Raw genomic sequence first — 57,671 nt, 5'->3', positions numbered from 1 at the left:
GTTCTCGTTGCCGGAGGCGTGGGCCTGGGACAGCACGCGCTGCACCCCCTCCACCTGGGCGGTCATCACATCCTTGGCCCCGTAGGCCAACAGGGTGGGAATGGCATAGGTGTAGCGGTCGGTGGGATCGATGTCCAGATTGTTCAGACCCAAGAGGGAGGCATCGGTGCTGAAGAGCCGACGGACCACCGACTGGTAGCCCTGGTTGGCCCCGGCGATGGCGAAGTCCTGAGCCACGAAGAAGCCCATGGCGTGCCGCGGGGAATAGACCATGGGGCTCAGCAGGATCTGGAAGGCGATCCGGTGGTCCATGGTCAGCAGCATGGCGGCGATCCAGGTGCTCTCGCTGGTGGCATAGATGCCTACCTTGGATGCATCCACATCATCCCGGTCGCGCAGCAGGTTGGCAACCCGCTCGTAGGCCTTGGCCGAAGCAGGATAGTCCCGGTCGGCATCCGTGGTGGACCAGACCGGCTTGTCCAGCACGGCGGTGACGAAACCGGCAGAGGCCAGGGTCCGGGCCACGTCCCCGAAGGAGTTGTCGCAGGTGCCATATCCGGCGCCATGCATGAAGACCACTGCCGGCCGATTCCCTGAAGCCCCCTTGGGGGTGCGGATCAGAATCCGGATACGCTGGTGCTCCCCAGTGGCGGGCCTTTCCACGCTCAGTTCCTGGTGACGGGATTCGACCTGGTACTGCCCCACGGTATCCCTGTCAACCCCGGCAGGCCAGTCGAAGGTGACCGCGGTGTCCGGAGTCAGGGTGGGAAAATTCTGATCCACCGGTTCGTATTTCCAGGGAACGGCGGTCAAGTGGGAGACAGAGGCCAGCAGACCCATAAGGATGATGAAGACGGGCAGGCTGGTCATCAGCCGCCTGACCCTGCTCCACCCGCTTGCAGGGAGGGAACGCTCAACCTCTTGGGACACGTCGGTCATTGTAGCCGGTGGCGGGGATGGCGCTTACGCCCTCAGCTGGCACGGCCGGTGACCGGGACCACCATGGGTCCTGCCTCCGGTAGGGTTTCACCCTCGGCCGCAGCCTTGGCATCCATCTGGGCGGCGATTTCCTTGGCCCGTTCCAGCAGGGTGGGGACAATCTGGTCCTCAGGCACGGTCTGCACCACCTTGCCCTTGATGATGATCTGGCCCTTGCCGTTGCCCGAAGCCACCCCCAGGTCGGCCTCCCTGGCCTCGCCTGGTCCGTTGACGATGCAGCCCATGACAGCCACCCGGATGGGTGCGGTGATGTCCTTGAGCCCCTCGGTGACCTCCTTGGCCAGCTCGATCACGTCCACCTGGGCCCTGCCGCAGGAGGGGCAGGAGATGATGTCGAAGTGGCGCTGGCGCAACCCCAGATATTCCAGAATCTTGCAGCCCACCTTGACCTCTTCCACAGGCGGCGCGGACAGGGAGACCCTGATGGTGTCGCCGATGCCTTCGGCCAGGAGCGCGCCGAAGGCCAGGCAGGACTTGATGGTCCCCTGCCAGGAGGGCCCGGCCTCGGTCACGCCCAGGTGCAGGGGCCAGTCGCCCTTGGAGGCCAGGAGCCTATAGGTCTGGACCGTGGTGACGGGATCGTGGTGCTTGACGGAGATCTTGAAGTCGTGAAAGCCCACGTCCTCGAACATATGGGCCTCTTTCAGGGCCGAGGCGACCAGGGCCTCGGGGGTGGGGCCGCCGTAGCGGGCGTAGATGTCCTTGTCCAGGCTGCCGGCGTTGACGCCGATGCGCAGGGAGATGCCCGCGTCGGTGGCCGCCTTGCAGATCTCGGGGCCCACCTGGTCGAACTTGCGGATGTTGCCCGGGTTGACCCTGACGGCTGCACAGCCGGCATCGATGGCCTGGAAGACGTACTTGCTCTGGAAGTGGATGTCGGCGATGACCGGGATGGGCGACTTCTTCGCAATGATGGGAAGCGCGTCGGCATCGTCCTGGCTGGGTACAGCCACCCGCACGATATCGCAGCCGGCGGCGGCCAGCTCGGCGATCTGCTGCAGGGTGGCGTTGATGTCAGCGGTGACCGTATTGGTCATGGACTGCACCGAAATAGGGGCTCCCCCGCCGACCGGCACAGACCCCACCATGATCCGACGGGAGCGGCGACGAGGATGCAGCGGAGTCTGGCTGATGGCCTGCTCGCCTGTCTTGCGGAACCCCTGGGAGGATGTTGACTGTTCGGTCCTGGGAATGCTACTCACGCTGTCATGTCTATCAAAGCATCAGCCCTTTGGCGTGCCTCATGCTCGACTTGCTCCATTACCTCCACGGATGTGAATGTTCCCGGAAGATGCGTTTCCATGGCATCCATGACCGAACGGATGGTTTCGACGATGCTTAGGTAGGGCAGCCGGTGATCCAGGAAGGCCCTGACCGCCTGCTCGTTGGCGGCATTGAAGACCGCAGTCATGGGCTCGCAGCTGCCCAGAGCCCGCCTGGCCAGGTTGACCGCCGGGAAGGCCTCGTCGTCCAGGGGCTCGAAAGTCCAGGTGCTGGCCTTGGACCAGTCGCAGGCCACAGCCACATTGTCAAGACGGGCGGGTGCCGACAGGCCCAGGGCGATGGGCAGACGCATGTCAGGAGGCGAAGCCTGGCTTATGGTGGCCCCATCCTGGAACTGGACCATGGAGTGGACCACGGACTGGGGGTGGACCACCACGGTGATTCGTTCGGGCTCTATCCTGAAGAGCCTGCTGGCCTCGATGACCTCCAGACCCTTGTTGACCATGGTGGAGGAGTTGATGGTGACCACCGGACCCATGGACCAGGTGGGATGGTTCAGGGCCTGCTCAGGGGTGACCTCGCGCATGTCTTGGCGGCTCCAGCCCCGGAAGGGACCTCCCGAGGCGGTGACCACCAGACGGGCCACCTCCCCATGCTGCCCCGAACGCAGGGACTGCCAGATGGCCGAATGCTCGGAGTCGACCGGGTTGATCTGGCCCGGCCTTATCTCGGCGTCAAAGAGCAGATGGCCGCCGGCCACCACCGATTCCTTGTTGGCCAGAGCCAGCTGGGATCCGGCCTGCAGAGCCGCGATGGACGGACGCAGACCGACTGATCCGGTGATGCCGTTGAGGACCAGATCGCTGCCGGAACCGGCCAGAGCCTGGACCGCCTCCATGCCTGCCTCTACATGGATACCGGTCAATCCCAAGGCATTGAGAGCCTGCTGCAGGGCCGGAACCTGGGCCTTGTCGGCCAGAGCCAGACGGGTCACGCCAAAATCGCGGGCCTGGCGGGCCAGGAGCTCGACATGCGCGCCGCCTGCGGCCAACCCGGTCACCTGGAACCGATCCCTATGGCGACTGATCAGATCCAGGGCCTGAGTGCCGATGGACCCTGTGGATCCCAGGATGACCAGACTGCGAGACTGGTCGGCATCGACCCTGGGCGACCAATCCACCAAGGTACGTTCTCGTGCGACTGACAAACCGTCCTGCCTGCCTTCACTGCCTGTATTCACTGCTGTCAGATGACTCATCGACCGCCTTTATCCTGCTCCCCCTCGTCGCCGAAGGCCGGGAAAGAAATATCGGGGATGTCCAGATCCATCTTGGGCAGATCCTGGTTGAGCAGGGAGGCCAGATAGGAATCCGGGTCCTGGTCCTGCTTGTTCCCCTGTGTGTTTTGCGAATACCGGGGCTTGGCCCAGTCGGGCGTATCCGTGCTGCTTCCGGCTGTCTCAGCCCAGGGACGCTCCTGGGCCTCAGGCGCCGCTGGCGCTGGTTCCTCATAGCTGCCCAAGGGTCCGCCTGCGCCCAGAGGACCATCGACGAAAGGCGAGGAGATGATTGAGGTGGACCCGGGTGTAGACGAGCCGTCAGCATCAGCCCCTGTCGTCGAGGGAGGCACTGGCGATTCCGGCCCTGTTGTGGAGGTGAAGAAGGCATCCCCTGCCGAAGTAGGCGGGGTGGAGGCTACGGGTGCCGAAGGGGTCGGCTGGAATACAGCAGGCTCAGGAGTCTGTGGTGCGGGGGAGGGCGAAGAAGGCGCCACCGGGTTGAAAGGCACGGATTGAGCAGCCGACGCGGGTGCCGCGGACGCTGCAGTGGGAGCCACAGGATTGTGGCTGGTTGGCGCAGGGGCCGGCTGGGCGGTCGCAGGCGGCACGGAGGCGGGCATGACCGATTCCTGTTGACCGGAGACAAAGGGATTGGCAGGGGTGGGATTGGCTGAAGCAACGGGGGCTGGGGCTCCGCCGCTGACGCCTGCTGAGGAGGCAGGAGCAGCTGCCGCCGATGCTGCCGGGGCCGTACCAGCGGCTTCCTGGGCCAGCCGCTGGTTGACCGCCGAAGCCAGAGCACTCAGGGAACTGTTGGGTTGCGCCGTCGGCGCCGTAGATGCCGTCTGCGGGCTGGCTGTCGGAGCCTCGAAGATGGCCCGCTCTGCCTGGTGCAGTTGGGCGAAATCGTCCTGACTGCCCTGATCTCCTGCGGCAGCGGAAGCATTGGGGATGCTCCAGGCGGGTGCTTGGCTCTGTCCGATCAGTGGCTGAACGCCCGAAGCTGAAGGGTCCTGAACCGGCAGCTGCGACTGCACGGGAACAGCAGCGGGCGCCGTTGCATTGGCTCTGTCCCTCTTAGCCCTTTCGCTGACCCTGGCAAAGGACTCCAGCTGCTCCAGAAGCTCGACGGCCTTGGCCAGGAAGAAGTCCACCTGGCGCTCGTCATAACCCTTGGGCCCCCGACGCTGGGTGAAGATGACATTGGAGACGCGGTCAGCCGTGATGTCGGTGTTCCTCGACTTGCCCGAATCCGTCTTCCGCCCCTCCTGCAGGTTGAGCTGGTCAGAAGTCTTGTTGAGGACCTGCTCGATCAGCCGCTCCACCTGTTTGCAGTCGTATGAGGGCATGCCGGGATCCCCACGCTTGAAGACGCTGCCCGAGGGCCTGCCGGCATGGGTGGTCAGCTCCGATTGCAGACTGACCATTCTGGTCGTCCAACCATCCACGCCCACCCGGGCTATCTCCAGGCTGGTCTGTCTGTCGGAAATCACCCTCTCCAGCCGCGAGAGGGCGGCATCCACCTGAGTGATGATATAGCCGTTCTTGCACAGATCAAAGGAGGCGTTGGCTATCTCCTCCTGGGTCAGATCGGGGTCCTGGCTCTCATAGAGCGAGTGAGCCCGCTCCAGGAAGGCGTCCACCTGCTTGGTGTCATATCCCCACTTGCGCTTGCCCGAGCGCGCGATGGTCGCCTCGGTTCCACGGGCATCAGGCTTAGCTGACATCAGGCATCGACCTCCTGACCTTTCTTGCCAACGATCGTCGTGCATCGATTCTACGTGAGCGCTAAGACGCGATTCCGGGCATGCCCCCTGAAAACCCCTGTGGTCCCGCCCGGACTCGAACCGGGGACATCCACCGTGTAAAGGTGGCGCTCTAACCAACTGAGCCACGGGACCAGCACACTACCTTAGCAGAATACACGGTGACAAGGCCGCACGGTGCGGCTATAATCCACTAGGAATTCGCGGGCCTTGTCCGCAAAAGAAGAGAAACACACCATATTCACCATAGAAGAGGGGGTTCGGATTGTCACAGACAGTCGATACAGGCAGTGGCAGGAAGACCAACCGCACCCTGGTGACGGTGGCGGTCTTCATCGCCACCTTCATGACGGCCATCGAGGGGACCATCGTCTCCACCGCCATGCCCACCATCATCGGGGACCTGCATGGGCTGTCCATCATGAACTGGGTCTACTCCATCTATCTGCTCATGACGGCTGTCACCACGCCTATCTACGGCAAGCTTTCGGACCGCTTCGGCCGCAAGCCGCTGCTGACCATCGGTCTGCTGGTCTTCGTGATCGGGTCCACCCTGTGCGCCCTCTCCCAGTCCATGCCCCAACTGATCGGCGCCCGTTTTCTGCAGGGTCTGGGGGCCGGTGCCATCCAGCCGCTGACATACACGGTCCTGGCCGACATCTACCCCCTGGACAAGCGGGCTGGCATGATCGGCCTGAACGGCTCGGCCTGGGGCATCGCCTCCATCATCGCCCCCCTGCTGGGAGGCTTCATCGTCCAGCAGATAAGCTGGCACTGGGTCTTCGCCATCAACGTGCCCATCGGCCTGCTGGTCATCATCATGATCCAGATCTTCCTGAGCGAGCATATCAAGGCGCGTGAAACCCGCGTCGACTACATGGGCATCGGGCTGCTCAGCATCTGCCTGATCTGCCTGATGCTCTGCCTGCAGAGCCTGGGATCGGCAGGCGATGTGCGAATCACCCTGATCCTGGCTGCGGCCACCGTGGTCACCTTTGTCCTGCTTCTTCATGTGGAGGGCCGCCAGGAGGATCCCATCCTGCCCCTGCGGCTCTTCCGCATCAGGACCTTCGTCATCCAGAACATCTGCATGCTCCTGGTGGCCGGATTCCTCATGGGCTTCGACACCTACATGCCCATCTGGATGCAGTCTGTGCTGGGAATGAACCCCTCCCTGGGCGGCTTTGTGGTCACCCCCTCCTCCATTCTCTGGCTCCTGGGCGCCTACCTGGCCGGACCGCTGACCATGCACCACCCGCCGCACCGGGCCACCAACATCGGCCTGGCCTTCATCCTGACGGCCTGCATCTGCTACATAGCCGTCCCCCAGGCCACCGCCTACTGGGTCTTCCTGGTCATCTCGGCCGTGGTCGGCTTCGGATTCGGCCTGACCATCACCACCTCGACCATCACCGCCCAGAGCGTGGTGCCGGCAGGCGACGTGGGCGCCTCGACCAGCTTCAACACCCTGGCCCGTTCCCTGGGTCAGACCCTGATGGTCTCCATATTCGGCATCGTCATGAACACGGTCATCGCCCGCGAGGTGCCTCAGTATAAGGGACTGACCGAGGACATGATGAACAGCATGATCAACCCGGCCACGGCAGGGAGCATCCCCTCCCGACTGCTTGGCCCGGCACGCACCATCGTCTTCGACGGCTTGCATTGGATCTTCCTGGTGGGCCTGGTCATCCTGCTCATGGCCCTGGTGGCCAACCTCTGCGACATCCGCTCGCGCACCCTGCTTGCCGAATATCAGAACAAGGCCACGACGGTGGCTCCCGCCGCTGCTGACAAGGGCGGGCAGTAAAGGCCTCTGGCCAGACGGATTCCTTCGGGAATTCCCTTTGAATGACAAGAAGGTGGTGGGCATCAGTTGATTCCGATGCCCACCACCTCGTTCATCGGCGCTTATGGAATATCCCCGGCTACCGTAATCGCTGGCAGAGCCTAAGGTCCCTACTTGCCCTTGCCGAAAGCCCGCAGCTGGGTGGCGTTCCAATCCTTGCTGACGGTGGTGGGCATCAGGGCGTTCATGCCCGCGGTCTTGGCCGCATTGGAGACGACCCCTGGCGCCGAAGCCCCGGGCCTGCCTGGTTTGGGGGTCAGTACCCAGAAAGGCGCGCCCTTGTTGACCATGGCTGAGGCATCCATGATGGTGTCCGCTAGATCGTCCTCGGCATCGCCGTCCCGCCACCAGATGATGACCCCATCCACGGCTGCGTCATAGTCCTCGTCCACCAGCTCTTCGCCGGTCAGATCCTCAATCCTGGTCCGGATCCCGTCGTCGACATCGTCGTCCCACATCCATTCCTGGACGATATCGCCGGGATGAAAACCGAACTCTTCCGCTGTATAGGTTGTAGTCTCAGCCACGTTTTCAGCATAACAAGACTGCCGGAATTCACCAATTGGACCGGCATTGTCTTATTTGGCCTTGGCGGCCGTGCAGCGGGGCAGCCCCTCCCCCTGACCATGGCCGATGGCCACCAGGGCCTTATAGGCCTCGTCCAAGGTGGACACCCGTACGTCGCGCAGGCCCCGTGGAACATGGCCTGCCACCTGTGAACAGTTGGCCGCAGGCGCCAGGAACCAGGTGGCGCCGTCCCGCTTGGCCCCCAGCATCTTCAGCTGGATACCGCCAATGGCACCGACACGTCCCTTCTGGTCCATGGTGCCGGTGCCGGCGATGGTCAGACCGCCGGTCTCCTGCTCCGGGGTGATCTTGTCGATGGCCCCCAGCGTGTACATGAGCCCGGCCGAAGGACCGCCTATGTCGGCCACCCTCATGCTGAACCGCAGGCCTGATACGTCATATCCCCGAGCCTTGAGGAAGGCCAGGGCCTGGGCCGATGCGGCCTTCTGGGAGCCGTGCATATCGCCCTGCTCCTGGCGCTTGTATTCCTCGACGCTCTGTCCGGGAGGGACCACGGCCTCCTGGGGAAGCACCGTGGCGTGGGGGTCGGCCCAGCCCACCAGCGCATCCAGGTTGGATGCCGGGTAGCCGGGGATTCCACGGGCGTTGACCGTGGTCATCAGCAGGCGGCCCTTGTCATGGTGGACCTGACCGCCCCTGACCCTGATGACCGGTGAGCCTTTTGAACTTCCCAGCACGTCCTGGGTGGGTCCGGGCGTCTCGATGGTATAAGGCGAGGGGAGGAAAAGAACCAAGATGGCCAGAATGACCAGAAGACCGCCGACCAGCATTTTGCGGGTGGGTCCGCCAAGCTTCCCGATTTGCCTTTCGGGTGCGCCTGTGGCGCAGTGATCCGATTTCCCGTGCGGAAGTGTCATAGCTCCAATATTATGGTTGATGAAGACGATAATCCCGGCAGACGTCAACCTTGATGGCGGACGACCTGCCTTGGCGAGGACTGGAATCAAAGCAATGGACGAGAATGCAATCCACCAATGGCTCATCGAGTGCTTCGGCCCGGTGCAGGGCGAGCTGGCCTGGAGTCAGTTCTCACAGCTGCCTGAGTCCATCCGCTCCCAGATGGCGGCCCAGGGAGCCGATCAGCTGCCCAAACCCGCCGAGGTCCAGGCCCTGATCCAGGCCTTCACGGCCGGGGGGCTGAACACCCCTGCCGATATGCAGGCCCAGGCCGACCAGGGGCCCATCAACCTTGCACTGGCCAAGAACATCGCTCTGGGGCGCACCAGGGCCGACCAGTCCGATACCACGGTCACAGCCGAGGACAGCGACCGGGTGGCCCGGGTCATGAGCGAGGCCAACCTCTGGCTGGACACCGTCTGCGCCTTCGACCCCGCCCCGGGCCAAACCGAAGCCCTGACCCGTGCCGGATGGATCGAGGGCAGCATAGACGCCTGGGTCCAGTTCGCCTCGCCGGTGGCCCAAGCGGTCAGCGAGGCCCTGACCTCCGTCATAAGCCAGCGCTTCCAGGGCTTCGATCAGGGCGAGATTTCGGGAATGTTCGCCGGACCTGTGCCCATCCCCCTGCCCGACAACCTCAAGGATCCGACCACCCTGATGAGGCTGCTGGGGAACACCTCATTCGCCATGCAGCTTGGACAGGCCGCCGGGGAACTGGCCAAGGAGGTCCGCGGAGGATTCGACCAGGGCATACCACTGCTGAAGAACCCGGCCGGAGCCCTCATACCGCAGAACATCAAGGCCTACGCCAAATCCCTTGAGCTGGATCTGGACGAGGTCACCAGCTACATGGCCCTCAAGGAGGCCGCCCACGCCCGGCTCTACGCCGCCGTCCCCTGGCTGATGCCGCGCTTCGAGGCCCTGATCGGCAAGTACGCCCGGGGAGTCTCCATCGACCTGGACGCCGTAGAGGACCAGCTGCGCGACGCTGAGCAAATCAATCCTGAATCCATCGCCGGCGCCATCAACCTCAGCAACGTCGGCATCGAGGACACCCCTGAGCAGAAGGAGGCCCTGCGCAGCCTGGGCGACCTGCTGGCCCTGGTGGATGGCTGGGTGGATTGTGTGGTCTGGAACGCCGGAATGGCCCACCTACCCCACCTTGAGCAGCTGCGGGAGATGACCCGACGCGAGCGTGCCGTGGGCGGGCCGGCCGAGCAGACCTTCGAATCCCTGCTGGGCCTGCATCTCCATCCCAAGCGGTTGCGCGAGGCCGCCGACCTTTGGGGGCGCATCACCGCTGAAGAGGGCGTCCAAGGCCGTGACGACCACTGGTCCCATCCGGATCTGCTGCCCTCCCTGCCCGTCAAAGAGGAAGCCGACGAAGGTGGAACATCGACCTCTGCAGAGGGGCAATCCGAGCAGGAGGCCGACACTCCCGCCACCTCAGTGGACTGGGATGCCGAGCTGGACAAACTACTGAACGCCGAGGAGAAGGAGCCACCCGCCGAAACGACCACCCCTGCAGACTCCGACGCTTCAAATGAGCAGGAGCATCCAGACCAAGAACCTTCCGACAGCCAGAAGAGCGCCGACAAGGATTCCAAAGATCCCGATGACGGTCACCCGGATCGGAACGACTCGGACAAGGGTGGTTCGGACAGCCACCAAGCCTGAATCGCATCCACCCCCCCCCCCGTGTTCCAAAGGCCCAGACGTTAGCGCTCAGCGGTGAATGAACCGGCTGGGGGTGCGTCGGACGAAGGCGCTGCCATCCTTGTGCTCCGCGTAGGAAAGGTGGAGGGTGTCCTCGGCACGGGTCACCCCTACGTACATGAGGCGGCGCTCCTCCTCCAAGGCATCCCCTTCCGGCGGTGAGCCAAAGGGAATCAGCCCCTCGGCACAGCCCACGATGAAGACATGGGCGAACTCCAACCCCTTGGCGGCGTGAATGGTAGAGACCGTGACCCTCCCCTGGCCCGTGCCGCCCTCCAGCTGCTCCAGCACTTCCTGCTTGCTCAGATCGACCGACTGGTTCTGCCAGCCCGACTCGGTGCGGACCCGGTAGCCGATTCCGCGCTCGTGCAGGGCTCGGCAGATCAGGGTCTGCTGGGCGTTGATCCGCGTCAGGATTGCAAATTGACCGGGTCGTGCACCCTTCCGGATCATGGAGGATATACGGGAGGCCACGGCCCCAGCCTCATCAGCATCGTCCTCGTAACGTGTCATCGCGACCCTGCTGCCCTCCTGACGGGCCGAGGTCAGCTTCAGATAGTCATCCCGCACCGGCGAGCGCGCCAAAATGCCGTTGGCGTAGTGGACCACCCTTCCCGTGGACCGGTAATCCGTGGACAAATCCAGGTCGGCCTTGATGCCCGGGAATTCCTGGGGGAAATTCAGCAGGTAGTAGGAGGTGGCCCCGGCAAAGGAATAGATGGTCTGGGCCGGGTCCCCCACCACGCACAGGTTCTGCCTGCCGTTGAGCCAGAGCTTGAGCAACCGGTGCTGCAGGGGCGAGACATCCTGGTACTCGTCCACGGTCAGCCAACCGATTCGGCCCCTGATATCAGCAGCAGCCTGGCCGCCTTCTTCCAATATGTGACAGACCAGCAGAAGAATGTCGTTGAAGTCCATCTGATTATGGGCGGCCTTGGAGCTCTCGAAGACCGTGTACAGGTCGGCCATCCGATCAGCCTCCAGACCGGCCGGCGGCAGACGGTGGCTGGCCGCGCAGACCCGAACGTAGTCCTGGGGGGCAATCAGACCCACCTTGGCCCAGTTGATCTCCGCAGTCAGGTCCCTGACCTGGCCCGGGTCGGCCTCCTGCCCGCAGACCCGCTGGTAGGCGGAGGACACCAGGGGACCCACATCCTCGATCAGATCGGGAGGGTAGGTCTCGCTGACCTGGGGCCAGACCCGCCTGAGCTGGTGCAGGGCCGCCGAGTGAAAGGTCGCCGCCTGCAGGGAGGCCGACACGCCAAGCTTGGTCAGTCGATCGCGCATCTCAGCCGCGGCACGGACCGAAAAGGTCACTGCCAAGGTTCTGGAGGGTTCCCAGCTGCCACATGCGCAGGCATAGGCCATCCGCCTGGTGATGGTCCTGGTCTTGCCAGCCCCGGCCCCAGCGACGATTCGCACAGGCCCCTCAAGCACGGTAGCCGCCTGCCGCTGGACGGGGTCCAGACCCTCCAGCAATCGTTCCTCATCCTCATGCACACCCCCATTGTGTCAAAGGCCGGTACCTGAACCGGCGGCGGCGTGCCCATGTGGTCAAGTGGACAACCGTATTCACAACGGTCCTTGTATTATCCTTGAGAATGTGACTGAACGAACGAAGCTGACCCTGGCCGCCCTGGCGTCGGCCGCCATGCCCGAGGTGCCCATGACCGGCGCGCGGGACTGCGACCAGCTCAGCAGCCTGGACCGCGCACAGGGCGTGGACTGCGCCGTGGTCCAGGACGCGACCGGCAACGTCTACGACGTCTGGGCCACCAGCTCGGAGGCCGGCAAACGTCGGCTGGGCGCTCGGGTCAAGGCGGCTCAGGCCCTGACCGATGCCAAGGAGATGGCGGCCATGGGCTTCCGGGTCGAGCGCATCCTGGCCTACCAGCCCGGCGAGAGGGCGGACAGCCCGACCGGCACCACCGCTGTTGCCGTCATGACCCACTGCCCAGGCCGAATCCGTCCCCTCCATCTGCTGACCCTGAACGAATGCACCGCCGCGGGCACCGCCATCGGCGCCATTCACCGGGTGCGCCCCGATTTTCTGAAAACCCACGGTTATCCGGCCTTCTCAACCGCCCAAATCGCGGCCCAACTGCGGGGATGGATCAAGCGATTGCGCATGGACGGCCACGTGCCCAAGGAAATCACCGATTCCTGGGCCTCCATCGTGGCGACCGACGGGCTCTGGTCCTTTGAAACATGCACCGTGCACGGGGGCTTCTCCGACGGTGATCTGCTCTATACAGGCTCCGGCCTGAGCGGGGTCTACGGCTGGCAGGACATGCAGATCAACGATCCTGCCCGCGACCTGGCCTGGATCTTCGCCAAGCTTGACGGGTCCCGCCGCAACGCAGTCATCGCAGCCTACGGCAGGATGATGGGGGCCCGGCTGGACGACCTGATCATGCTCCGGGCCAATCTCTGGCTGCAGATGGAGCAGGTGGGCGACTTCATCACCGCCCTGGATCATGCGGACAACGAGCGGATCATCCAATTCAAGGCACAAGTGGAGCGTCTGGCCCAGCAGCTGGGCGACCACGAGCAGGGCCAACGCGCCCGTCGGCAGCAGAAGACGCCCGGTTCTTCAACCGCCGGCGCGCCCTCCACTATCACTGTCGGCACCCTGCTGGGCGACGACAAGGCTGAAGCCCCCTCTGCAGCCAAAGTACAGGAGAAACCGGCTCCAGAGCCGGACCCCATCTCGACGAATGCCTCGGATGAGAACTCGGCCACCATCGCCATCAGCAGGGTGGAAATGGCTGACCTGGCTCTGGCCCAGACCGCCATGGACCACTCCGATGCCAGGAATAAGCCCATCAGGCAGTCCCAGAGCACAGACACTGGCACCGACGATCAATCCAAGCCACCGACTGTTCCTCCCCTTGCCCAGGAGGAGGCATCAGGCCTGAGCGATCACTTCCGCGGCATCGGCAACCCAGCCACCAGTGACGAGGATGCTGATGGCGAAACGAATCCAAAGGCTGCGGTAAGCGGCTCGTCCGCAGACCCGTCCGGAGACGACCAGCCCTCGAACACCCCTGTGCCGGGAGAAGCCGCTCCCCAGCCGCATGATGCCCCACCAGCTCAAGCCCTGGCAAGCGATCAGGCAGAGACCATCATCCTTCCCAGAAAACCCCAGCCCGAGCAGACCCCCACGCTCACAGCAGATGGGCAGGCATCGGCATCCCCGTCGGAAACCGGCTCTGCCCAAGAGGAACATCAGGGAGACGCTTAGAGCGTAATCACCTGGGTCAGCGAATAATGAGACCGGAAGATCCGCGGACCGGCAGGTCTGGGCGACGGAGAACAACCTTGGAGGTAGCAATGGATATCGAATTCGGCATCAAGAATGTGGCCCGCACGGTCAACTTCAGCACCAATGCCAAGGCGGACGAGGTGGCTGCCCACATCACCCAGGCCCTGAACGAGGGCGGACCCATCGACCTGGTGGACGACAAGGGTCGGCACATCATTGTCCCCAAGGAGTCCCTGGGCTACGCAGTGGTCGGTTCCGACACCACCCATCCGGTGGGCTTCGGCGCTCTGGGAGGCTCCGCCGACTGAGGCTGTGATCGCCTGACGGGGGCGGCCGGATCCTTGTGGTCCGACCGCCCCCCATCCATATCGGCTAACCCTTCCAGGCCACAGGACGGCTCCCCCGGGCCCTGGCCACGATTCGGGCCACCACGTCGCCACTGGTGCTGTTCTCCCCCATGCGATTGGGCTTGCCTTGGCCGTGCCAATCCGATCCTCCGGTGACCAGCAGCCCCCAGCGTTGGGCCAGGGCCAGCAGCCGTCGACGTTGCTCAGGAGGATTGTCCCGGTGCCAGACCTCCAGGCCGCCCAGCCCCTCCCTGGCCAGTGCGGCAATCTGCCGGTCGGAGAGCAGAACAGGATTGCGGCTGACGGCACCGGGGTGGGCGATGACCAGAACACCACCCGCATGGTTGACCGCTGCCAGCACCTGATGGGTGGTCGGCGAGGGCGTAGGCAGGTAGTAAGCGCTTCCGGAGGAGCAGACCCCGGCAAAGGCCTGACTCCGGTCGGCATAGACACCGGCCTTGACCAGGGCATCGGCGATATGCGGACGCCCCACCGTGGTCTTCGATCCCTCCTTGACCTGGTCCAGCACATCCTGCCAGGTGATCGGATAATCCCGGGAGATCCGCTCCACCATGGTCCTGGTCCTGGTCAGCCTGGCCTCCCTGGTCTTGACGAAGAGCCCGGCGATTACCGGATCCTCCGGATCATAGAGGTAGGCCAGCATGTGGACCGAGACACGGCCATCCTGCGCGGTGATTTCGGTGCCTGGCAGCAGGGGCATTCCCAGGGCCTTGGCCGCCTGACGGGCCTCATCCCAGCCGGCATTGGTGTCATGGTCGGTGATGGCCAGACCTTCCAGTCCCAGCTGCTGCGCCTGCTCGACCATCCCCCTGGGCGTCACGGTGCCGTCGGAGAACACGGTGTGGCAGTGCAGATCCCAGCCGGAGGCCTTAGCAGTATCCTCATGCGTCATGCCTCCATCCTAAACTCGTGAACGCGTTCCCGTCTCAGAGAACCTTCCCGACCATTGAGGTGATGGACCCCATGAGCGAATCGACCTCGTCAGCCCCTTCCAGCTATCTGATCGCCGCCTTGGCCTCACTTGCAACCCTCTACGCCAGCCTGGTCCTGTCAGCGGAAACCCTGCAATTGGCACGGCACCCCCAGGGCCAGCTCAGCTGTGACATCAACTCTGTGGTCTCCTGCTCAGCCGTGGCCCAGTCGCCCCAGGCCGAGCTGATCCGCCTGGGCACCCTACCGGTCCCCAATGCCTTCCTGGGACTGATAGCCGATTCCGTCTTCCTGACGCTGGCCGTAGTCGGCCTGTGCCGGATCAGGATGCCTGCGCTGCTGGCGGCTGGAACCTGGCTGGCCTCGCTTGCCGCCCTGGCCTATGCCCTCTGGCTGTTCACCCAGTCGCTCTTCGTCATCCACGCCCTCTGCCCCTGGTGCCTGGTCATGACCTTCGCCACCAGCCTGCAATTCATGGCCTTCAGCCACGCCACGGTGACCCAGCAGGGTCTTCCGCACAAGCGGCCAGGATGGCTGCAGGCCTATTACCAGCGGCATTTCGATCTGATGGTCGACCTGATTTGGCTGGTCGCCCTGGCAACCATCGTCCTGGCTTTGGAAGGATCCGCCCTCTTCGGCTGATCAGCAGCCGGGAACATGCTCCAGGGTCAGACGCGCCACCATTCTGGACGGTCCAGTCAGCCAGACATCCTGCGGATCCACGTCCACCTTCAGACGGCCTCCACCCACCTGGATGGTCCAGTGGTCGACCCCGGTCAGGGCACGCAGGAGCACGCCACTGGCGCACAGACCGGTCCCGCACGACAGGGTCTCCCCGACGCCTCGCTCATAGACCCTCATGGTGGCCCGCCCGCTGCCATGTTCAGCGTGCAGCGAGTCCAGACGCAGGAACTCCACATTCTGCCCTTCGTCCAACCCAGGGCTGACCTGTGGCGGGACCGACAGATTTAAATCGCCCAGGTCAGGCAGATCAGCTCTGTTCAACAGGTCGGTCACGTTTTCGGGTAGCCCTCCAGCCTCCGATTCGGCCGTGGCTGAGGCCAGAACGACCGCATGGGGATTGCCCATATCCACCATGGTGCCAGGAGCCGAGCCTGACAGGGCCCCGCCGTCGACCAGCTGGTCCCCCACTGGACCCATCCGCCAGGATCCGACCTTGACCTTGAACACATGCTCGCCCTTGCACTGCATAGGACTGCGCGAGACGATCCGCTTGACCCCGGCCCGGGTCCCCAGCAGGAAGGAGGAGCCCTCCATGGTCGGTGTCAGCCCCTGCTTCTGAGCGAAGAGGGTGACAGCCCGCGTCCCGTTGCCACACATCTGGGCCAAGGAACCGTCCGCATTCCGGTAGTCCATGAACCACTGGCAGCCGAAACGGTCGCAGGCATCCACCTGCTCCTGGCTCAGGTCACTGACATCAGCCGGGTGGGTCAGCCGGATGACCCCGTCGGCTCCGATCCCGAAATGCCTGTCACACAGCCATCGCACCTGGTCGGCCGTGGGCTCCAGATCCCCCCGGGGATCGGCGTAGACCACGAAATCGTTGCCGGTGGCTTGCATTTTGTAAACAGTCCGGGGAATACTCATGCTTGTAGCGTACGGCCCTTCGGCGACAGGCTAGGCTGGTTTTTCGGCTGCGAAAGGAGCGGATCAGATGACATCAGATGCACCGATCGGGATCTTCGACTCCGGGCTCGGCGGTCTGAGCGTCACCGCAGCCATCCAGAAGCTTCTGCCCCAGGAAAATCTGCTCTACTTCGGCGATTCCGCCTACGCTCCCTACGGCACCAAGGAGCCGGCCCGGATCGCCCAGCGCTGCCAGGTCATCGGCGACCGGTTCATGGACCAGGGAGTCAAGGCCATGGTCATCGCCTGCAACACCGCCACCAGCGTCTGCGTTGATCAGATGCGCCAACACTACCCGGTCCCGGTCATCGGCATGGAGCCGGCCCTGAAACTGGCTTGCACACGTGGCGGAGGCCGACCCCAGCGGGTTCTGGTCACCGCCACCCCGCTGACCTTGAAGGAAGCCAAGTTCTCACGCCTGATGGCACGGTTCTCCGGCAGACACACCATCCTCACCCAGCCCTGCCCAGATCTGGTGACCATTGTGGAGTCCGACAGGCTGAATGATCAGGCCCTGGTCGATGCCACCCTGCACCGTTATCTGGACCCCTATGATCTGCAGACCCTGGATGCCCTGGTCCTTGGCTGCACCCACTTCGTCTTCTTCCGCCGGTCCATCGCCCGCATTTGCCCGCCAGGCCTGGCGCTGATCGACGGCAACCACGGGACGGCCCGCCACCTCAAGGATCTGCTGTCACAAGCCGATGCCCTCAACCCGGGCCCTGGCCCCGGCAGAGTGGAAATAGCCAACTCTGATTCCTCACCGGCCATGCTGGATCTGTCCAAGCGGCTGCTGGCCTCCTGCCGCCCCTGAATGGCTTGTCCAACGTTCACGCATAAGCTGTCATCAAGCGCGGATTTCTGTCAGGAAACGAGGTGCCCATGGTACGCAAAAGAACAGCCGTCATTGACGTAGGCGGAGGCTACCGGTCCATCTTCGGCGCCGGCGTCTTCGACCGCTGCATGGAACAGGGCATCACTTTCGATCATTGTTACGGGGTATCGGCCGGCAGCGCCAATCTGGCTTCATTCCTGTCCGGCCAGCTCAGGCGCTGCTACCGCTTCTACACTGTGTATTCCTCCCGCAAGGAGTACGCGAGTGTGAGAAACTTCCTGACCAAGCACACCTTCGTCGACCTGGACTACGTCTACGGCAAACTGTCGGCCCACGACGGGGAATGCCCGCTGGATTACCAGGCTCTGAAGGCCAATCCGGCCCTGTTCACCGTAGTGGCCTGCAAGGCCACTGACGGATCCACCGTCTACTTCGACAAGTCCGACCTGGCCCAGGACAACTATGACATCCTCAAGGCCTCATCAACCGTGCCGGTGGCCAACAAGCCCTACATGATCGATGGCGTACCCTATCTGGACGGCGGCATCGCGGACCCGGTCCCGGTCCGCAAGGCCATGGACGAGGGCTATGAACGCATCGTCCTGGTCCTGACACGCCAGAGGGATATCCTGCGCGAGCAGAAGAAGGACGTCCTGCCGGCCCGGATCCTGTCCAGGACCTATCCGGCGGCCGGCGAGCGGCTGATGGAGCGTTACCGCACCTACAATGACGAGGTGGCTCTGGCCAAGCAGGCCGAAAAGGAGGGTCGGGTGCTCATCCTGGCCCCGGACAGCCTGTGTGGGCTGACCACGCTGAGCAAGTCGCTCAAGGGGCTCAACGCCATGTATGACAAGGGCTATCGGGCCGCCGAGGCCATAGCCGACTTCCTGAAAAGCTGAATCCCACCCCCGCCGGACCTGCCTTGTAAAGGGCGGATTTCTTCGGCTCCTCCTATGAGACTTTAGAGAGACGGCGCCTCGGTCCCGCTCTCTGTCCGTACCTCCCCGCGGCCGTCTCGGGGATCCATACTCTCCTGACTCTCCTGGCTGCTCTGGGCGGTCATCAGTGCAGCAGTCATCTGGTTGAAGAGGTCGTTGTACCCGCCGGGGGTCGACGCGGGCAGAACCAGGGTCTTGGCATTGTCCGACTCGGCCATCGAGCGCATCACATCAAGATATTGGTTGAAAAGCACCACATTGTTGACGGCATCGATATCCATGCCCACGGCCCGCAGGCTGTTGATCTGGTCCACAATGCCGTTGGCGATCTCACGCCGGTAGTTGGCCTGGCCCTCGCCCTGCATCCTGGTCTTCTCGGCATCGGCCCTGGCCTGGGTCTCGATTTCGATCCGACGGGCCTCGGCACGCTCCTTGGTGGCCTCCTTCTCGCGCTGTGCCGCGTTGATGGAGTCCATGGCCTGCTTGACCTGGGTGGAGGGGTCGATGGCAGTGACCAGGGTCTTGATGACCGAGAAGCCGAAACGCTGCATCTCCTGGCCCACAGTTTTCTGCACGTCTGAGGCGATGTCATCCTTGCGGGCGAAGGCGTCATCCAGACTCAGAGCGGGAATGGCCGACCTGAGGGCATCCTCCATGTAGGAGCGCAGCTGGCCCTCCGGGTCGCCCAGCTCATAGTAGGCCGTAGCCACGTTGGCCGCCTCCACACGAAATTGTGCAGAAACCTCCACCGTGACGAAGACATTGTCCTTGGTCTTGGTCTCCAGCTTGACGTTCAGCTGGTTGACCCGCAGGTTGGTTTTGGTGGCTACCCGGTCCACCAGGGGGATCTTGACATGGATGCCCGCCAGAGCCACCCGTTGGTACTTGCCGAAGCGCTCGATGACGTATGCCTTTTGCTGAGGCACTACGAAGATCCCCAGGAGGAAGATGACTAGCACGACGACCAAAATGACAATGCCCAAATTCATAAATGTTCTCCTAGTTCTCCTTCGAGCTTAAAACCCTTGGATGCCGGACTAAAAACCGCACCATTCCGGTTTTTCCTCTCATCACCATACATCAAGGACTCGTCTGAATAATCGGTCGGGGCGCACAAGCAGTAATAGACTCGGCTTAACAAGCCTTCAACCCGAAAGGATGAACATGGCAAAACTACGCGGCATCGACGCCGAAATCTTCCCCCTGGTCCTGGGCGGCAACACCTTCGGATGGACCAGCGATGAATCCACGTCTGACCAGGTCCTGGACGCCTATACGGCAGCCGGAGGCAATCTGATCGATACGGCTGACGTCTACTCGGCCTGGGCCCCCGGCCACTCCGGCGGCGAGTCAGAGATTGTCCTGGGCCGCTGGCTGGCCAAGAACGACAACCGCAACAAGGTCCTGGTGGCGACCAAGGTCAGCCAGCATCCCCAATACTCCGGTCTTTCGGCCAAGAACATCGAAGCCGCCGCCGATGCCTCCCTGCTCAGGCTGGGCCTGGATGTGATCGACCTCTACTATGCCCACTTCGATGACAGCTCCACCCCCTTGGAGGAGACTGCGGCAGCCTTCGACAAGCTGGTCAAGGAGGGCAAGGTCCGGGCCATCGGTCTGTCCAACTACACACCGGACCGGATCCGCGAGTGGTTCAGCATTGCCCGCAAGAATGGCCTGACCCTGCCGGTGGCCCTGGAGCCCCAGTACAACCTGGTTTACCGCAAGGACTATGAGAATGGTCTTATGCCGGTTGCCAAGGACGAGGATCTGGCGGTCTTCCCTTACTTCTCACTGGCTGCGGGCTTCCTGACGGGCAAGTACCGGACCATGGACGACCTCAAGGGCAAGCAGCGTGAGGGCATGGTCAAGGACTTCTTCACCCAGGAGGGGCTGGACGTGGTCGCCGCCATGGACGGCATCGCCAAGGCCCATGGGGTCGAACTGGCCACCGTAGCACTGGCCTGGCTCAACCACAGGCCTGGGATCGCGGCCCCCATCGCCTCTGCACGCACCCCCGAGCAGCTGCCGGCCCTTCTGGCCGCTGCCCATCTGGAACTGAGCGACCAGGATATGCAGACCCTGGACCAGGTCAGCGACAAGGTCAAGGGCTGATCAGCAGCCGGCACTCCATCGCAATATTGCCAGCCGCACGGCCAAGCGTGGCGCAGACGAGCACCTAGCCAGGCAGGTCGTATGAAAAAGGGCTTCCATCTCCTATCAGATGGAAGCCCTTTTTATGCAATTATGATCAGGCTTTGACCAGATCGACCTGCGGCTGGTCCAGATCGCCAGCATTGACGGTCAGACTGGTGGCCAGGGTTTCGCGGGCGATCAGGTCGCTGAACTGCTGAGCCTTGGAGGCATCCTCCTTGGGGAGGGTCAGGGTCAGCCGAATCCGGTCAGCGATGTCCAGACCGGCGGTCTTCCGGGCATCCTGAACCTGACGGATCAGATCCCTGGCATAGCCCTCAGCCAGGAGGTCGTCATCCAGCTGGGTGTCGAGAATGACGAAGCCGCCGGTGGGCAGGGCCGCGGAGGCCGACCGGTCGGCCTGGGAGCCATCCTCCTGCTCGATCCGGTTGTCCAGCTCGTATTCGCCGGGTTCCAGGGCCACCGCTCCGTCGGGGGTGGTGACGACCACGTGGCCGTCCTGCTCGGACCAGTCGCCCTGCTTGGAAGCCTTGATGACGAACTGGACCTGCTTGCCCAGCCGGGGTCCGGCCGCACGGGCATTGACCTTGAGATCGTGGATGATCCGCAGACCATGCTGACCGGCCTGGTCCAGGGTGCAGAACTCCACATCCTTGATGTTGAGCTCGGACTTGAGCACATCCACGTAGGAGCGGGCCGCGTCGGGGTCACGGACCACCACAGTCAGCAGGGACAGGGGCTGGCGGACGCGGATCTGCTCGGCCTTGCGCAGGGCCAGGGTGGCCGAAACCACCTCGCGGACCTTCTCCATGGCGGCTACCAGGGCAGGATCGTCACGCAGAACCTGTCCCAGTCGGGTCTCCTGTCCGGTGGCCTCATCGGCCAGGAAGGGCCAGTCAGCCAGATGGACCGACTCACCGCCGGTCAGGCCACGCCAGATCTGCTCGGCCTCCATGGGCGCCAGGGGGGCCAGAACGCGGGCGAAGGCCTCCAGGACAGTGTAGAGGGTGTCGAAAGCCCGGTGGTCCTCGCTCCAGAAGCGGTCGCGGTTGTTGCGGATGTACCAGTTGGTCAGCACGTCGATGAAGTCGGTCACCGCATCGCAGGCCTCCGAGATGGCGAAGTCGTCCAGGGCCTTTTGCACCGACTGGATCAGCCGACGGGTCCGTGCCAGCAGGAAGCGGTCCATCTCCGGCAGGTCGGCCACACGCTCCGGTGTCAACGCCTGGGCCTGATAGCCGGCGCCCTTGTTGGCCGCGTTGGCGTAGAGCGTGTAGAAGTAGTAGGAGCTCCAGACCGGCAGCATGACCTGGCGGACCGTGTCCCGGATGCCATCAGCAGTGACAACCAGATTGCCGCCGCGCAGGATGGAAGAGCTCATCAGGAACCAGCGCATGGCATCGGATCCATACTTGTCGAAGACCTCGTTCACATCCGGATAGTTGCGCAGGTGCTTGCTCATCTTCTGGCCGTCGGAACCCAGGACGATGCCATGGCAGATCACGTTCTTGAAGGCCGGCCGGTCGAAGAGGGCCGTGGACATGATGTGCATGGTGTAGAACCAGCCACGGGTCTGGCCGATGTACTCCACAACAAAATCACAGGGATCCCTGTCCTCGAAGTACTGCTTGTTCTCGAAGGGGTAGTGGAACTGGGCGAAGGGCATGGAGCCCGATTCGAACCAGCAGTCCAGCACATCGGTGATCCTGTGCATGGTGGACTTGCCGGTCGGGTCGTCCGGGTTGGGCCTGGTCAGCTGGTCGATCCAGGGCCGATGCATGTTGATCTGCCCCTTGTCATCGGTCGGGTAACGGCCGAAGTCCTTCTTGAGCTCATCAAGGGACCCGTAGACATCCACCCGCGGGTACTTGGGATCGTCCGAGACCCAGACCGGGATGGGCGAGCCCCAGAACCTGTTGCGGGAGATGGACCAGTCGCGGGCATTGGCCAGCCAATTGCCGAACTGGCCGTCCTTGACATTCTCGGGTATCCAGTTGATCTGCTGGTTGAGTTCCAGCAGGCGGTCCTTGATTTTGGTCACGGAGACGAACCAGCTGGAGACCGGCTTGTAGATCAGCGGGGTGCCGCAACGCCAGCAGTGGGGGTAGGAGTGGACGTAGCTCTTCTCCTGGAAGAGGATGGCCCGGTGCTCGGCAGGGATCTGTGCCAGGGGGCCGTCGCCTGCGCGCAGGTTGCGCACGATGGGCATGTTGGCCTCGAAGGCCTGCATGCCCTGGTAGTCGGGGCACTGCTCGGTGAAGACGGCCCCGGCATCGAGGACGTCCAGGCTGCGGATGCCCTTGGCGTTCAGGGTGTTCATATCGTCCTCGCCGTAGGGAGCCTGGTGGACCAGGCCGGTGCCCTCCACGGTGTCGACGTAGTCGGCCGTGTAGATGGTATAGGCGTTGGGTCCGGGGGTGCCGCCCTCGGATTCGGCCTGCTCTCCGGCGAAGTAGGGGAAGACCGGCCAGTACCGCCAGCCCTCCATCTGGGACCCTTTGAGGGTGCGGACCACCTGGTAGTCCTCCCCCAGCTGCTTGGCGTAGTCTCCCAAACGGGCCGTGGCGATATAGAACCGCTTGCCGGCGAAGGGGCCAGACACCGGGCTGACCTCGGAGTACTCGATGTCGGCGCCGACCACGATGGCCAGGTTGGTGGGGACGGTCCAGGGGGTGGTGGTCCAGAAGACCGCATAGGCGTCCTCGTCCCTGAGCTTGACGGCCACGGAGACAGTGGTGTCCTGCCGGTCCTGGTAGACATCGGCATCCATGCGCAGCTCATGGTTGGACAGCGGGGTCTGGTCCTTCCAGCAGTAGGGCAGCACCCGGTAGCCCTCGTAGGCCAGGCCCTTCTCATAGAGGGTCTTGAAGGCCCACATGACCGACTCCATGTAGGAGACATCCAGGGTCTTGTAGCCGTGGTCGAAGTCCACCCAGCGGGCCTGACGGTGGACGTAGTCCTTCCACTCGCTGGTGTACTTGAGCACCGAGGCGCGGCAGGCATCATTGAACTTCTCGATGCCCATCTGCTCGATCTGATCCACGCTGTCGATGCCCAGCTCGCGCTGCGCCTCCAGCTCCGCGGGCAGGCCGTGGGTGTCCCAGCCGAAGACCCTCTTGACCTTGTGGCCCTTCATGGTCTGGTAACGGGGAATGACATCCTTGACGTAGCCGGTCAGCAGGTGCCCGTAGTGGGGCAGGCCGTTGGCGAAGGGCGGGCCATCGAAGAAGACGAACTCGTTGTCGGCGTGATCGCCGGACGGGCGACGATCCACTGACTTGTTGAAGGTGTCGTCGTGATCCCAGTAGTCCAGGACGGACTCCTCCATATGGGGGAAGGAGGGATTGGGCTTCACCTTGGCCAGAGCCGGGTCCACCACCGCCTTGGGATAGACTTCGCTGTCCCGACTTGTCGCATCTGAGGTATCAGTGGTCTGATTCACCGTTCACGCTCCTCGCTGGTCGTTCATGTCGCCATGTCGAGGACGAGGGACCCATGGGGCCCACCGCGGTACCACCTCGCTTGCCCGGCCAATGACCCGCGCCGGACCGCTTGAACTGGGCTATGCGGGCCCACCCGTCGGTTCTACTGGGGACCGCCGCAGGCGACCCCGTTCTTCCGAGGGCTCCCCGCTGATGACGGATCAAGGCCCATTGGTGACCAGATTATACCATCCTCAGGAAACCGGACCCGCCCGTTCGCATAACGAAACAGTCGTCAGGACTGGAAGAGATCGGGATGGCGTGGATCGCCCGGAAGATCATCCAGAGTGTCCTCGGCACCTAGCGCCTGCCGCCAGAAGTCCAGGGAGCGGCCATAGGGGCTGGCCTGGCCCCCACGAACCTGCAGGTCGGCCTTGGCCTGGAGCACATCCTCCTCGCTCACCCCGTCCAAAAGACCGACAAGTCCGGCGAATCGATCCGGGTCGTAGAAGATGCCACCGACGACCTCAAGAAGTCGGCTGGCACGTTTCATGGGCAGGGAATCCCAGTGCCTGAGCTCGATGTAGTTCTTCAGGCGGACGTCATTGAAGTGGGTGGTCAGGATGTGCGCTATCTCGGCATCGTTGAGCCGGCGGTCAGGATAGATTTCACCGGCGTTCTCATGCCAGGCGATGAAGACCTGTTGCCCCTGCGGCCCCTCCACCTCCGGTGTGTGGGAGACGTCTGCCACCATGAGCGGGGTGGAGAGCATGTCCACGGCATAGTCCTCCCAGCCGAAGCCGTCCTCGAACAGCCCCGGAATCAGGCCCGTACGCTGGGTGTCGAGCCAGTCCCAGATCCGCTGGCGCCGCAGGGGCATGCGGTTGGGCTTCCCCTCAAAGATTGGGGTGTTGCGGAAAAAGTAGGCCAAAATGGGCCCGATGGCCGTGCCCAGACGAATCTTGACGATGGCATCGTCCTCGTCCTGGTAGTCGATGCTGATCTGGGTTGAGGCGGTGCTGCGCATCATCATGGGCCCGCACTGGCCTATGCGACCCAGGTAGGTGTTCATGACCGCATAGCGTTCCTTGGGATTGATGTCCACATCCGCGTAGGACCCGGCCGGACGGTACCCGTACTCGACCAGGCGGAACCCCAGCCGCTCGGCAATGGGGTCGACCTCGGCACGGAAGCGACGGTAGAGGTCCTCGAATTCCCGGCTGTCCCGCACCACACCCAGGGAACACTCCACCTGGCTTCCGGGCTCCAGGGAGACCACGCAGCCCGGCCTGCTCAGGCCTACCAGGTGACCGTCCTCCCGGTATTCCTTATCGCCGTCGTAGCTGGGCTCCAAGGCCGACAGCAGAGCCTCGATGCCCCGCTCCCCCTCATAGGGAACCGGAGCGTCGGACCCGTCGTTGCGGACCGGCAGATGCTCGACCTCAATGCCGAACCGCCACTTGGACCGCGGTTTGGATCCGCGTGTGAAGTAGTCGACCAGGCTGTCCACATGCCGCGGATTGGGGACCGTCAACAGGTGCGCATACCCAGCGCCTACGCTTTTCCTCATGCTGTCATGGTAGAAGCGGGCGAGGGCCATGGGCAACCAACACGCGAGGAGTTGCGCTATCGGAGGGCCGTCAGCCCACGGTCACTGTCACAGCCTGCAGGTCTTCCCTGCGCGAAGAGGACCCCACCAGCACCTGGAATTGACCGGGCTCGACCCTGCGATTGCAGTCGGCATCAACCAGGGCCCACTCGGCCACCGGAAGATCGAAAACCACCTTCCGGGTCTGCTCTGGATCCAGCTGAACCCTTTGGAAGGCCTTGAGTTCGCGGTCAGCCCAGCTGACGGAGGTCACCAGGTCGCTGATATAGACCTGGACCACCTCAGTGCCTGGCCGCTGGCCGGTGTTGGTCAGGTCTACGGTCATCCTGACCGTGTCCTCGGGTCCGACGGTATCCGGTCCATCGACCTGGGGCTTTCCGTAGGCAAAGGTGGTGTAGCCCATACCCTGACCGAAAGCGAAGGCCGGATCCTGGGTCAGATCGGCATAGCGGTCACCATGCTGGCCCCGGATCTGGTTGTAGTAGACCGGCAGCTGCCCGGCATGCCTGGGGAAGGTGATGGGCAGCCTGCCTGTGGGCTCAACCTTGCCGGTGAGAATCCCGGCCAGGGCACGGCCGCCCTGCATGCCTGGGTCGGGCTGCCAGATCAGAGCCCTGGCAGACTGTGCGGACGGAGGCAGGATCAGCGGCTTGGAGGACATGAGCACGATGACCATGGGCTTGCCCGTCTGCGCCAGGGCATCCAGCAGATCGCGCTGAGGACCGTAGAGCTCCAGGGTGGCAGTCGAACGGCCCTCGCCCACCAGCTGGACCACGTCGCCGACCACGGCAACCACCAGGTCGCTTTGCCTGGCCAGGTCCACTGCCCTGTCGAAGCGGTCCTGATCGATCCTGGCCGGGGCCGCCACCTTGGGCCTGGGCTGGCCATCGGGGAAGAGCTTGCCCGCCGGGTCGTCGACCAGACGGAGCACGTCGACGCCCTGCTCGCAGTCGAGCCGCCAGTTTTCAGGCAGCTCCTGGCGCAGACCGTCGGCCACGGTCGAGATCATCTCCCGAGGCTGGTCCTTGATCCAGTCGCACTGACCCGAACCACCGGCCCAGTCCCCCAACTGGTTCTGGGCATCGTCGATCAGCGGACCGACCAGGGCGATGCTGTGCGCTGAGTCATCACCGGGGCGGCCATCGGCATCGACCCCGCCGAACAGGGGCAGGATGCCATCGTTTTTCAAAAGGACCACCGACTCCTGGGCTACCTGGAGGTTGAGCCCCTGGTGCTCCGGGGAGTTGATGACCGCCTTCTGGGCCTCTGGGTCGGGCAGACGCGGATCCTCGAAGAGCCCCATGCGGAATTTCAGGGCCAGGATGTGCTTGACCGCCCGGTCGAGGTCCTCCTCACGCAGCAGCCCGGCATCCAGTGCATCCAAGGCCCCCTGGTAGAAGCCGGGCGTGGTCATGATCAGGTCGTTGCCGGCCTTGACGGCGGCTGCGGATGCCCTGGTGTAGTCGGGCTGCACCTTCTGCTCCCAGACCATCCGGCCCACGTTGTCCCAGTCGGTGATCAGGGTGCCCTGGTAACCCCATTCCCCTCGAAGCACGTCGTTGAGCAGCCAGTTGTTGATGGTGACAGGTACCCCGTCGATGGACTCGTAGCCCAGCATGAAGGTGGCCACACCCTCCTTGGCCAGGCGCTCGAAGGGCGGCAGGAACCAGGAGAGCAGCTTGCGGTGCGAGAGGTCGGCCTCGGAGGCATCGCGCCCGCCCTGGGTCTCGGAATAGCCAGCGAAGTGCTTGGCCGTGGCCAGCACAGCATCCTTGGGCAAGGTCCCGGTCATGGCTGATCCGCCCTGGTAGCCGCGCACCATGGCCGAGGCCATTTCGCCGATCAGGAAGGGGTCCTCGCCGAAGGTCTCATCCACCCGGCCCCAGCGGGTGTCCCTGGCGATGCAGAGCACCGGGGAGAAGGTCCAGTGGACGCCTGTTGTGGCGACCTCCTGGGCTGTGGCCCGCCCCATCCGCTGAACCAGTTCAGGGTCGAAGGAAGCCGCCATGCCCAACTGCTCGGGAAAAATGGTGGCCCCGCGGAAGAAGGAATGGCCGTGGATGCAGTCATCGCCGATCAGCAGAGGAATGCCCAGACGGGTGCGATGAACGGCCTTGTCAGCCTTGATCATGTTCTGCGGAGAGACATGCAGCAGGGATCCAGCATGCTGGTCCACCACCTCCTTGTCCACTCCCGAGCGGGCATCAAGCTGCATCATCTGGCCCACCTTCTCCTCACGGGTCATCCGGCCCACCAGGTCAGCCACTCGCTCATCCACGCTTAGGTCGGGATTGCGGTAGGGTAGGTCCTCCGTCAACTTTCTTGATGCCATCTGGGCACCTTCCTTTCTTACTGAGCACTCATCCACTCATATTTGCGTCCGGTCAGTCTGAAGCCGATCAGACTGAAGCCGGTCTATCGAACGATGATCGCCAGGTCCCAGGGTCCGATGGTCATTGATTGGCCCTGGTCGACATGAGCCTGAGGATCAGCCTGCCCGTCGGCCACCAGCAGATGCCCCCCATAGGGTGCGTCCAGCCTGACCTCCTTGGATGAATAATTGAGCAGGTAAGCGACCTGCTCCCCCAGGGCATTGATGCCCTCCCGCACGGTGACCACACCAGCCAGGTCCCGGGCGGGGCCGCCCAGGCCAGCCGCATCCGCTGCATCCGAAAGCAGCATCCGCATGCCCTGGGCCGAGGGCAGGGTGCCGATCCACTCCGCACTGCCGTGGCCGTAATCATGACGGGTCACAGATGCATACCGCCCCCAGACCGGATGGTCATAGGAGGCTAGGACCTGGGTTCCGGTTCGCGGATTCAGCAACTCAATCAGCCCCTGGCAGGTCGGTCCGGCCTGGTCGGACCCATGTAGATCCAGGGTGAGCCCCTTGCCGGGACGGGTGAACTGGTTGTAGTCGATGCCGAACACGTCGGTCAGCAGGTGCGGAGCCTTGTCATGCCAGACCTTGAGGTTCTCGTCCGCCACAAAGGAGCGCAGCGTGGCCACCAGGTGACCTCCCTGATGGACATAGTCGGCCAGGGCCTTCAGCGTATCCTCATTGGTGCTGTAGAGGGCAGGAGCCAGGACCATGGCATAGCGGCCCAGCTGGGACCGGTCAGCCTTGTCGCTGATGAAATCGCACTCGATGTTGAGCTCGAAGAGGGCATCGTAGACCCGTCTGACCACATCGTTGTAGGAGATCTGCCCCTGCTGACGGGGGAAGCCGGTCTCCAGGGAGAACCAGTCCAGAGCGGTCAGGGAGTCGTTGCCCACCATGATGGCGACCTTGTTGCGCTTTCGGAGGTTGATCAGACGCTCCCCCACACCCTTCTGCGCTATCTGCCTGCCGAACCGGCCGGCCTCCTCATAGGTGGGGTTGGGTTCCATATCCTGTGAAAGCAGCCCCTTCCAGTAGGTCTCGAAGGAGTTGTGGATGGAATGCCAGTGCCAGTACATGACCCCGTCAGCCCCCGAGGCCAGATGGCTGTATGCCTGCAGCCGCAGCTGGCCCGGGTAAGGCAACCAACCGTTCTGCCCCTGGGCCTCGGTTTCCAGAACCAGATAGTTGGCGCCACCTTTCAGGCTGCGGGTCATATCCCCGCCGAAGGCGATCTCCTTGCCGGTCAGGTCATCCTCGGTGGGGTGGTAGATGTCCACACCGGCCACGTCCAGGCATTCGGCCGCCTCGAAGTGATCGACAGCTGGCTGGACGCCGTATGACCAGCCCGGACCCCAGTCGAAATCGAAGTTGTGGGTGACGAACTGGTCGTCGCGGGCATATTCGCGCACGATGCCAGCCTGCCAGGCCAGGTAGCGGCTGACCTGGCTGCGGCGGAAGCGGTCGAAGGCCGACCCCAGGGACGCGTTGATGGTCCCGGTAAGATCGGGAAAATCTTCCCAGGAGTCGATCCTATTTGACCAGTAATCCAGGCCAAAGGCCGCATTGAGACGGTCCAAATCGTCATCAAAGCGCCGTCGCAGATCCTTGACGAAGAGCCGCTGCATGTCGGGCGATACGCAGTCGTAGTACTTGGTCTCGTTGTCGACCTGGTAGCCGATCACCTGGGGGTTGTCCGCCACATGGCTCATCAGCCTGCGGATGACGCGCTCGCCATAGTACCGGTAGGAAGGGTTGACAATGTCCATGATCTGGCGGGCGCCATACCGGTTGTGGCCCTTGGGGGTATCCGCCAGAACATCCGGGTGCATGGCGACCAGCCAGGAGGGCACGGCATAGGTGGGCGTGCCCACGATGACCTGGATGCCGAAGCGTCCAGCAGCATCCAGCACCCGGTCCACATGGCTGAAGTCGAATACGCCCGGCTGGGGCTCCAGGGTGCTCCAGGTGGATTCGGCGATACGAATGGTGGTGATGCCGGCGGACTTCATCATGGACATGTCCTTGTCCACCCGCTCATAGGGCATGTATTCGTCGTAGTAGGCACATCCGAAGATGAGCCTGTCCGGCAGACGCGTGCCGCCTGACGAAGCTGAGTGGTCCTTGGTTCGGACTGCGTTGTCTGACATGATGAACTCCAATCTTAATCTACGGGACTCAATTCATAGGACGAAGGTGTTGAAGGATCGTGGCTCCAGGGTCACTTGGAAACCTTGGCTCCCCTCGTCGTCCCCTCCCGGCCCGCAGAAGGAGAAGGGCATGGCGCGGTCCAGGGCGTTCTGGGCAACGACGACGATCGACCCATCCGGGTTTTCGAAGGCTGTGGCCATGGAGCTGAAATGGCCGCGAGTATCCAGCAGGCGAGCGCCCGGGCGCACATAGTGCGAGTAGTGGCGCATGACGTAGTACTCGGGGTTCCGCCTGACCTGGCCGGTGCTGGTGTCGATGGAGAAGAGGGAGTTCTGCCGCCATCCCCAGGTGGATATGCCCTGGCCCAGGACCATGTTCCAGTAGGTGTAGCAGGTGGCTCCGGCCCGGAGATACCTGTTGACCAGCGAGAAGACGTATTCGGCGTACTCCCAGCTGTTGCCGCCCATGCCGCATTCGGACTCGGTCTGCTCCAGCTCAATCTCAGGCCAGGACTGGTGGGTGCGCTCAATGTCATGCTGGCCGGCCCACTGGTAGCCGATGCCGGCGATGTACCTGCGGCAGTCCTCGTCAAAGAGGATGTTGTCCACGTACCGGTTGTAGTTCTCGAGGATCATGCCTTCGGGACCGAATTTCATATCCTCGGGACCATTCAGCGTCCCCAGGAAGATGGCCGTGTCCGGCGCCTCCTTGGCGAAGAGGGGACCCAGATAGTCCCGGATGAAGATGCGCATGTCCTCGCTGGACCAGAGGCAGGAGGGGAATTTCTGGTCCGCAAAGACCTCGTTCTGCACATGCAGCTGGTCGATGTGGATACCACGGCGGTCATATTCGCGCACATACCGCAGTAGGTAGCGGGCATATGCAGTGAGATTGCGCTCGCTCATGTCGATTCGCCCGAAATTGTAGACCTTGGGCCGTTTCATCCAGGTGGGCGGACTCCATGGGCTGGCGAACAGTCCCATGTTCGGCTGATACTTCTGGGCCTGGCGGATATACGGAATCAGGGTCTGCTCGTCGTGATCGACGCTGAAATGCTCCAGGTCATAGTCACCGTCGGTTTCGTCGTAGCTGTACCAACTTGCAGCGAAGTCATTGGCACCCACCGGAGTCCTGTTGAAGGTCAGATTCAGCTCGTCCGGGCTGAAGAGCTCACGGATGATCCCCTCACGTTTCTCCTCCCCCAGCTCTTGCAAGGGCAGCCACCCCAACTCATTGAAGCAGCCGCCAAACCCTCGCAGAGTCTGCTTTTTGACACCGGTACATTCCAGATCAGCTGACGTCTCCATGGCGGAGGCAGCCAAGTGCTGCTCCTGCATGGCCTGCTGCCGAGTGGTTGCAACCCAGATCGGTTCTGCCTTCTTATTCATGAATCTTCTGCTCCTTTGCATAGTTTTTCTGCATACCCGGAGAGGCCGGGGTTACTTGACGTTTCTGATCATCAGGATAAAGACACATCCGAGCAGGGCGAAGGCGATGGCCGTGGGGAAGGCCGCCGCATAACCCCAGTTCAGAGTGATGAAGGACATGACCAGAGGGCCGGCCATCTGCCCCAGCGTGGTGGCCAGGTTGAGGATGCCCAGATCCTTGCCGGCTTCCTCCTTGCTGGGCAGGACATCGACATTGAGCGCCTGGTCGACGGACGAATAGACTCCATAGCCGAACCCGGCAATGCCGGCGTACAGATACATGCCCATGACCGTGGGACTGATCCAGGGCATGGCGATACCAATGGCAAAGAGGACGGAGGCGATGACCACCGGCACCTTGCGCCGCCCGATCAGGTCGGAAACGGGCCCCGAGACCAAAGAACCCAGCAGGGAAACCACCATGGTGATGACGGACATGACCGAAATGGTTGCGGCTGCCTGGGTTACGGTTTGGCCCACATACTTTTCGATGATGTAGAGCTGATATGCGGAGATCATCTGATAGCTCAACAGCATGCAGAGCCTTCCGACGAAGGCCTTATAGAAGTCGTGGCCCCCATGGAAGCGCGGAGGCTGGAAAGACTTGAGCACATCCATGAGGGTGCCCTCGTCCTTGGGCAGGTAAGCAGCCGAGCCCTCCCTGGGCATGATCAGAATGGCCACGACGCCACCCAGGAACATGAGTAAGCCAGCGAGGACGAAGCCAGTGAACATATGGGTCACCAGGGCCGCGCCGATCAGGGAGCCGATGGGCGAACCGATGGTAGAGCCTGCTCCATAGAAGGCGGACAGTGTTCCGCGCACACCGGAAGGCACGCGGTCGGACAGGATGGCCACCATGGGGGCGATCATGCAGTTCAGACCGAACATGCAGAGACAATAGACGATGGTCAGCAGGACCGGGTTGGTGGTCATGCCGGTCAGAAAGAGGGTTACGCCGCCCAGGACTGCACCCCCCAGGACCCATGGGGTCCGACGCCCGTACCGGGAGCGGCTGCGATCAGAAAAGTTTCCGAAGAGCAGGTTGGAGACCAACGAAGCTACGGCCGTACAGGCATTGACTATGCCCATCAGCGCCTCGGGAGCGATGCCTGGAACCTGCTTGAGATGCTCGGGAAGCAGCACGATGCTGACGATGCCCAGGCCCGACATCCACAGAATGCCGAAGGCCAGGAAGCTCGCGCCAAACCTGAACAGGGTCTTTTTCGGGACTGGCTTGCCAGTTTCAGGCGAGAGCATGGGGTTCTTGTCGGCAGCAGCCAAGGCTGCCTTATGCGCCTGCAGAAGTTCAGAATCCCCCAACCCCGGGGCAGCTGAGTCGCTCATGGTGTCGACCTCTCTATTACTTAGTCTTCTCTGACACGTCCAATGCCGGCAGACAGCCATATCTACCAACCATTAGATAACTATATATCTAACAGACGTTCGATATAAATGTCAAATCAGCGAGTTAAGGCAGATCAACGAGTTCCATTGACTTCTTTTCCATTTACCTGATTGGGTTGAAACCCTGTTGAGCTACTCCCTCATCACTGTTGCGAATCCATCCTCATGCACCACCCATGTACCATAAGTATCAAACAACCAGCAGCATGAGGACACTCAGAAACTGCGGAGAGGAGCCATAAGACCGGAATATGGCGAGCCGAACCAGAAAATCACCAGAGGTGAGACGGGCGGAAATCACACAGGCCGCCGCCCACCTCATCAGCAGACACGGATACAACGGTATATCGCTCAAGGACGTTGCCGATATGGTGGACATGTCTCAACCGGGCGTTCTCCATTACGTAGGCAGCAAGGAAGGACTGCTCTCCCTCTTGATCACCGACATCTATGACGTCTATGGCACCCCGGAGGAATTCTTGCAGACTGGCCTACCCGGATCCGACCCGAACCATCCTCATCTTCCGGCCTATTTTGACTATCTGGTCGCCCACAATGCCAGCCAGCCTGAACTCACGCAGCTATATACGGTCCTGGAAACCGAGGCCATCTCCACCAACCATCCCTTGCATGACTATTTTCTCCACAGACCAGAAGAAGTGTGGAAGCATTATTCCAAGTTCCCCTGGGCGCTCCCCGACGGCATGGATTGGTCCAGAGATATGCAAGACAGCGTCAGGATGAGCGTGGAAGTCATGGACGGCATACAAATACGACTGCTGCGGGAGCCGAAAATCGACTATGTCCAGGAATGGAAGCTGTTCAAAGACTTGCTTTTCCCTCTGCCGCTCTGGGATGGGTACCGCTGAACAGCACAGCCTGCATAGAGGCGGCGGCCTCCCTGACAAGGTCGGACCAGCCGGCAGAGACATCCGAAAAGTCAGCCCTCTTCTTCCATCTTGAAGGGCCGGGCATCATAAGGCGTCTGATACCGCCGATCCCTCCAGAAATATTCGTAATCGTGGTCATTGATCGGACGGATGACCTTGCAGGGGTGGCCGTAGGCGACCACGTCGGAGGGAATGTCCTTGGTGACCAGGGACCCTGCCCCGACGACTGTGTTGTCGCCGATGGTCACTCCCGGCATGACGATGGCACCTGCTCCGATCCACACATTCCTGCCGATGCTGACCGGAACCGTGAACTGAGGCGTTCCATAGGCTCGTATATCGGGGCGAATGGTGTGCCCGGTGGTCACAATGGTGACGTTGGGCCCGAACATGGTGTGGTCGCCTATGTCAATGCGGCCGTCGTCGACCAGAACCAGGTTGAAGTTGGCGTAGCATTTGCTCCCCCAGTAGGTGTTGCAGGCCCAGTTGGCCCGTATCGGCCCCTCAATCCAGCTGCCTTGGCCGAATGAGCCGAACATCTTCTTGCAGAGGTCCTGCTTCTGCTCCACCTGGCTGGGACGGCAGGCGTTGAAGTCGAAGACCAGATCCTGCTGGGCGTCCTGGACCTGCTTCATTTCGGGTGTATCGGCAATGTAGATCTGGTCGGTGTCCAGCAGAGCCTTGATCTCCTCGCGGCTGGTCATGGGAACCCCCTCTTTCCTTGATCCTCGTGGTTCATCAATTCCGAGGCCGACGCATGAGCTTCGGACTCCGGCCCCGTCATGGTGGCTACAGGCTCTCCAGAACCTTCTCCCCGTCCTGGACAGGTGCTGCCTGCCCAGCATCCAGGCCGGCCGATTCCACAGGCTGGGATTCAAGGGCCGCCTTGTGGTCCTGGCTGAGCTTTTGCTGGTCGCCCGGCTTCTTGGCAGCGGCGATCATCAGCTTGATCCTGTTGAGCTGGTTGGCCTCAGAGGCGCCGGGATCGTAGTCGATCGAGACGATGTTGGCCTCGGGGTAGGTCCTGCGGATCTTGCCGAACATGCCACGCCCGGTCACGTGGTTGGGCAGGCAGGCGAAGGGCTGTGCGCAGACGATGTTGGGCGCGCCGGACTGGATCAGTTCGATGATCTCACCGGTCAGGAGCCAACCCTCTCCGGCCTGAACACCCAGGGAGGTGACCGATGCGGCCTTCTCCCTCAGATCGCTGATGTGGGCGGGAATGTCGAACTTTCCATGGGAGGCCTTGAAGCCGGCGATCATGGGGGCACGGTAGACATCCGCAGCCTTGAGGACGATCTTCTTGACACCCACCTGGCCGCCGGTGCCCAGCATCTCCTCGTTCCATTCAGCGTTGGAGATGCCGTTGACCATGAAGTCGCAGACGCCGGGGAGCACGGCTTCGCAGCCCTGGCTTTCGATCAGGTCGACCACGTGGTTGTTGGCATCGGGATGGTACTTGACCAGGATCTCCCCGACTACGCCCACCCGTGGCTTGCGGGGGATATTGCGCAGAGGCAGCTGGTCGAAGGCCCGAATCATCCGCTTCATCAGCGTGCCATAGGGCAGATAGCCATGGCCATAGACCTTCTTGGCGGTCTTGGAGTACCCGTGGTGCTCGATGGTCTCCTTGCAGATCGTGTCCCAGAGCTTGTAGAGCTTGTTGGCTGAGCCGGGCTCCTGCTCGTAGGGGCGGACCCTGAGCAGGCACTCGATCATGGCGTCGCCCAGGTAGAAGGCCTTGACGGCGCGGTGCAGCAGAGCCGGAGTTACCTGAAGGCCGGGATTGGCCCGGAATCCTTGAACGCTCAGGGTGATGATGGGGACGTAGCCATAGCCGGCATCAGCCATGGCCTTGCGCAGAAGGCCATAGTAGTTGGTGGCCCTGCACATGCCGCCGGTCTGGGTGACGATGACCGCACACTTATGCGGGTCGAACCTGCCGGACAGGAAGGCGTTGACCAGCTGCCCCACCACGATGATGGCCGGGAAGCAGGCATCGTTGTTGACGTACTTGACCCCGGTGTTGATGTCTTCGGGCGTGGCATGCTTCAGGAGCTCGAAGTGGTAGTCGGCGCTCGAGAAGACCGCCTCCAGGAGGGAGAAGTGCACGGGGGACATCTGCGGTGCCACCACCGTGAATTTGTGTCCCATCTCCTTGGTGAAGCGATGTTCAGTGGCGTACTTGGACAGGGTCGGCTTGGCGGCGGCTCTGTTGGCCTGGACATCCTTGACCTGTCCGGCCGGGCGCTCTGCCGACTTGCTTTCGGCTTCCTTCTGCCGCGATGCCATGGTCTCCCGGATGGGCCTGATGCCCATGGGGTGAAGGCCTATCAGACCCTGATCGCTTTTGTCGTGCAGGGCCACGAACCGGGCCAGAGCCACGATGTCGGCCTTGCGCTGGGACAAGTTGATCTTCTGCGCGTTGGTGGACCGGAACCCATCGGATTTCGGCTGGTCAGGCGCATCCGCTTCCACTGCTTCAATATGGCTTGCAAGGTCTTGAGAATTCTGAGAATTCTGAGAATCAGACGAATCCTCCACCCGAACCAGGTCAGGCGATGAACCAACTTCCTTGACCGCGACCTTAGCAGGCGCCTGTTCCATAACGGGCGCTTCCTTCCGGTCTTCGCTGTCCTCCTGGGCCAGATCCCGCTGATGGCGTTCGTCCATGGCGGCCTTCAGCGAGCGCAGACGGATCTTGGCCGCACCCAGGTTGGAGACCTCGTCGATCTTCAGCTGCGTGTAGACATCGCCCTTATCGGCGAGGATCTCCTGGACCTGGTCGGTGGTGATGGCGTCCACGCCGCATCCGAAACTGACCAGCTGGACCAGCTGCAGGTCGGGATACTCGGAGACGAACCTGGCTGCCGAGTAGAGCCTGGAGTGGTAGGCCCACTGGTCGGTCACCCTCAAGGGCATCTTCTGATGGTCGTCGCCGAAACTCGGCACGGTCTTGCGGAACTTGGCGGCCGTGGGGTTGTTGGAGGCCAGGGCCCGCTCCCCCGCCGCCGGAATGATATAGTCGCTCAGCTTGGGCAGTTTATGCACGTCCAGCTCGCAGATCGAATCCTCTGAAAGCACGGCCATGCCCAGGGAGCAGATGGTCTCGGGAATGCCGTGGTTGACCTCGGGATCCACATGGTAGGGGCGTCCCGACAGGACCACGCCCTTGACCCCGTACTCCTGCATGTAGGCCAGGGCGCGAAGTCCCTCCTGGCGGACGTCCTCCTTGAACCGGGCATCCTCACGATAGGCCTCCTGGACGGCCGTCCGGGCCTCCTCCTCGTTCACCTTGGCCCAGTCGAAGACCTTGACGATCCGCTCGACCATCTTCTCCTTGTTGGACAGGTTGAAGTAGGGCCGCATGAAGCGGACGCCGTTCTCCTTGAGCTCGGCCATGTTGGCCTCGATCACCACCGGGTAGTTGGCCACGATGGGGCAGTTGTAGTGGTTGTCCGTATCGGGAACCAGCTCCTGCTCGTATGTGACGCAGGGGTAGAAAATGGTCTTGATGCCTTTGTCGACCAGGGAGTGAATGTGCCCGTGGACCAGCTTGGCCGGGTAGCAGATGTTCTCGGAGGCGATGGACTCCATCCCGCTCTCGAAGAGCTCATGGTTGGAACGCCCGGATATCATGACACGGAAGCCCAGTGAAGTCAGCAGGGTGAACCAGAAGGGGTAGTCCTCGTACATGTTGAGCACACGGGGGATGCCGATATCACCCCTGGTGGCCTTGTCCGGGGTCAGGCGACGGTAGGCAAAGGCCCGCTTGTACTTGAAGTCGTAGAGGTTGGGGCGGTCGGAGCGCTTCCTGTTCTTGTCGCCGCCACGCTCGCAGCGATTCCCGGTCACGTAGCGGCCGCCGTCCTCGAATTCAGTGATGGTCAGCTTGCAGTGGTTCTGGCAGAGCTTGCAGACATCGTGGGTGGTGGTCATGGACAGGTTGTCCAGATCGTCCCCCGCCAGGATGGAGCTGACCACATGGCCGTTCTCCACCTTCAGTTCGGGCAGGGTCGCCTTGAACCCCTGGTCGTTCTTGGAGGCAATCTTGTTGACGGCGGCTGGCGACAACTTCGTCTTGGTGGAAGCCGGCGCCCTATTGGGGGTGGTAGGCGTGCTGGCCACGGACTTCTCCCCGTCGACCACGTGGGAACTAGCCGCAGCCAAATCCTCGACCTCTTCATTCTGCGGGCAGTGCATGCGGGCCGTCAGCGCGGCGCCGTAGGCTCCCATGAGTCCGGCGATGTTGGGCCTGGTCACCTGGCGACCGGTCAGGAGCTCGAAGGCCCGCAGGACGGCATCGTTGAGGAAGGTGCCTCCCTGGACCACGACCACCGGCCCCAGGGCGTTGGCGTCACGCAGCTTGATGACCTTGTAGAGGGCGTTCCTGACCACCGAGTAGCAGAGCCCGGCGGCGATGTCCTCCGGGGAAGCGCCCTCCTTCTGAGCCTGCTTGACCGAGGAGTTCATGAAGACCGTACAGCGGGAGCCCAGATCGGTCGGGGCCTCGGAAGCCAACGCCTGCTTGGTGAACTCCTGGATGCTGATGCCCATGGACTGGGCGAAGGTCTGCAGGAAGGACCCGCAGCCGGCCGAGCAGGCCTCGTTGACGCAGATGGAATCAATGACCCCGTCGTTGACGGCGATGTACTTCATGTCCTGCCCGCCGATGTCGATGACCGAGGTGACCCCGGGGCTGATCTCCTCGGCTGCCCGGTAGTGGGCCATGGTCTCGACCACGCCCTCGTCGACATGCAGGCCGGCCTTGACCAGGCCCTCACCATAGCCGGTAGCGCAGGCACGGGCGATGTAGGCCCCCTCCGGCAGGGACTTCCTGACCTCCTTGACGATGTTGGCGGCGGCGATCAGCGGGCTGTCCTTATGCACCCCGTAGGTGGACCAGACGATGGTCTTGTCGTCGTTGATCAGCACGGCCTTGATGGTGGTGCTGCCCGCATCGATGCCCAGGAAGTGCGGCCCCTTTGCTCCGGACAGGTCCCCGGTGGGGATGACCTGGGCCCCATGACGGTCGTTGAACTCCCTGCACTCCTCCTCGTTCAGGAAGAGCGGGCGGATCGTTCTGGCCGTGGAGGGCATGTTCTCCAGACCCTTCAGGGCGGAGAGGACCCCATCCAGCGAAGTCAGATCAAAGTTCATTGCTTGATTTTGGCTGGCATCCTTGGCGGTTTCGCTCGCAGGAACCTTGTTCTCACCGTCCACCAAGGTAGTGGTGCGGCCGTCCTGCATGGCATCCTGCAGAGCCATCTTGTCCAGGCTCGATGCCTTTTCGGACCGCGCCTTGTCGACCTCCATCTGGTCCAGCCCCCAAGCCGGGCCGAAGGGGTCGTTCACATCGGTCTCCGGCGAATAGTCGGTCTTGACCTGCGCTGCATTATCCTGGTCGTCCTGCTCCTGACGACCAGCCATGATGGCAGCGCCATAGGCCACATAGAGGTGCGCGTTCTCGGGAATGATGTAGCGGCTGACCCTGTTCTGAAGGATCCGCTTGAAGGCTTCCCTCAACTCGCTCATAAAGAAGAGGGGCCCGCCCAAAAAGATCACGTTGCCGCGGATGGGACGTCCGCAGGCCAGACCGGAGATGGTCTGCGTGGCCACGGCGTTGAAGATGGATGCAGCCAGATCCTCCTTGGCGGCTCCGTCGTTGATCAGAGGCTGCAGGTCTGACTTGGCGAAGACCCCACAGCGCGAGGCGATGGGATAAATGGTCTTGTATTTGGAAGCCATATCGTTCAGGCCGGAAGCATCGGTATTGAGCAGGGTGGCCATCTGATCGATGAAGGCTCCGGTCCCGCCTGCGCAGGATCCGTTCATCCGCTGCTCCGGGGTGGGCTTCAGATAGGTGATCTTGGCATCCTCGCCGCCCAGCTCGATGATCACGTCCCCCTCGGGATAGGTGGCGTTGATGGCCTCGGTCTCGGCAATGACCTCCTGGGCGAACTCGGCCTGAAGCTGGCTGGCCAGTTCCAACCCGCCCGAGCCGGTGATCACCAGGCTGATGGGATTGCCGGCCAGGCCAACCCGTGACAGGGAAAGCTTGATATCCGTGACCAGCTCCGCCACGCACTGCCGCACATTGGCGTGGTGACGGCGGTAGTCGCTGAAAAGCGCCTGATCCAATCTATCCCCTGTGCCAAGAACCACGGCCTTGACTGTGGTGGAACCGATGTCCAAACCCACACGCAGGAGATCCCGCGGTCCTGTGCCCTTATATCGACCCGCTATGTCGACGCCATCAGACATGAAACAACCTCAATCCGTGAGACCGCCGCATGATGGGCTCGAAAAGCAGACACCACATCATATCCGGCTTACTTTATTTATGCTACCGCCAGAGCATGAATAACTTCCGCGATATGAGGGAAACAAGACTGTCTCCTTTGACACAGCCGCCGGGAAAACCGCCTCTGCTGCAGGCAAGCCGCAGACGAGGGCAGTTGCATCAAGGCATTGTTCCAACCCTTCTCTTTCACACTTTGACCTCAGTCCCAGACTCCTTGCAAACGGGAGAAATGCCACTGTGCCCTCGGCGAAATCGGCCCAAGAACAACCAGCAGAGGGCCTGCAGCAGACCGGCAGAGGACATGGAATTGTCCCCGTATTGAGAGACCCTGAGAGGACGTTTCCTTCGCTGACCAACCCGCATACCGTCCTGTACAGGCCGTTGCCAGATAGGTTGGTCAGACTGGCGGAACCGATGGTCAGGAGGCATCAGGTGCGAGCATACATGGGTTCGAACATGCGCGGGTCGATGGGTGCGCCGGCTGGCCCAGCCTCGTCGGGACCGACCCCCAAACCCTTGGATCAACTGCCCCGCCTGGCACGAGATACCACCGAGGAAGATCCCTGGCCGGTCAGCGTGCTCAGCCAGAAGTACCACGACGCAGTGGCCCGCTGGCCCGGAGCCTGGGTGGAGGGTCAGATCGTGGAGATCAATACCCGCCGGACCGGTTCCGCCTATCTGACCCTGCGCGACAACTTCGAGGACATCTCCATCAACGTCATGGGCTTCCGTGCCTTCGCCACCCAGGCCAGGGAATTCCGCCAGGGCGACCGTGTGGTGGTGCACGGGCGGCCCGACCTGTGGATCAAACAGACCCGTCTGAGCTTCATGGCCGACCGGATCAAACGTGTAGGCACCGGCGACCTCAAGGAGCAGATCGACCAGCTCAGGCGCAAGCTCAAGGGCGAGGGCCTCTTCGATGCGGAAAACAAGGTTCCCCTCCCCGAATTCCCCCGGCGCATCGGCCTGATCTGCGCGCCCAAGGCCAGGGCCGAGGGGGATGTGATCACCAACGCCCGTCTGCGCTGGCCCACCATCGAATTCTCCGTGGTGCACGCCCACGTTCAGGGCCCCCAGTGCCCGCCCGAGGTGGTCGAAGCCATCCAGAAGCTGGATGCTGATCCGGCTGTGGATGTGATCATCGTGGCCAGGGGCGGCGGCAGCTTCGAGGACCTGCTGGGCTTCTCGGACGAGTCCGTGGTCCGGGCCACGGCAGCCTGCGTCACCCCCATCGTCTCGGCCATCGGCCACGAGGACGACTGGACCCTTATCGATCTGGCGGCGGATCTGCGCGCCTCAACCCCCACCGACGCAGCCAAGCGGGTGGTGCCCGACCTGGTCGAGCAGGAGGGCATCATCCAGGAGGCCCGGATGCGCATAAACGCGCGCATCGAGAATATGGTCGAAGGCGAGACACGGCTGATCGAGGGATACGCCAACCGCCCCAGCCTGACCAAGCCGCAGACCATGCTGGACAAGCCCCAGCGGCTGGTCGATGAGTCCCTGGTTCGCCTGGACATCGCCCTTCGGCGGATCGTGGACGACGCCTCCCTGACCGTGGAGAAGCTCCAGTCCTCGCTGACCGCCCTCTCTCCCCAGTCCACGCTGGACCGCGGATACGCAGTCGTGCAGACCCTGGACGGGAAGGTGGTCGTCAGTCCCCAGCAGGTCCAGACCGATCAGGATCTGACCCTGACCGTCAAAGAAGGTCGGATCGAGACCAGGGTCGTCAGCGGGCAGTGACCCATTCCACGTGGTCGGCCACATATAATCGTCCGCGATAACCATCCGCGTCATCAGGGATTTGGATAATGCACCAGATAAGAATCAGACAGGAAGAGGAGCAGGCATGAGCGACACCGACGAGGAGCAGACCAAGGGGCAGGGCAAGGAAGAGCCGGTACTGGCTTCGGCCCTGAGCCAGAAGGAACGCGAGACCATCGCCAAACTGCCCTATGAGCAGGCCCGGGACCAGCTGATCCAGGCGGTTCAGGCGCTGGAGGCCGGCGGCCTGGATCTGGATGCCTCCATGCGTCAGTGGGAGATCGGCGAAGCCCTGGCCAAGCGTGCCCAGGAGCTGCTGGGCCAGGTGCGGGCCAAGCTTGATGCAGCCCAGCAGGAGCAGGCCAGCGCCGGAGCCCAGGCCGGCACCCAGTCCAACCTGGATGCCTGAGAGCCCTCTACTCCACCATCACCGTGGCCAGCAGGGCCGCATGATCCGAACCTGCGATAGGTACGGCCTGCAGACGGTTGGCCCTGATGTCACGGTCCACCACAACATGATCGATGGCTGCCAACCTGGGCAAGGGGGCCCTGTCGGCCGGCCAGGTCATGCTCATGCCATGCCCGGCCTGACGTGCCCCATCACTGAACCGCTCCCCCAGCATGTCTCGGAAAACGGCATGATCATAGGTGGCGTTGAAGTCTCCCATCAGCACGTATCGAGTGTGCTCGTGCTTTCGCAGCTTCCCCAGGTCGGACACGCTGCGTCGCCAGGCATTCCAACTACCCGGTTGCGGCGAGGTGGTATGGACCGAGACGAATCTGACGCTGGTCTTGCCCCTGCCGAAGTCGATGCTGGCCGCCGGCATCATGGAGGAGCGGGAACCCACGTCGTCCTTTGAGGGCGACTGCATTGGCGCAGCCGTCCAAAGACCGTTGGCGTATTCCTTCGACGATGTGGAAAGCTGCTCGTGGGGCAGGTAGCGATCGATACCGGCCTTGTGCAGACGGTCCACAAAACCCTCGCTGACCTCCTGCAGAGCCAGCACCTCGACCCTGTTGTCGCTGACGGTCTTGACCACCTGATCAGCATCGGCCTGACCCTTGTAGACGTTCAGCGTCATGACCCGGGCCACATCGTCGTACCGGTCGGGATGCCCAAGGGCCATGAGCTGATCGGCTTTCCCTTTGAGCTCGGAACCCTCCTGGTAGAAGGGGTACTGCCAGTAGACATTCAGGGCCAAGGCGGCGATAAGCACCAAAGCGGTGAACCATCGTGAAGCCATCAGGGCCAGGACCAGGGCCAGCAGACCCAAGAAGATGAACCAGGGCGTCAGCGCGGCCAGGTCCGGCAGGTATGGGATCGATGACAGCCATGCCGGGCAGGCACGCGCCGCCAGAGCCAGCAAGCTGACCAACGCCAGCAGCCTGGCCGTCCACCCAAAGACATGCTTCACCAGGAAGGACTGTCTGAATCTCGCCATGGTCTCCTCCAGCAAATCATCGCCGACCCGGTCCCCCTTCCGAGGAATGCACAGTCAGCTCGGCCGTTGAGCCATTGTAAACCATGACCGCATAGCGAGCAGGGATAGGGGGCCAACTTCTCCAGGAAGAGCACGGTCCCAAGGCCTTCCCTTGGCCTGCACCCCGGCGACCTGCCCAAGTCCCGCCTCGTGGTACAGTAGTTTCCGTTGCCCCGGTAGCTCAGGGGATAGAGCACTTCTCTCCTAAAGAAGGTGTCGTGCGTTCGAATCGCATCCGGGGCACCCTGTATTTGCCAACGAAGCAGATATTCAGGATAATAAGAAAGTTGCATATTCGCGCATGACTTACGAGTCTGCACAAATCTGCACTTGAAAACCTGCTCTGGATACTGTCCGGCTCGATCACTGTTGATAAGCCTAATCAGAAAGGAATACCGTGCCTCATCAAATGCACCAGAACGAGGATGTAGAGGATAATCTCCTCAACTGGAATGACAGGGCAGTTGTACATGCCAACGGTGGCTATGGAGACCTTGACGCATTTGCGGATGACCCATCGGCCCTGTCGTCAGTAACCCTGCGGGATCTCGAGGTCTTGAAGCCCCATCTGCCAGGACACAGCATCAAAGGGTTGCACCTTTTGCATCTGCAATGCCATATAGGCTCTGATACCCTGTCATGGTGGCGCTTGGGAGCACGAGATGTATATGGCCTGGATTTCTCTCCCACCTCGCTGGATTATGCCAGGAAACTGTCTGAACGGGCCGGTGCATCCATAACCTATGTTCAAAGTGATGCTCGTTGCGCTGCCGATGCCATGCCCGAGCAGAAAGGCTCATTCGATGTAATCGTCACCAGCTGCGGAACCATCACCTGGCTTCCCGATCTAAAGGACTGGGCTCGTTCAATCGCCTCCCTGCTAGCAGACGGTGGAATATTCATGATCCGCGACAACCATCCACTGCTTTTCGCCTTGAACAATGAGGGCATGTCGATAGTTCAAGATTATTTTGGCGGAACAGAAACGACCTACGAGACCGATCAAAGCTACACGTCAGCAACCGACTCGCTCGAAGATGGGACAAAACCCCAAATTACCCACACCACCAATCACAATTGGGCTCATGACTTCCAGGAAATAAGCGGCGCTCTTCTGGATGCCGGACTGACTATAGAGGCCATCGGCGAGCATAATGTGGACGACTGGCAGTCACTGCCAATGCTTGAGTACAGTCCAGACCTCCAGGGATGGATCATGCCCCGCAATCAGCCTCAGATCCCCCTGACCTTCTCGATGGTAGCCAGAAAGAAAGTTTGACCGGCAAGTACGAGCGTGGTTTTGCTTAGACATGGTCTGACTTGGCCCGGCGGCCCGTCCAGCAGATTGGCTTCTGTTAATTGCGTTGCAGCATAACTTGCGCAACGCAATTAACAGAAGTACTCCGTGCCGAATTACGATAACGCATTATCGTTCACCTTCGATCCCGCCAATGTCGAGAGACAGATCCGTGGAAGGCCAGGCTGTGAGATTGGGTAAACCGCGCATTTTAGAAATGCGTTTATACGGGTAAGCCGCTGGAGCCGACAGCACAATCAATACGTGTCAGTTACTCGCCTTGCTTGAGCCTGCGATACTTCATGGGCGTCATGCCCGTGCTCTTTTTGAAGGATGCACACAGTGAGGATTCGGATGTGAAACCGCACTGCTGACAAATCTGTCGTATGGACATTCCGGTGTTTACCAGCAAATACTGGACCGCATGGATCCGGGAATCCACCAGGTAGGCATGGGGTGTGATGCCGGTCTCCTGCTTGAACAACCGAATGAAGTGGTACTCGCTCAAAAAGACCCGTTTGGCCAGCTCGGAGACAGTGAGCGGCTCATGCAAGTGGGAGGAGACATAGGCGATCGTGTCCTCAACCACCTCCTCCTGCTTTCGTTTGAAGGATCGCGGCTGCTCATCGGCAAACTCGGTGAGCAGGTCGGTGATGTATTTGGACATCCGCGCCTCCGAATACCCGTTTTCCGCCGTCATTAAAGAGGTAATGGTCCGCATCCGCTCCAAGGCATAGGTCTCGGAGGAGAGCATGAAGACATTGCCCAGCTTCCTGATGATGTAGTCATAGTAGGGCCGGGCCATGACGCCGTCGAAGTGGAGCCATTGGGCGGTCGTCGGGACATCGGTGCCGTAAGCATGGTGTGCGTAGCAGTTGACCAGCGCAAACCGACCCTCCTCGGCCACGAACGACCCTTCGGGCAGATTCAACGTCAGCCTGCCGCTATCGATATGAATGATCAGATAGCTGTCAAAGGATCGTCGCTCCAACCTGTAACCGGGTTCATATGAGAATTTGCCCACCCGTAGCGGATAGAAAAATGTTGTTCGCGCAATAGCCGAAGGGGTGTGAATCAAAAAGTCAGAGGCATTGACATCAATGCCGTGTTCAGCAGGCTTCGCCACGATATATCCTCCTTTCCGCACAAACCACATTCCCCACGAATCACGACAGCCGCTCCTGGCTGGCCACCGTCAAACGAAGCCAGGAATACACGCAAGCAACCGGCAGCCTCAACCTCACGCATGAAGCCACGAGACAATACATGCATCAAGCCATAGGACGTCGGCCTTGCTGATACAGCAAGGCCGTTGCCTCATACCCAAACAATACAAGGCAACGGCGGCGTTTTCATTTACTTCACGAAGATCATTGTACGTTGAAGCCCTGCTGCTTACCGTATTCCTTCAGGTGCTTCTGCCATGCATCCACACCCTGCTTCAGAGTGATCTTCTTGTCGGTGTAGGCGGAACCGACGTCGTCAGCGAATACGGTCCGCGCATAGACCTCGAAGGGCAGCGTGGCGTGGCCAGGGATCACATCGCTTGCCGCCTTGGCCAGAACCTCGTTATACTTCTGACCGCCGAAGTATTCGATGTCCTCGCCCTTGGTGTTCTTGACGGTGGTGGCCTCCTTGAACTTCTTCGATTCGGTGGTCTTCACATCGTCGGGGAATGAACCGCCTGCCACGCGAGCGTCAATGCTGGCCTGGTTCCGCGAGATGAAATCAATGTACTTATAGGCTGCATCGGTCTTCTTGCTTGAAGCCATAATCGCCAGCGACGAACCACCATGGTTGGAGTTGACAGCAGACCCATCCTGGGTGGGCATGGTTGTGACCCTCCACTTGCCTGCTTGGTCGGGTGCCACGTTGACCAGCGTGGTTGGGATCCAGCAGCCGATCAGCGCAGAGGCGAGCTTGCCATTGTTCAGGCTCTTGTTCCAGTCTTCGGTCCAGATGACGGTCTTGGTGTCGACCAAATCCTCGTCGATCATCTTCTGCCACCACTTGATGAAACTCTGAGTCCCCTTGTCGGAATCGAGGTTGATGGACAGATCCTTGCCGTCTGCGGACAGCTTGTAAGGATGCCCGTTGGCCTGCCAGATCATGGCATCGAAGAAGCCCGCGTCACCGGAATCGGCAGCGATGTAGGAACCCACCGCCCGAATCTTCTTAGCAGCCTCGTAATACTGATCCCAGGTCTTGATCTGTGTAGCATCGACGCCTGCCTTGTCGAACACATCCTTGTTGTAGAAGAAGGCCATGGCTCCCGAGCCAAAGGGCAGCCCGTAGGGCTTTTTGTTGACCAGAACCGAATTCCAAGTGCCAGGATTGTAGAACTTCGAGTAGCCCTTGGTCCTGTCACTCAGATCAGTCAGCCGATCATTGATGGCATACTGGCTCAGGGCATAGAGTTCGATTTGCGCCACATCAGGTGCTCCCTTGCCTGCCTGGAAGGCGTTGTCAAGCGCAGTGTACTGCTCCTTGGCCGTCCCGGCATTCTGCAACTTGATCTTGATGTTCGGGTACTTCTTCTCGAACTCCTTGGTTGCGGCTTTCAAGGTGGGCTCCCATGCCCAGACGCTCAGCTCCACATTTTCGTCACCACTACTCTGCTTGCTACCTCCGCAGGCGGTGACACCGAGAAACATGGCCAGCACGCCGGCACAAGCCACTAGGCGCTTCAACCCTTTTGCATGTTTCATTACATCACTCTTTTCTCTTAGTGCTTTCCATCAGCTTTTATTGGGATGAATCCTTGCCGTATGACAGACGAGAGACTCCCTTCCCGGCCACTCACCTTGCGATGGTTTAAGTGACCGCAATTTTCAAAAATTCATTTATTCCTTTACTGCTCCTGCAGCCAGTCCGGACTGCCAGTACCGCTGGAGAATCAGGAAAGCAATCATCAGAGGAATGACAGTGATCAGCGATCCGGTGATGACGAGATTCTGTATGGCGTGACCGCCGGCAGTGTTGGCCTGGTTCTTCCATTGGTTCAGCCCGATGGTCAGGGGGTACCAATTGGCATCCTTCAACATGATCAGGGGCAGGAAGTAGTTATTCCAGGTGGCCACTATGGCGAACAGGGCCGTGGTGACGATTCCGGGAGCCAGCAGGGGCAGACTGATGGTCAGGAAGGTTCTGAACTCCCCTGCACCGTCAACCCTGGCCGCCTCCAGGAGCTCTGTGGGAACAGCCTGCTCGGAGAATATCCACATGAGGTACAGGCCAAAGGGACTGATAAGGCTGGGCAGGATCATGGCCCAGGGCGTATTGGTCAAGCCCATCTTGGCGAACAGAAGAAACTGCGGAACAGCCAGGGCAATGCCGGGCACACTGATGGAACCCAGTACGACCGCGAAGACTGCCTTGCGGCCAGGAAAAGCGAACTTGGCCAAGGCGTATCCGCCCATGATGGCCAGTACGGTTGCGCCACCCGCTCCCACTACCACGTAGAGCAGCGTGTTCAAGAGCCAACGTCCGAAGATGCCGTCCTCATAGGTGAAGACCGTGGTTATGTTGTCCCAAAGCGCGAAGGTGTGACCAAACCAAAGACCGAAGGTCGAGGTGAAGTCAGACTGCGTCTTGGTGGCGTTGATGATCAGGTAGGCGAAGGGAAACAGGCAGTATAGCGCGAAGATGCCGGTAACCAGCGTCAGCGTCATCGAGCGGCGAGGGTTCGCTGGATTGGAGAATCCGTTTTTTGCGGCGCGCTTGCGTTCCGCCCTTTCATCCCTGGCTACTCGCTTGGCGCGTCTGCGTTCGCGCGCCCGAATCGCTGAAGGCGACTCATCCAAAATGTCAGAGGTCATTTCATCTGCTCCTTCAGACTGTTCAGCTGGACCGCATACGCGATCGCCATGGTGATCACCGCCATGACGATGGCCAGGGCCGCAGCGTAATTCGACTGGTTGCCCGCGAAGCTCAGACTGTAGGCGTACATATTCGGCGTGTAGTAGCTGGTTATGGTGTTCCCAGGCACCATGTTCTGCATGATCGAGGGTTCATTGAAAAGCTGGAATGAGCCGATGATGCTGAATATCACGGTGATGGCCAGACTTCCACGCAACTCCGGCATCTTGATACGCCTGACGATCTGCCATTCGCTGGCCCCGTCGATTGCCGCCGCCTCATAGAGCGAATGCGGAATCGTGGACAGGGAGGAATAAAAGATCAGCATGTTGTAGCCGGTGTATTCCCAGGTCACGATGTTGCCGATAGACACCAGAAGAATATTGGAAGCCAGCAGGTCCAGATGCAAGCCGGTCCATGAATTGAAAGAGCCGACCAGTCCATACTTGGCCCCGTACATGAATCCCCAGATCAGCGTGGACACGACGGCAGGAACGGCATAAGGCAGGAAGGTGGAAATTCGGAAGAACTTGGTTCCGTGCAATCTCATGGAGTCAATCGCCAGAGCCAGCAAGGCTGCCAGAAAGAGGCAGAGCGGCGCCTGGATCAGGGTAAAAGCACTGACACGGCCGACCGAACTCCAGAAATGACCATCTGCGAACAAACGTTTGTAATTGCTGAGCCCGGCGAAAACCGTGCCGCCAACCATCCGTTTTTCAAAGAAAGAAATATAAATTGCGTAGATGATCGGGATGATGAACACCAGCAGGAAAGCCACAGCGAAAGGCCCCATGAACTTCCAACCGCGCCAATCCCGTCTGTGCTTGTTGACGGTGCTCGACTGCTGATTGTTCGCGACATCAGCTGGCCCTGCCGCCGATTTGGAAAATGTCATTATTCTCCTTTGAGATGTCTGATTGCGTGAACCCAACCCCCCTACTGTCAACAACGACGAAGAAGAACTGGGTCAACAACCCGGAATCGAGGGAACGGACGCCCCTGCAACTGGCCGTTGAGCATCGAGATGTCAGAAACTGTCAGCCATTCAGACAACTCTGTTGAATGTAGATGTTTTGCTGTAAACGGTTACGACTGTTTTTCACATGCACACATCCTTGTGCCTCTTTTCATTACGTTGATAGTGCAATCATTACGTTGATAGTGCAATCATTAACGTACTTTCAGTCTATTAACAATTACAAGGCTCCGTACATGAAAACTGCTATCTAATATCGAAATATTGCTTTCACTGTAAGGGGTTTGTCGTCTGACTACCTGAAAGCGGTTCCGGTTCGCCAATTGCAACTTTGGTGAACCAGAACCGCACAGGGTGTTGGAAGACAAGACACCCGCGGTACCCTTATCGTCTGCTTGACAGGTATCGTCTGCCGAGCAATGCCGCGAACGACGTCAGTGCCAGAGCTCCGACAAGTAGGGCCACCGAGATTATCGAGGCTCCTGAATGCGCCAGAACCGCATGTGAAGGTCCGCCAAGCGGAGAATCATTTCCGTTCAAACCCACAACGCCTGTGCCGGACGCATTCCGCCCGGTGGCCTTTACCCAAATACCGAAGCTGGCGTTCACCCCGCGGTAGGCAACGACAATGGTCTTTTTGCCGGCCACAGTAGAGTCAAAGCCCGTCACCGACAGCTCGGGATCGTCCAAGGCCAAAGGCCTGACTTCGGTGCGGTCCCTGTCCTTGGAGATGTACACAGCGCTGACCGCCAATCCGCTTGGGTCAAATCGCTCGCCGATGGCATAGCTGGTCTTCGTGGGCGGGACGACCTGCAACCCCTGCAAATCGAAGGACCGGTAGCGGACCGAGTAGACTCTGGAGCGCGACCCGTCAGCAGAGGTTACGGTAATCAGGCTCTTGCCTCCAATCCCGGTTCTTTCATCAGTCTGAACCACCTTAGCCGCGTTGTCCCTGCTGAAGGCCTGCAAGACCGGGTTGCTTTCGGAACCAGCCGGCAAATCGACTACATAATCATTGCGATCGGGCGAGAAATCTGTAATGGTTTGCCCGTCCAAGCGCAGATCAGCCAGGTTGGCATCATTGCCTGGTTCAGGCTCGAAGGCCGAAAGACTCTCCGTGCCGTTTACCTCGATCTCGGCCACGTTGATATAGGTTTTCGTGTCCTGAAGACTGTTGATAAGCCGCACTGCCTTTGCCTGGACAGGGTTGGAAAGGGCGAAGGTCACCGTCGGCGCATCGGCTTCTGTGGAGGCATCAGTATCACCGGCCTGGGGAAGATACCATCCCGTCTTGGTTTCCAGCCGGTGCCAGTTGTCGGATTGATCGCAATATTCCAAGGTCTGCGACTTTGGCCAGGATGCTCGCCCATCCCAGTGGAAGACGGTCTTGACCTGGCTGATAGTCCTGATTTTGTCGAAGTTGAAGGTGGCTGTCGGATCGACATCCGAAGATGCCGACTGGGTGGACCACCCCGAGGCGAAATGTCCATCAATGGCTTTTCCAGCCGTATCACCATCCTGGACGTTGACCGAGAAGTGGGTGCCGGCGCCCCAAGCCAGATTTCTGACCGGGCCTACCCATGGACGGGCCCAGGCTTCGATTTCCGCCGCATCCATCCAGGCGTTGTCTACCGTGTTGACGATGCGGACCTTGCTGGCTCCTACCATGCCTGCTGCCTGGAAGGTCACGGTCTGACCAGGCTGCGGGTTGTTGACGACCTTACCCAGCGGCTTCCAGTTGGCACCATCGTTGGTGTATTCAGCCTTGGCCGACACCGGCGGATGATCCTTGTAGGTGATGGCCACCCGATCCAGCTGACGCACTTGCCCGAAGTCAAGATTGGCAGTTGGGCTATGGCGGTAGTTGCCGGCCGAATTCCATGTCGCCCAGGCTTCCTCCCGCATATTGCCATCAGTGAGTTTCCTCCACTGATCCTCCTTGCCATACTCAACGTCCTGGTCGGTAACAGTCAGGTTGTAGCTGACATCAGCCACATTCTGTGGTTTGGCCGCCTCCAGGTAAAGGCTGAAAGACAGGGGCAGGGAACGCCTTCCGCTTATGGCCAGGGTACCTTTCACAGGCACCACATCACCCTCGTGCGCCCGGTCCAGCTTTCCTTGAAGATCAGCCCAATCCCAGCTGACAGCATGAGGGTCGACCTTGATGGCCGGCGAAGCCTTGACATGGGCGTAGACAGTGGTGGATTCCATCGCCTTGCGGGCCTCCTGGGCATCTGAACCGAAGAGAATAGTGGCGGAGACAGGATCGGTCACGGTGAATTCGCCCACGAAAACTGATGCCTGGCAAGTGAATGTATTGCCAAAGAAATCAGTGGCAACACCTTGAACCTGATAGGTTCCCTCCGTGCTCACATCAACGGCCTCGGTCTTCCAGACCACTGGCACTGGCTCTCCCTGACCCCAGGAATAATAGGGAATCACTGTTTGAGGCATGATCACGGATCCGCCAAGCGGAACCTGGACCGTGGTCTTCTCGGCACCAGTCGGCTCCGTAGACCTGAAGTACCAACCTTGGTTGTCAGCTCCCGTCGATTCTGCCACAGAGATCGTGGCACCCGCATCGGTCCGCTGGCCAGTCACGTCCAGGGTAACCTTATCTGCCTGGTTGACCAGGCTGAAGGTCTTGCCGTTTTCCGTATTGAGCATCCAGATGAACCGTGCATCGGTACCGATGGATGCCCTGGTACCCGCCCGCATCCGGCCGTCCGCGCAAAGGAACCTGCTCCCGTCTGCAGAAGAGATCAGGTACCGAGGCAGCTTGGGACTGCCGGCAGAGGACTCGACGCTGTGGACGGTGAAAGTCTGGGCTCGTCCCTGATCCGGATTCTTGGCCATGCCTTCAAGCGTGAGAATACCATCGGACGATGCGGTGAGCATCTTTCCTGACTGCTGCCCCTGAAGCTGAACCGTGCTGCCATCCTTGACCTGGGCCTGCGGGGAGACCCCGGATACGCCGGTGAGCTGTATGGAGGCGATGGAACGGGCCGGCAGTTTGACTGTGGCCGTCTTGGCTGCCGCATCAATGGTGACTCCATGCGGCTGCTCCTTATTGGAGTACTTGTTCATATAGCTCATATCAGCCGTGTATATATCCTGCTGATGATCAGGTTCGGTAGTCAGGAAGAGCTTTCCGCTCGCGTCGGAATCGATGCCCCCGTAGTTTGACAGATCGATGACCAGCGTCTGGGGCTGATCGCTGCCGTTACGGTGTATCACCGTCTGGGTCTTGCCATCTGCCGAGCTGGCGGTCATATTGTCCTTGGTGGCGTTATTGGCGGTGATGAAATCCCCTGGATGAATGAATCTGGTGTAGGCGCGAACAGCATTGTACTTCGCGTTGACCACGATCCGGCAGGGGCGAATTCCCGAGGTCTGGCCTCCATTGTTGTCCACTTCCCTGCGAGAGTAGAGCTTGCCGTCAACGCCGGCGACCGAGCAATCATAATCGAGAAAGACAGTGCCCCAATTGGTGTCCTCCCCCTTGGGGTTGGCACTGTTGCCATTCATATCCTCGTCGCCAGTGGCCACATTGTAAAGGTCCTCACCGATTTGCCAGAAGGTGTAATCCTTGGGCTGCAAGGCGTAGACATCGGCGTTGATCTTACCGGCCATGCCCAAGGCATTGTCGAAACCATAGGGGTTGAAGCCTCCGGATTGCCAGGAGCCATCCACCTCGCTCATGGACAAGGCTTTGCCATCCCCCTGGGCAATGTCCCGGGCAGCCCGCTGGCGGTTGGTGCCATACCCGTGGGTGTTGTACTGGCCGATGGCATCCCTGACATCCTGCGGATAGCGATGGTAGGAATCGACAAACTGGCCTGAATCCGTCGCATCGGTAGCTGAAACCAAAGTCTGCTGCAGGCCTTCTGCATCCAGAGCCGACCTGAGCGCGCGTATGACATTGCCGGCTGTCCCAGTATCGACATGCATACCCTCCTGGGGCTTTTTGACCTCGGTGGTATACGGCGTGACAGCCTTGTTCTTACCCTGGTAATACCGATTCCAGTATCGGTCGATCAGAGCCCTGTCCTCGGCTGGCCAGGCATCCGAAGCCCGGCCTCGCGGCGAACTCCAGTATCCGGTCTCCGACTCGTTGAGAGGCTCGACCGTATTGATCCCAACCCGGTTCCCATTGTCAGCCTTGAGCTGTGACAGATGCCGGGTTACCGTAGCCAGATACTGAGCGAATTTGTCCGCATCCGCAAGGTTGTTGGCATTCCCGCTATCGCCTCCGCTCACATACCCGCTTTGTGTCATGAACCAGGGAGCCGCGTTGGCTGCAGCTTCGACATGGTCGATGTCATGGTTCTGAGCTCCCCTTTTCAGCCACCACTCCTGAGCCTTGACGTCGCGGGCCTGCGGGGAATCAGAGGAGGCGGATCCCCACACATAGGAGGCATCGCTGTGAGGATCGAAAGCCCGATCAATGCCGGCCTTGTTGGCCATCGTCGTCGCCAGACCGCCGTAAAGGCCCAAGGAGCCGTCCGGGTCCTGGGCCCAGTAGCCGGGCATAGCGGCTCCCTGCCGCATGAACGGATAGCCATATGCCACGTCCGAGGCATTGCCACCGCCTATGTTGTAGCGAGCCTTGTTGAGACCAAGACCCTCCTTACCGAAGATGCTCGTATAGAAATCCTCACGAAGTTGCCGCCCATAGGCCAAAGCCTTGGCATCGGTCTGAGGGTCTCCGCTGGATTGACTGATTGAACCGGGTTCTCCATAGTTGCCTGTGGCATTGGCAAACCATGCCAAGGAAGTTCCCCAACCCTGGAAGGGGCCATCGGCATACCAGGGATTCGGCGTCACATTGATCGTTTGTTCATCCTCCGATGCCATGGCCGGAGTCGCCATCGATGCACCAGTCAGAAGAACGGCCCCTGCCATCAATCCTGCAAGGACCTTGTGGGATATGCTCATGTCCTGTACCTTCATTCTTCTCTGAATAGTCAGACTGTCCACCCGTCGGCTCATCCCAGGATCCTGGCAGTTAAGGCGCCATTGCTACAGATAAGGACCCTGTCACATGACATGATTACGTGCGCTGCACTATCTCAGACCATGCCATGCGGGAGTAGCCAACTTCCAACCACCTACATATGAGCCGGAAGGAAAGACCTCTGTTTGCCTATACGGTAAGCCCGGGAATCGGGCATTTCCCCTGCATAGCAAGAAGATGATATTTGTTGCCGAAATCCAGCAATGCACGTCAACTGCATCCTTAGACCGGTTGAATCTTGGAACCATTCCATACGGAACTCTGCACAAGGGATCCGGCAGAGCGACCAATTATCAGAGTCTGAACAACTTTTCCATATCCGGAAGATCATTCCTTAGACAGCCAACAATCTAACCGGGGGGAGCCTTTGAACAAAAACTATGGAAAGCGGATCAAACAGGCAGCCAACCTCATGTCACGGTCCATGGATGCCTACGCGGCTCGATACGGACTGACCGGCACCCAGATGTCCATCATCGACTTTCTGGGCGAATCCCAGGACCGCACCCAGCGCGACATCGAGATGGAGTTCGACATCCACCCGTCCACAACGGCAAAAAATCCTGCAACGGATGGAGGCCAGCGGACTGATCACCACAAAGCGGGACCCCAGGGACGGCCGTCAACGCATCATTGCCCCCACCGCCAAGGCCCGTGAACTGCAGAAAGCCGTGCGGGCATATATCGACAACCAGCAAAAGGCCATGGAGCGCCAGTTCGACCATCGGGATCTGGCTGCCTTCGACCGCGTGCTGGCCTATTTCACCACCTTGAATTCCGACGATCCCTCCCAGGCTGGAAAGGAGTCTCGCTCATGAGTGCAACCCAAGCAACGCAACAAGCGCAAAACACAGCAATCCCCCGCAGGGTAATAGGCGCGGTGGTGGCCACCGGCATCATGTCGTTCTGCGGCGTGATTGTGGAAACGGCCATGAACATCACCTTCCCGGCCCTCATGAGCCATTTCGGCATCGGGACCTCCAGCGTGCAATGGATGACCACCCTCTACCTGCTGGTCGTCGCCTCCATCACCCCTCTCTCGGCGGCCCTCAAGCGTCGATTTCGCAGCCGAACCCTCTTTCTTTGTGCCAACCTGCTATTCCTGACCGGACTGGTCATCGACGCACTGGCTCCGGTCTTCCCGCTCCTACTACTGGGAAGGGCCATATAGGGATTGGGCACCAGCATCGCTCTGCCTCTCATGTTCAACATCATCCTTCAAGAGGTTCCGACAAAGCGCATCGGCACCATGATGGGTGTAGGCACTCTGATTACGGCCATCGGACCAGCCGTCGGCCCCACCTTCGGCGGGCTGGTAGCGACGACCATCGGATGGCGTTTCGTCTTCATCATTCTGATTCCCGTACTGCTGATCTCACTGGTGACGGGCCTGGCCTGCATACCTTCGGTTCCGGCGGCGGCAGATGGCAACCAGACCGGACTGGAGCCGCTTGACATATTCCTTATGGTCCTGGGCTTCGCAGGTCTGATCTTCGGCATCAGCAACGCGTCGGCAGGATGGCTCTCCTGGAGATTCGGCGGAGCGCTGGCCCTGGGACTTATCGGCTTGGCAGCGTTCACCCTCCACGCCCGGCATCAGGCCCAACCAATCATCGACGTGCGCCTGTTCAAAGACAGCCGCTTCTCCCTGCATGTCGGTGCCTACATCCTCTTCGAGATCAGCGCCTTGGCCCTCTCATTCATCCTGCCCAACCACCTGCAACTGGTTGATGACTGCACCTCGCTACAGGCCGGACTAGTGGTGCTGCCGGGTGCGGCAATCGGAGCCGTTCTGGCCCCGCTCTCCGGCAGGCTCTACGATCAGCTTGGTCCACGCATCCCCATCATCAGCGGCAGTTGTGTGGCCCTGATCGGCCTCTTGGGATTCGCTCTCGCGTCCCGCCATCTGACAGTCCTGGCCATCCTAATATTCTATATTTTCTTCATGCTGGGCATCGGGCTGAGCTTCGGCAACATCATGACCAACGGCCTGCACCGACTGAGCCAGGAGCAGCAGGCCGACGGCAACGCCATCTTCAACACCGTCCAGCAGTTCGCAGCAGCCATCGGCAGCAGCCTGGGGGCCACCATCGTCGCAGCAGGCCAGGCCGCAGTCGCAGACAGACGACTGGGCACCATCAACGGCTCACAGCATGCACTGATTCTGTTATTAATCATCGGCGCCCTTGAGGTTCTGCTAGTCTTGGCCGCCCTGCGCCGCTCTCAGAAATCACAAAATGCTTGAGGGATGGCTGAATGACCTTCAGTCCACGTCCAGGAAAACCTTCATCTCGTTTTCGCCACGGTTGGACCAGGCAAAATAGGGAATCGGGGTGGCCGTGGTCAACATGCGACGGACTGGCACCATAGCCCCCCCTCTGCCGACTCCCCCCAGACAGGCACTTGCAGTCCGATCATGCTGCAGCGGACCGCATCGCCGCAGGTTGCCCAGACCATGATCACCGATGGCGCCAGGGTCGCCATCTACGGGTTGTACGAGGACGTCTATGACATACCAGAGCACCACGGCGGCGGCCCAGATCATGGAACGGCCTGTTGAAGGCTATGGGGGCATAATCGGCGACCCGGTCACATCCATCTCTGCCGCCAACATCGAACGCATCGCTGAGGGCGTGCACCAGACCCGCTACCCCAACGAATCCATACTGGCCCATGATTCGGCCACGCGATCCATCTGCTTGCGGACATCTATCCGCAGACCATACTGCCCTACCCCTGGAACACCAACCCGGTCAACTACTACTACAGCGGACATATGGACCAGCTAGCATAAAGCGTGTAAATCAACATGAAAGGAGGCAAGAATCACATGCTTGCCTTGACTATCGCCAACATGTTGATCAACTAACCTCATACACACCTGTATTTGACAAATATGAAAATCAACAAGCTGGTGTATTTCGCACAGGTTGAGTGCCTCCGGATACACAGGCATAGGCTTTTCGCCGAACCTATACAAGCCTGGGAATGCGGCCCCGTGGAACCGAGCGTTTATGCAGCATTCAAAGAGTATGGCCCAAATCGGATAACTACCCCAGCTACAATAGATGAGCATGATCAAACCGATTCTTCAGTCGGACTCCAAGCAGTGAGAAATGTAGTTCAAAGAGTTGCCGCTTTATACGGTCCATTGGCAGCCTTCGAACTTGTGGACTATTTACATCGCGACGGTTCAGCCTGGAAAGCTGTATATGAATCTGGCAAGAACAAAGAAA

At 61.0% G+C, this 57,671-nt stretch carries 40 protein-coding genes, 2 tRNA genes and 1 pseudogene (2 of these 43 cut by a window edge); 17 read left to right on the top strand and 26 right to left on the bottom strand.

What is annotated here, in order from left to right:
* The 5 genes from JF70_RS02425 to JF70_RS02405 form a co-directional block, all read right to left on the bottom strand.
* Window positions 1–870: the 5' portion of an alpha/beta hydrolase family protein gene (locus JF70_RS02425; RefSeq protein WP_045935154.1), read on the bottom strand. 783 nt of this gene lie to the left of the window's left edge; only the first 870 of its 1,653 coding nucleotides appear in the window; it begins with the start codon at window positions 868–870; the stop codon falls past the left edge of the window.
* Window positions 871–971: 101 nt separating this feature from the next.
* Window positions 972–2,201 carry a flavodoxin-dependent (E)-4-hydroxy-3-methylbut-2-enyl-diphosphate synthase gene (gene ispG / locus JF70_RS02420; protein WP_197069090.1) on the bottom strand — a complete coding sequence of 410 codons (1,230 nt, stop codon included), beginning with the start codon at window positions 2,199–2,201 and terminating at the stop codon, window positions 972–974.
* A complete protein-coding gene (gene dxr, locus JF70_RS02415) occupies window positions 2,198–3,481 on the bottom strand; it encodes a 1-deoxy-D-xylulose-5-phosphate reductoisomerase (protein ID WP_231578814.1) in 1,284 nt (427 codons plus the stop codon). Before dxr ends, ispG begins: the two co-directional genes overlap by 4 nt.
* On the bottom strand, window positions 3,478–5,229 hold the full coding sequence (locus JF70_RS02410) for a DivIVA domain-containing protein (RefSeq protein ID WP_052690701.1): 1,752 nt from the start codon (window positions 5,227–5,229) through the stop codon (window positions 3,478–3,480). The genes dxr and JF70_RS02410 overlap by 4 nt, the downstream gene beginning before the upstream one ends.
* A 100-nt stretch (window positions 5,230–5,329) precedes the next feature.
* Window positions 5,330–5,403, bottom strand: a tRNA-Val gene (locus JF70_RS02405).
* 130 nt (window positions 5,404–5,533) lie between these two features.
* Between JF70_RS02405 and JF70_RS02400 the strand changes: the two genes are divergently transcribed.
* Entirely contained in the window at window positions 5,534–7,078 is a 1,545-nt protein-coding gene (locus JF70_RS02400) for an MDR family MFS transporter (RefSeq protein WP_045935153.1), read from the top strand.
* 149 nt (window positions 7,079–7,227) lie between these two features.
* Here JF70_RS02400 and JF70_RS02395 read toward each other — a convergent pair whose 3' ends face one another.
* Together JF70_RS02395 and JF70_RS02390 are read right to left on the bottom strand one after the other, a co-directional pair.
* Entirely contained in the window at window positions 7,228–7,644 is a 417-nt protein-coding gene (locus JF70_RS02395; protein WP_024627263.1) for a DUF3052 domain-containing protein, read from the bottom strand.
* A gap of 51 nt (window positions 7,645–7,695) precedes the next feature.
* Complete coding sequence (locus tag JF70_RS02390) at window positions 7,696–8,562, bottom strand: S16 family serine protease (RefSeq protein ID WP_156149567.1); 867 nt, start codon at window positions 8,560–8,562, stop codon at window positions 7,696–7,698.
* A 94-nt stretch (window positions 8,563–8,656) separates the two neighbouring features.
* Here JF70_RS02390 and JF70_RS02385 point away from each other — a divergent pair, with 94 nt between their 5' ends.
* A complete protein-coding gene (locus JF70_RS02385) occupies window positions 8,657–10,279 on the top strand; it encodes a zinc-dependent metalloprotease (protein ID WP_045935152.1) in 1,623 nt (540 codons plus the stop codon).
* 48 nt (window positions 10,280–10,327) lie between these two features.
* Here the strand turns inward: JF70_RS02385 and JF70_RS02380 are convergent, their stop codons facing one another.
* Entirely contained in the window at window positions 10,328–11,818 is a 1,491-nt protein-coding gene (locus JF70_RS02380; RefSeq protein ID WP_045935151.1) for an ATP-dependent helicase, read from the bottom strand.
* Window positions 11,819–11,921: 103 nt separating this feature from the next.
* Here JF70_RS02380 and JF70_RS02375 point away from each other — a divergent pair, with 103 nt between their 5' ends.
* The gene (locus JF70_RS02375) at window positions 11,922–13,562 is read left to right on the top strand and encodes a phosphotransferase family protein (protein ID WP_045935150.1); all 1,641 of its coding nucleotides are present in this window, start codon (window positions 11,922–11,924) and stop codon (window positions 13,560–13,562) included.
* Window positions 13,563–13,651: 89 nt separating this feature from the next.
* On the top strand, window positions 13,652–13,891 hold the full coding sequence (locus JF70_RS02370) for a DUF3107 domain-containing protein (RefSeq protein ID WP_045935149.1): 240 nt from the start codon (window positions 13,652–13,654) through the stop codon (window positions 13,889–13,891).
* Window positions 13,892–13,955: 64 nt separating this feature from the next.
* On the opposite strand, the gene JF70_RS02365 is transcribed toward JF70_RS02370, so the two are convergent.
* Entirely contained in the window at window positions 13,956–14,843 is an 888-nt protein-coding gene (locus JF70_RS02365; protein ID WP_045935148.1) for a PHP domain-containing protein, read from the bottom strand.
* Between the two features lie 71 nt (window positions 14,844–14,914).
* Here JF70_RS02365 and JF70_RS02360 point away from each other — a divergent pair, with 71 nt between their 5' ends.
* Complete coding sequence (locus JF70_RS02360; RefSeq protein ID WP_052690822.1) at window positions 14,915–15,523, top strand: vitamin K epoxide reductase family protein; 609 nt, start codon at window positions 14,915–14,917, stop codon at window positions 15,521–15,523.
* Here the strand turns inward: JF70_RS02360 and dapF are convergent, their stop codons facing one another.
* Window positions 15,524–16,489, bottom strand: coding sequence for a diaminopimelate epimerase (dapF, locus tag JF70_RS02355; RefSeq protein WP_045935146.1), 966 nt, complete (start codon window positions 16,487–16,489; stop codon window positions 15,524–15,526).
* A 67-nt stretch (window positions 16,490–16,556) separates the two neighbouring features.
* Between dapF and murI the strand changes: the two genes are divergently transcribed.
* A complete protein-coding gene (gene murI / locus JF70_RS02350) occupies window positions 16,557–17,342 on the top strand; it encodes a glutamate racemase (protein WP_045935145.1) in 786 nt (261 codons plus the stop codon).
* A 68-nt stretch (window positions 17,343–17,410) separates the two neighbouring features.
* On the top strand, window positions 17,411–18,262 hold the full coding sequence (locus tag JF70_RS02345; RefSeq protein WP_045935144.1) for a patatin-like phospholipase family protein: 852 nt from the start codon (window positions 17,411–17,413) through the stop codon (window positions 18,260–18,262).
* Window positions 18,263–18,324: 62 nt separating this feature from the next.
* Here the strand turns inward: JF70_RS02345 and JF70_RS02340 are convergent, their stop codons facing one another.
* On the bottom strand, window positions 18,325–19,290 hold the full coding sequence (locus tag JF70_RS02340; protein ID WP_045935143.1) for an SPFH domain-containing protein: 966 nt from the start codon (window positions 19,288–19,290) through the stop codon (window positions 18,325–18,327).
* 175 nt (window positions 19,291–19,465) lie between these two features.
* On the opposite strand from JF70_RS02340, the gene JF70_RS02335 reads away from it, so the two are divergent.
* Entirely contained in the window at window positions 19,466–20,413 is a 948-nt protein-coding gene (locus JF70_RS02335) for an aldo/keto reductase (RefSeq protein ID WP_045935142.1), read from the top strand.
* 136 nt (window positions 20,414–20,549) lie between these two features.
* Here the strand turns inward: JF70_RS02335 and ileS are convergent, their stop codons facing one another.
* From ileS to JF70_RS02305, 6 genes are all read right to left on the bottom strand, one after another.
* Window positions 20,550–23,894: a mupirocin-resistant isoleucine--tRNA ligase gene (ileS, locus tag JF70_RS02330; protein ID WP_045935141.1), complete on the bottom strand. Its 3,345-nt coding sequence runs from the start codon at window positions 23,892–23,894 to the stop codon at window positions 20,550–20,552.
* 275 nt (window positions 23,895–24,169) lie between these two features.
* A complete protein-coding gene (locus tag JF70_RS02325; protein WP_045936041.1) occupies window positions 24,170–25,444 on the bottom strand; it encodes a glutamate-cysteine ligase family protein in 1,275 nt (424 codons plus the stop codon).
* A 70-nt stretch (window positions 25,445–25,514) separates the two neighbouring features.
* Window positions 25,515–27,815, bottom strand: coding sequence for a glycoside hydrolase family 3 N-terminal domain-containing protein (locus tag JF70_RS02320; RefSeq protein ID WP_045935140.1), 2,301 nt, complete (start codon window positions 27,813–27,815; stop codon window positions 25,515–25,517).
* Between the two features lie 83 nt (window positions 27,816–27,898).
* Complete coding sequence (locus JF70_RS02315; protein WP_269420614.1) at window positions 27,899–30,013, bottom strand: beta-galactosidase; 2,115 nt, start codon at window positions 30,011–30,013, stop codon at window positions 27,899–27,901.
* A gap of 33 nt (window positions 30,014–30,046) precedes the next feature.
* Window positions 30,047–31,402: a glycoside hydrolase family 30 protein gene (locus JF70_RS02310; RefSeq protein ID WP_052690700.1), complete on the bottom strand. Its 1,356-nt coding sequence runs from the start codon at window positions 31,400–31,402 to the stop codon at window positions 30,047–30,049.
* A gap of 51 nt (window positions 31,403–31,453) precedes the next feature.
* Window positions 31,454–32,788, bottom strand: coding sequence for an MFS transporter (locus JF70_RS02305; protein ID WP_045935139.1), 1,335 nt, complete (start codon window positions 32,786–32,788; stop codon window positions 31,454–31,456).
* A 311-nt stretch (window positions 32,789–33,099) separates the two neighbouring features.
* On the opposite strand from JF70_RS02305, the gene JF70_RS02300 reads away from it, so the two are divergent.
* Window positions 33,100–33,717 carry a TetR/AcrR family transcriptional regulator gene (locus JF70_RS02300; protein ID WP_045935138.1) on the top strand — a complete coding sequence of 206 codons (618 nt, stop codon included), beginning with the start codon at window positions 33,100–33,102 and terminating at the stop codon, window positions 33,715–33,717.
* Between the two features lie 71 nt (window positions 33,718–33,788).
* On the opposite strand, the gene JF70_RS02295 is transcribed toward JF70_RS02300, so the two are convergent.
* Both JF70_RS02295 and JF70_RS02290 read right to left on the bottom strand, forming a co-directional pair.
* Window positions 33,789–34,442 carry a sugar O-acetyltransferase gene (locus JF70_RS02295; protein ID WP_045935137.1) on the bottom strand — a complete coding sequence of 218 codons (654 nt, stop codon included), beginning with the start codon at window positions 34,440–34,442 and terminating at the stop codon, window positions 33,789–33,791.
* Window positions 34,443–34,527: 85 nt separating this feature from the next.
* On the bottom strand, window positions 34,528–40,002 hold the full coding sequence (locus JF70_RS02290) for an acyl-CoA dehydratase activase-related protein (protein WP_052690699.1): 5,475 nt from the start codon (window positions 40,000–40,002) through the stop codon (window positions 34,528–34,530).
* A 508-nt stretch (window positions 40,003–40,510) separates the two neighbouring features.
* On the opposite strand from JF70_RS02290, the gene xseA reads away from it, so the two are divergent.
* Complete coding sequence (gene xseA, locus JF70_RS02285; protein WP_045936037.1) at window positions 40,511–41,785, top strand: exodeoxyribonuclease VII large subunit; 1,275 nt, start codon at window positions 40,511–40,513, stop codon at window positions 41,783–41,785.
* Window positions 41,786–41,891: 106 nt separating this feature from the next.
* On the top strand, window positions 41,892–42,215 hold the full coding sequence (locus JF70_RS02280) for an exodeoxyribonuclease VII small subunit (protein ID WP_045935136.1): 324 nt from the start codon (window positions 41,892–41,894) through the stop codon (window positions 42,213–42,215).
* Window positions 42,216–42,222: 7 nt separating this feature from the next.
* Here JF70_RS02280 and JF70_RS02275 read toward each other — a convergent pair whose 3' ends face one another.
* Window positions 42,223–43,248 carry an endonuclease/exonuclease/phosphatase family protein gene (locus JF70_RS02275; RefSeq protein ID WP_045936036.1) on the bottom strand — a complete coding sequence of 342 codons (1,026 nt, stop codon included), beginning with the start codon at window positions 43,246–43,248 and terminating at the stop codon, window positions 42,223–42,225.
* 209 nt (window positions 43,249–43,457) lie between these two features.
* Here JF70_RS02275 and JF70_RS02270 point away from each other — a divergent pair.
* Window positions 43,458–43,530, top strand: a tRNA-Arg gene (locus JF70_RS02270).
* 166 nt (window positions 43,531–43,696) lie between these two features.
* On the top strand, window positions 43,697–44,566 hold the full coding sequence (locus tag JF70_RS02265) for a class I SAM-dependent methyltransferase (RefSeq protein ID WP_045935135.1): 870 nt from the start codon (window positions 43,697–43,699) through the stop codon (window positions 44,564–44,566).
* A gap of 289 nt (window positions 44,567–44,855) precedes the next feature.
* On the opposite strand, the gene JF70_RS02260 is transcribed toward JF70_RS02265, so the two are convergent.
* The 5 genes from JF70_RS02260 to JF70_RS02240 form a co-directional block, all read right to left on the bottom strand.
* Window positions 44,856–45,710, bottom strand: coding sequence for a helix-turn-helix domain-containing protein (locus JF70_RS02260; protein ID WP_052690698.1), 855 nt, complete (start codon window positions 45,708–45,710; stop codon window positions 44,856–44,858).
* Window positions 45,711–45,954: 244 nt separating this feature from the next.
* Window positions 45,955–47,292 carry an ABC transporter substrate-binding protein gene (locus JF70_RS02255; protein WP_045935134.1) on the bottom strand — a complete coding sequence of 446 codons (1,338 nt, stop codon included), beginning with the start codon at window positions 47,290–47,292 and terminating at the stop codon, window positions 45,955–45,957.
* Window positions 47,293–47,427: 135 nt separating this feature from the next.
* On the bottom strand, window positions 47,428–48,402 hold the full coding sequence (locus JF70_RS02250; protein WP_045935133.1) for a carbohydrate ABC transporter permease: 975 nt from the start codon (window positions 48,400–48,402) through the stop codon (window positions 47,428–47,430).
* Entirely contained in the window at window positions 48,399–49,337 is a 939-nt protein-coding gene (locus JF70_RS02245; RefSeq protein WP_029677855.1) for a carbohydrate ABC transporter permease, read from the bottom strand. Before JF70_RS02245 ends, JF70_RS02250 begins: the two co-directional genes overlap by 4 nt.
* Before the next feature lie 465 nt (window positions 49,338–49,802).
* Entirely contained in the window at window positions 49,803–54,356 is a 4,554-nt protein-coding gene (locus JF70_RS02240) for a discoidin domain-containing protein (RefSeq protein ID WP_045935132.1), read from the bottom strand.
* Window positions 54,357–55,007: 651 nt separating this feature from the next.
* On the opposite strand from JF70_RS02240, the gene JF70_RS02235 reads away from it, so the two are divergent.
* Both JF70_RS02235 and JF70_RS02230 read left to right on the top strand, forming a co-directional pair.
* On the top strand, window positions 55,008–55,253 hold the full coding sequence (locus JF70_RS02235; protein WP_045935131.1) for a MarR family winged helix-turn-helix transcriptional regulator: 246 nt from the start codon (window positions 55,008–55,010) through the stop codon (window positions 55,251–55,253).
* A pseudogene (locus JF70_RS02230) lies at window positions 55,250–56,680 on the top strand (MFS transporter). The gene JF70_RS02235 and the pseudogene JF70_RS02230 overlap by 4 nt, the downstream one beginning before the upstream one ends.
* An 18-nt stretch (window positions 56,681–56,698) precedes the next feature.
* Here the strand turns inward: JF70_RS02230 and JF70_RS09250 are convergent.
* Window positions 56,699–56,803: a hypothetical protein gene (locus JF70_RS09250; RefSeq protein ID WP_338058830.1), complete on the bottom strand. Its 105-nt coding sequence runs from the start codon at window positions 56,801–56,803 to the stop codon at window positions 56,699–56,701.
* A gap of 139 nt (window positions 56,804–56,942) precedes the next feature.
* Between JF70_RS09250 and JF70_RS08935 the strand changes: the two genes are divergently transcribed.
* Both JF70_RS08935 and JF70_RS08685 read left to right on the top strand, forming a co-directional pair.
* The gene (locus tag JF70_RS08935; protein WP_197069086.1) at window positions 56,943–57,224 is read left to right on the top strand and encodes a hypothetical protein; all 282 of its coding nucleotides are present in this window, start codon (window positions 56,943–56,945) and stop codon (window positions 57,222–57,224) included.
* A 107-nt stretch (window positions 57,225–57,331) separates the two neighbouring features.
* A protein-coding gene (locus JF70_RS08685; RefSeq protein WP_082069348.1) for a Panacea domain-containing protein crosses the window boundary here: on the top strand, window positions 57,332–57,671 show its 5' portion. The gene runs 131 nt beyond the window's last position; the window shows 340 of its 471 coding nt (coding positions 1–340); its start codon is at window positions 57,332–57,334; its stop codon lies off the right edge, out of view.

Source organism: Bifidobacterium mellis, from assembly GCF_000967265.1.
GTDB lineage: Bacteria > Actinomycetota > Actinomycetes > Actinomycetales > Bifidobacteriaceae > Bombiscardovia > Bombiscardovia mellis.
The sequence above is the reverse complement of the archived record's forward strand: the minus strand, read 5'-3'. Positions and strand labels throughout refer to the sequence as shown.

Excerpts from the sequence above, each read along its gene's own strand:
- JF70_RS02385 (WP_045935152.1), top strand. The coding sequence starts at position 8,657 with ATGGACGAGAATGCAATCCACCAATGGCTCATCGAGTGCTTCGGCCCG.
- dxr (WP_231578814.1), bottom strand. The coding sequence starts at position 3,481 with ATGAGTCATCTGACAGCAGTGAATACAGGCAGTGAAGGCAGGCAGGAC.
- JF70_RS02310 (WP_052690700.1), bottom strand. The coding sequence starts at position 31,402 with ATGAATAAGAAGGCAGAACCGATCTGGGTTGCAACCACTCGGCAGCAG.
- JF70_RS02300 (WP_045935138.1), top strand. The coding sequence starts at position 33,100 with ATGGCGAGCCGAACCAGAAAATCACCAGAGGTGAGACGGGCGGAAATC.
- JF70_RS02275 (WP_045936036.1), bottom strand. The coding sequence starts at position 43,248 with ATGGCGAGATTCAGACAGTCCTTCCTGGTGAAGCATGTCTTTGGGTGG.
- JF70_RS02345 (WP_045935144.1), top strand. The coding sequence starts at position 17,411 with ATGGTACGCAAAAGAACAGCCGTCATTGACGTAGGCGGAGGCTACCGG.
- JF70_RS09250 (WP_338058830.1), bottom strand. The coding sequence starts at position 56,803 with ATGGTGCCAGTCCGTCGCATGTTGACCACGGCCACCCCGATTCCCTAT.
- JF70_RS02320 (WP_045935140.1), bottom strand. The coding sequence starts at position 27,815 with ATGGCATCAAGAAAGTTGACGGAGGACCTACCCTACCGCAATCCCGAC.
- JF70_RS02315 (WP_269420614.1), bottom strand. The coding sequence starts at position 30,013 with ATGTCAGACAACGCAGTCCGAACCAAGGACCACTCAGCTTCGTCAGGC.
- JF70_RS02265 (WP_045935135.1), top strand. The coding sequence starts at position 43,697 with ATGCACCAGAACGAGGATGTAGAGGATAATCTCCTCAACTGGAATGAC.
- xseA (WP_045936037.1), top strand. The coding sequence starts at position 40,511 with ATGGGTGCGCCGGCTGGCCCAGCCTCGTCGGGACCGACCCCCAAACCC.
- JF70_RS02295 (WP_045935137.1), bottom strand. The coding sequence starts at position 34,442 with ATGACCAGCCGCGAGGAGATCAAGGCTCTGCTGGACACCGACCAGATC.
- JF70_RS02410 (WP_052690701.1), bottom strand. The coding sequence starts at position 5,229 with ATGTCAGCTAAGCCTGATGCCCGTGGAACCGAGGCGACCATCGCGCGC.
- JF70_RS02325 (WP_045936041.1), bottom strand. The coding sequence starts at position 25,444 with ATGAGGAAAAGCGTAGGCGCTGGGTATGCGCACCTGTTGACGGTCCCC.
- JF70_RS02305 (WP_045935139.1), bottom strand. The coding sequence starts at position 32,788 with ATGAGCGACTCAGCTGCCCCGGGGTTGGGGGATTCTGAACTTCTGCAG.
- JF70_RS02255 (WP_045935134.1), bottom strand. The coding sequence starts at position 47,292 with ATGAAACATGCAAAAGGGTTGAAGCGCCTAGTGGCTTGTGCCGGCGTG.
- murI (WP_045935145.1), top strand. The coding sequence starts at position 16,557 with ATGACATCAGATGCACCGATCGGGATCTTCGACTCCGGGCTCGGCGGT.
- JF70_RS02280 (WP_045935136.1), top strand. The coding sequence starts at position 41,892 with ATGAGCGACACCGACGAGGAGCAGACCAAGGGGCAGGGCAAGGAAGAG.
- JF70_RS02365 (WP_045935148.1), bottom strand. The coding sequence starts at position 14,843 with ATGACGCATGAGGATACTGCTAAGGCCTCCGGCTGGGATCTGCACTGC.
- JF70_RS02245 (WP_029677855.1), bottom strand. The coding sequence starts at position 49,337 with ATGACATTTTCCAAATCGGCGGCAGGGCCAGCTGATGTCGCGAACAAT.
- JF70_RS02250 (WP_045935133.1), bottom strand. The coding sequence starts at position 48,402 with ATGACCTCTGACATTTTGGATGAGTCGCCTTCAGCGATTCGGGCGCGC.
- JF70_RS02390 (WP_156149567.1), bottom strand. The coding sequence starts at position 8,562 with ATGACACTTCCGCACGGGAAATCGGATCACTGCGCCACAGGCGCACCC.
- JF70_RS02335 (WP_045935142.1), top strand. The coding sequence starts at position 19,466 with ATGGCAAAACTACGCGGCATCGACGCCGAAATCTTCCCCCTGGTCCTG.
- JF70_RS02340 (WP_045935143.1), bottom strand. The coding sequence starts at position 19,290 with ATGAATTTGGGCATTGTCATTTTGGTCGTCGTGCTAGTCATCTTCCTC.
- JF70_RS02235 (WP_045935131.1), top strand. The coding sequence starts at position 55,008 with ATGGAGGCCAGCGGACTGATCACCACAAAGCGGGACCCCAGGGACGGC.
- JF70_RS02360 (WP_052690822.1), top strand. The coding sequence starts at position 14,915 with ATGAGCGAATCGACCTCGTCAGCCCCTTCCAGCTATCTGATCGCCGCC.
- dapF (WP_045935146.1), bottom strand. The coding sequence starts at position 16,489 with ATGAGTATTCCCCGGACTGTTTACAAAATGCAAGCCACCGGCAACGAT.
- JF70_RS02290 (WP_052690699.1), bottom strand. The coding sequence starts at position 40,002 with ATGTCTGATGGCGTCGACATAGCGGGTCGATATAAGGGCACAGGACCG.
- JF70_RS02370 (WP_045935149.1), top strand. The coding sequence starts at position 13,652 with ATGGATATCGAATTCGGCATCAAGAATGTGGCCCGCACGGTCAACTTC.
- JF70_RS08935 (WP_197069086.1), top strand. The coding sequence starts at position 56,943 with ATGACATACCAGAGCACCACGGCGGCGGCCCAGATCATGGAACGGCCT.
- JF70_RS02240 (WP_045935132.1), bottom strand. The coding sequence starts at position 54,356 with ATGAGCATATCCCACAAGGTCCTTGCAGGATTGATGGCAGGGGCCGTT.